This is a genomic window from Brachybacterium sp. J153 (assembly GCF_036311905.1).
Lineage (GTDB): Bacteria > Actinomycetota > Actinomycetes > Actinomycetales > Dermabacteraceae > Brachybacterium.
The window spans coordinates 1-56,731 of record NZ_JAZDCH010000028.1 but is presented as its reverse complement, the minus strand read 5'-3'; the positions used below and the strand labels follow the sequence as shown (position 1 = coordinate 56,731).

At 74.2% G+C, this 56,731-nt stretch carries 48 protein-coding genes (1 of these 48 cut by a window edge); 20 read left to right on the top strand and 28 right to left on the bottom strand.

All coding sequences use genetic code 11. From position 1 onward, the window contains the following. The 3 genes in view from V1258_RS14060 to V1258_RS14050 are tightly spaced (at most 48 nt apart) and all read left to right on the top strand, a layout consistent with a single transcriptional unit that may run on beyond the window. Window positions 1–305: the final stretch of an ABC transporter permease gene (locus V1258_RS14060; protein ID WP_329750276.1), read on the top strand. It extends 436 nt beyond the left edge of the window; the window shows 305 of its 741 coding nt (coding positions 437–741); its start codon lies beyond the left edge, outside the window; it ends in the stop codon at window positions 303–305. A 48-nt stretch (window positions 306–353) separates the two neighbouring features. After that, on the top strand, window positions 354–1,565 hold the full coding sequence (locus V1258_RS14055) for a sensor histidine kinase (RefSeq protein WP_329750275.1): 1,212 nt from the start codon (window positions 354–356) through the stop codon (window positions 1,563–1,565). Then, the gene (locus V1258_RS14050) at window positions 1,562–2,185 is read left to right on the top strand and encodes a response regulator transcription factor (RefSeq protein WP_329750274.1); all 624 of its coding nucleotides are present in this window, start codon (window positions 1,562–1,564) and stop codon (window positions 2,183–2,185) included. Before V1258_RS14055 ends, V1258_RS14050 begins: the two co-directional genes overlap by 4 nt. A gap of 11 nt (window positions 2,186–2,196) precedes the next feature. Here the strand turns inward: V1258_RS14050 and V1258_RS14045 are convergent, their stop codons facing one another. The 3 genes from V1258_RS14045 to V1258_RS14035 form a co-directional block, all read right to left on the bottom strand. Then, a complete protein-coding gene (locus tag V1258_RS14045) occupies window positions 2,197–3,501 on the bottom strand; it encodes an ATP-binding protein (protein WP_329750273.1) in 1,305 nt (434 codons plus the stop codon). A gap of 115 nt (window positions 3,502–3,616) precedes the next feature. Continuing rightward, window positions 3,617–4,090: a tRNA adenosine(34) deaminase TadA gene (tadA, locus tag V1258_RS14040; protein ID WP_329750272.1), complete on the bottom strand. Its 474-nt coding sequence runs from the start codon at window positions 4,088–4,090 to the stop codon at window positions 3,617–3,619. Then, a complete protein-coding gene (locus V1258_RS14035; protein WP_329750271.1) occupies window positions 4,087–4,650 on the bottom strand; it encodes a dihydrofolate reductase family protein in 564 nt (187 codons plus the stop codon). The genes tadA and V1258_RS14035 overlap by 4 nt, the downstream gene beginning before the upstream one ends. A gap of 37 nt (window positions 4,651–4,687) precedes the next feature. Here V1258_RS14035 and upp point away from each other — a divergent pair, with 37 nt between their 5' ends. The 3 genes from upp to V1258_RS14020 all read left to right on the top strand — a co-directional run bounded on the left by upp (window position 4,688) and on the right by V1258_RS14020 (window position 6,808). Next, on the top strand, window positions 4,688–5,326 hold the full coding sequence (gene upp, locus V1258_RS14030; protein WP_329745618.1) for a uracil phosphoribosyltransferase: 639 nt from the start codon (window positions 4,688–4,690) through the stop codon (window positions 5,324–5,326). Window positions 5,327–5,470: 144 nt separating this feature from the next. Continuing rightward, on the top strand, window positions 5,471–5,758 hold the full coding sequence (locus V1258_RS14025; RefSeq protein ID WP_329745619.1) for a DUF1540 domain-containing protein: 288 nt from the start codon (window positions 5,471–5,473) through the stop codon (window positions 5,756–5,758). A 327-nt stretch (window positions 5,759–6,085) separates the two neighbouring features. Further along, complete coding sequence (locus V1258_RS14020) at window positions 6,086–6,808, top strand: winged helix-turn-helix domain-containing protein (protein WP_329745620.1); 723 nt, start codon at window positions 6,086–6,088, stop codon at window positions 6,806–6,808. 459 nt (window positions 6,809–7,267) lie between these two features. Here V1258_RS14020 and V1258_RS14015 read toward each other — a convergent pair whose 3' ends face one another. Next, window positions 7,268–8,029: a hypothetical protein gene (locus tag V1258_RS14015; protein ID WP_329745621.1), complete on the bottom strand. Its 762-nt coding sequence runs from the start codon at window positions 8,027–8,029 to the stop codon at window positions 7,268–7,270. A 100-nt stretch (window positions 8,030–8,129) separates the two neighbouring features. On the opposite strand from V1258_RS14015, the gene V1258_RS14010 reads away from it, so the two are divergent. Genes V1258_RS14010 through V1258_RS13995 form a run of 4 tightly spaced genes read left to right on the top strand, consistent with a single transcriptional unit; the run spans window position 8,130 to window position 14,811 of the window. Next, a complete protein-coding gene (locus tag V1258_RS14010) occupies window positions 8,130–9,611 on the top strand; it encodes a MinD/ParA family ATP-binding protein (RefSeq protein ID WP_329750270.1) in 1,482 nt (493 codons plus the stop codon). An 11-nt stretch (window positions 9,612–9,622) separates the two neighbouring features. Next, window positions 9,623–12,670 (top strand): DEAD/DEAH box helicase, encoded by a 3,048-nt coding sequence (locus V1258_RS14005; protein WP_329750269.1) that lies wholly within the window; start codon window positions 9,623–9,625, stop codon window positions 12,668–12,670. Beyond that, entirely contained in the window at window positions 12,667–13,314 is a 648-nt protein-coding gene (locus V1258_RS14000; protein WP_329750268.1) for an SWIM zinc finger family protein, read from the top strand. Before V1258_RS14005 ends, V1258_RS14000 begins: the two co-directional genes overlap by 4 nt. 9 nt (window positions 13,315–13,323) lie before the next feature. After that, complete coding sequence (locus tag V1258_RS13995) at window positions 13,324–14,811, top strand: serine hydrolase domain-containing protein (protein ID WP_329750267.1); 1,488 nt, start codon at window positions 13,324–13,326, stop codon at window positions 14,809–14,811. On the opposite strand, the gene V1258_RS13990 is transcribed toward V1258_RS13995, so the two are convergent. Next, window positions 14,796–16,175, bottom strand: coding sequence for a serine/threonine-protein kinase (locus tag V1258_RS13990; RefSeq protein WP_329750266.1), 1,380 nt, complete (start codon window positions 16,173–16,175; stop codon window positions 14,796–14,798). The genes V1258_RS13995 and V1258_RS13990 overlap by 16 nt on opposite strands. Before the next feature lie 94 nt (window positions 16,176–16,269). On the opposite strand from V1258_RS13990, the gene V1258_RS13985 reads away from it, so the two are divergent. The 3 genes from V1258_RS13985 to V1258_RS13975 all read left to right on the top strand — a co-directional run bounded on the left by V1258_RS13985 (window position 16,270) and on the right by V1258_RS13975 (window position 18,699). Beyond that, entirely contained in the window at window positions 16,270–16,530 is a 261-nt protein-coding gene (locus V1258_RS13985) for a hypothetical protein (protein WP_329750265.1), read from the top strand. Further along, window positions 16,527–17,351 (top strand): hypothetical protein, encoded by an 825-nt coding sequence (locus V1258_RS13980; protein ID WP_329750264.1) that lies wholly within the window; start codon window positions 16,527–16,529, stop codon window positions 17,349–17,351. The genes V1258_RS13985 and V1258_RS13980 overlap by 4 nt, the downstream gene beginning before the upstream one ends. Window positions 17,352–17,460: 109 nt before the next feature. Then, window positions 17,461–18,699, top strand: a complete 1,239-nt coding sequence (locus V1258_RS13975; protein ID WP_329750263.1) for an alkaline phosphatase family protein — start codon at window positions 17,461–17,463, stop codon at window positions 18,697–18,699. A gap of 22 nt (window positions 18,700–18,721) precedes the next feature. On the opposite strand, the gene V1258_RS13970 is transcribed toward V1258_RS13975, so the two are convergent. The 5 genes from V1258_RS13970 to V1258_RS13950 form a co-directional block, all read right to left on the bottom strand. Further along, on the bottom strand, window positions 18,722–19,267 hold the full coding sequence (locus V1258_RS13970; protein WP_329750262.1) for a hypothetical protein: 546 nt from the start codon (window positions 19,265–19,267) through the stop codon (window positions 18,722–18,724). Continuing rightward, entirely contained in the window at window positions 19,264–20,079 is an 816-nt protein-coding gene (locus tag V1258_RS13965) for an alpha/beta hydrolase (RefSeq protein WP_329750261.1), read from the bottom strand. The genes V1258_RS13970 and V1258_RS13965 overlap by 4 nt, the downstream gene beginning before the upstream one ends. An 8-nt stretch (window positions 20,080–20,087) precedes the next feature. Then, window positions 20,088–21,377: an MFS transporter gene (locus V1258_RS13960; RefSeq protein ID WP_329750260.1), complete on the bottom strand. Its 1,290-nt coding sequence runs from the start codon at window positions 21,375–21,377 to the stop codon at window positions 20,088–20,090. A gap of 72 nt (window positions 21,378–21,449) precedes the next feature. After that, on the bottom strand, window positions 21,450–22,826 hold the full coding sequence (gene dnaB, locus V1258_RS13955; protein ID WP_329745640.1) for a replicative DNA helicase: 1,377 nt from the start codon (window positions 22,824–22,826) through the stop codon (window positions 21,450–21,452). 57 nt (window positions 22,827–22,883) lie between these two features. After that, on the bottom strand, window positions 22,884–23,393 hold the full coding sequence (locus tag V1258_RS13950) for a mycothiol transferase (RefSeq protein WP_329750259.1): 510 nt from the start codon (window positions 23,391–23,393) through the stop codon (window positions 22,884–22,886). A 136-nt stretch (window positions 23,394–23,529) separates the two neighbouring features. On the opposite strand from V1258_RS13950, the gene V1258_RS13945 reads away from it, so the two are divergent. The 3 genes from V1258_RS13945 to V1258_RS13935 are packed head-to-tail and all read left to right on the top strand — an operon-like array spanning window position 23,530 to window position 26,241. Beyond that, complete coding sequence (locus V1258_RS13945) at window positions 23,530–24,168, top strand: DUF4956 domain-containing protein (protein WP_329750258.1); 639 nt, start codon at window positions 23,530–23,532, stop codon at window positions 24,166–24,168. Further along, window positions 24,165–24,935 carry a polyphosphate polymerase domain-containing protein gene (locus V1258_RS13940; protein WP_329750257.1) on the top strand — a complete coding sequence of 257 codons (771 nt, stop codon included), beginning with the start codon at window positions 24,165–24,167 and terminating at the stop codon, window positions 24,933–24,935. Before V1258_RS13945 ends, V1258_RS13940 begins: the two co-directional genes overlap by 4 nt. Before the next feature lie 28 nt (window positions 24,936–24,963). Next, entirely contained in the window at window positions 24,964–26,241 is a 1,278-nt protein-coding gene (locus tag V1258_RS13935; protein WP_329750256.1) for a carbohydrate-binding domain-containing protein, read from the top strand. Between the two features lie 13 nt (window positions 26,242–26,254). Here V1258_RS13935 and V1258_RS13930 read toward each other — a convergent pair whose 3' ends face one another. Genes V1258_RS13930 through V1258_RS13915 form a run of 4 tightly spaced genes read right to left on the bottom strand, consistent with a single transcriptional unit; the run spans window position 26,255 to window position 29,825 of the window. Next, entirely contained in the window at window positions 26,255–26,602 is a 348-nt protein-coding gene (locus V1258_RS13930; protein ID WP_329750255.1) for a GNAT family N-acetyltransferase, read from the bottom strand. Between the two features lie 40 nt (window positions 26,603–26,642). Next, window positions 26,643–27,443, bottom strand: a complete 801-nt coding sequence (locus V1258_RS13925; RefSeq protein WP_329750254.1) for a DUF4097 family beta strand repeat-containing protein — start codon at window positions 27,441–27,443, stop codon at window positions 26,643–26,645. A gap of 40 nt (window positions 27,444–27,483) precedes the next feature. Continuing rightward, window positions 27,484–27,996, bottom strand: a complete 513-nt coding sequence (locus V1258_RS13920) for a hypothetical protein (RefSeq protein WP_329750253.1) — start codon at window positions 27,994–27,996, stop codon at window positions 27,484–27,486. A 44-nt stretch (window positions 27,997–28,040) separates the two neighbouring features. Further along, window positions 28,041–29,825, bottom strand: a complete 1,785-nt coding sequence (locus tag V1258_RS13915; RefSeq protein ID WP_329750252.1) for a hypothetical protein — start codon at window positions 29,823–29,825, stop codon at window positions 28,041–28,043. A gap of 125 nt (window positions 29,826–29,950) precedes the next feature. Here V1258_RS13915 and V1258_RS13910 point away from each other — a divergent pair, with 125 nt between their 5' ends. Both V1258_RS13910 and V1258_RS13905 read left to right on the top strand, forming a co-directional pair. After that, window positions 29,951–30,892 carry a hypothetical protein gene (locus V1258_RS13910; RefSeq protein WP_329750251.1) on the top strand — a complete coding sequence of 314 codons (942 nt, stop codon included), beginning with the start codon at window positions 29,951–29,953 and terminating at the stop codon, window positions 30,890–30,892. 1 nt (window position 30,893) lies between these two features. Beyond that, entirely contained in the window at window positions 30,894–31,679 is a 786-nt protein-coding gene (locus V1258_RS13905; RefSeq protein ID WP_329750250.1) for a ferritin-like domain-containing protein, read from the top strand. Between the two features lie 30 nt (window positions 31,680–31,709). Here the strand turns inward: V1258_RS13905 and V1258_RS13900 are convergent, their stop codons facing one another. From V1258_RS13900 to V1258_RS13875, 6 genes are all read right to left on the bottom strand, one after another. Beyond that, window positions 31,710–33,446: an ABC transporter transmembrane domain-containing protein gene (locus tag V1258_RS13900; protein WP_329750249.1), complete on the bottom strand. Its 1,737-nt coding sequence runs from the start codon at window positions 33,444–33,446 to the stop codon at window positions 31,710–31,712. Next, a complete protein-coding gene (locus tag V1258_RS13895) occupies window positions 33,436–34,590 on the bottom strand; it encodes a DUF1611 domain-containing protein (RefSeq protein WP_329750248.1) in 1,155 nt (384 codons plus the stop codon). Before V1258_RS13895 ends, V1258_RS13900 begins: the two co-directional genes overlap by 11 nt. A gap of 361 nt (window positions 34,591–34,951) precedes the next feature. After that, window positions 34,952–35,671, bottom strand: a complete 720-nt coding sequence (locus V1258_RS13890; protein ID WP_329750247.1) for a hypothetical protein — start codon at window positions 35,669–35,671, stop codon at window positions 34,952–34,954. A gap of 66 nt (window positions 35,672–35,737) precedes the next feature. Beyond that, on the bottom strand, window positions 35,738–36,427 hold the full coding sequence (locus tag V1258_RS13885) for a response regulator transcription factor (RefSeq protein ID WP_329750246.1): 690 nt from the start codon (window positions 36,425–36,427) through the stop codon (window positions 35,738–35,740). Then, complete coding sequence (locus tag V1258_RS13880) at window positions 36,424–37,965, bottom strand: sensor histidine kinase (RefSeq protein ID WP_329750245.1); 1,542 nt, start codon at window positions 37,963–37,965, stop codon at window positions 36,424–36,426. The genes V1258_RS13885 and V1258_RS13880 overlap by 4 nt, the downstream gene beginning before the upstream one ends. 34 nt (window positions 37,966–37,999) lie before the next feature. After that, complete coding sequence (locus tag V1258_RS13875; protein WP_329750244.1) at window positions 38,000–41,413, bottom strand: efflux RND transporter permease subunit; 3,414 nt, start codon at window positions 41,411–41,413, stop codon at window positions 38,000–38,002. A gap of 217 nt (window positions 41,414–41,630) precedes the next feature. On the opposite strand from V1258_RS13875, the gene V1258_RS13870 reads away from it, so the two are divergent. Further along, on the top strand, window positions 41,631–43,019 hold the full coding sequence (locus V1258_RS13870) for an MATE family efflux transporter (RefSeq protein WP_442878629.1): 1,389 nt from the start codon (window positions 41,631–41,633) through the stop codon (window positions 43,017–43,019). 30 nt (window positions 43,020–43,049) lie between these two features. Here the strand turns inward: V1258_RS13870 and V1258_RS13865 are convergent, their stop codons facing one another. The 6 genes from V1258_RS13865 to V1258_RS13840 all read right to left on the bottom strand — a co-directional run bounded on the left by V1258_RS13865 (window position 43,050) and on the right by V1258_RS13840 (window position 51,174). Continuing rightward, complete coding sequence (locus tag V1258_RS13865) at window positions 43,050–44,132, bottom strand: hypothetical protein (protein ID WP_329750242.1); 1,083 nt, start codon at window positions 44,130–44,132, stop codon at window positions 43,050–43,052. Window positions 44,133–44,149: 17 nt separating this feature from the next. Continuing rightward, on the bottom strand, window positions 44,150–45,001 hold the full coding sequence (locus V1258_RS13860) for a PHP domain-containing protein (protein WP_329750241.1): 852 nt from the start codon (window positions 44,999–45,001) through the stop codon (window positions 44,150–44,152). 21 nt (window positions 45,002–45,022) lie between these two features. Then, window positions 45,023–46,480, bottom strand: a complete 1,458-nt coding sequence (locus tag V1258_RS13855; protein WP_329750240.1) for a GTP pyrophosphokinase — start codon at window positions 46,478–46,480, stop codon at window positions 45,023–45,025. Window positions 46,481–46,601: 121 nt separating this feature from the next. Beyond that, on the bottom strand, window positions 46,602–48,944 hold the full coding sequence (gene metE, locus V1258_RS13850) for a 5-methyltetrahydropteroyltriglutamate--homocysteine S-methyltransferase (protein ID WP_329750239.1): 2,343 nt from the start codon (window positions 48,942–48,944) through the stop codon (window positions 46,602–46,604). Further along, window positions 48,941–49,882 carry a methylenetetrahydrofolate reductase gene (locus V1258_RS13845; protein WP_329750238.1) on the bottom strand — a complete coding sequence of 314 codons (942 nt, stop codon included), beginning with the start codon at window positions 49,880–49,882 and terminating at the stop codon, window positions 48,941–48,943. The genes metE and V1258_RS13845 overlap by 4 nt, the downstream gene beginning before the upstream one ends. Window positions 49,883–50,085: 203 nt before the next feature. Next, window positions 50,086–51,174, bottom strand: coding sequence for a transglycosylase family protein (locus tag V1258_RS13840; protein WP_329750237.1), 1,089 nt, complete (start codon window positions 51,172–51,174; stop codon window positions 50,086–50,088). A gap of 365 nt (window positions 51,175–51,539) precedes the next feature. Here V1258_RS13840 and V1258_RS13835 point away from each other — a divergent pair, with 365 nt between their 5' ends. Then, window positions 51,540–53,057, top strand: a complete 1,518-nt coding sequence (locus tag V1258_RS13835) for an MDR family MFS transporter (RefSeq protein WP_329750236.1) — start codon at window positions 51,540–51,542, stop codon at window positions 53,055–53,057. Between the two features lie 40 nt (window positions 53,058–53,097). On the opposite strand, the gene V1258_RS13830 is transcribed toward V1258_RS13835, so the two are convergent. Together V1258_RS13830 and V1258_RS13825 are read right to left on the bottom strand one after the other, a co-directional pair. Further along, the gene (locus V1258_RS13830; RefSeq protein WP_329750235.1) at window positions 53,098–54,528 is read right to left on the bottom strand and encodes an MFS transporter; all 1,431 of its coding nucleotides are present in this window, start codon (window positions 54,526–54,528) and stop codon (window positions 53,098–53,100) included. Window positions 54,529–54,761: 233 nt separating this feature from the next. Further along, entirely contained in the window at window positions 54,762–56,354 is a 1,593-nt protein-coding gene (locus tag V1258_RS13825) for a M48 family metallopeptidase (protein WP_329750234.1), read from the bottom strand. Window positions 56,355–56,731: the final 377 nt, after the last annotated feature.

Below are 56,731 nucleotides of genomic sequence, written 5' to 3'. Positions count from 1 at the left end.
TGCCGCTCGCCCTGCTCACCGCGAACCGCACCCGCACCGTCGAGGCGGCGGGCGTGACCTCCCTGCCCGTGATCGCCCTGCTCGTGATCGGCGCCGGCGCGATCCCCACGGACGGCCTGCCCGAGGTGGCGCAGCGGGCGATCTCCCTCGTCCCCTCCGCCGCGATGGACGACCTGCTCCAGCTCGGCTGGCTCGCGGAGGATCCGTGGTCCGCGGCACTGAAGCCCTTCGGCGTGCTCGTCGCCTGGCTCGTGCTCGGCCTGTGGGCGGTGCGGCGGGAGATGCGCTGGGAGCCGCGCGGCTGATCCGGCCCGGAACGCCTGCAGACCGCCTGACCTGAGAGGATGACCGTCATGACGGGGACGATCGAGGGGAAGGCGCCGGGCGTCGGGCGGCCGTGGGAGGTGTTCCGCGACTACACCATCTGGTCCGTCGCGCTCCTGGTCGGCTCCATCCCGGCGCTCGCCGCGCTCTTCCTCCGCGCGGCCGGCGAGGGCGTCCCCGGGACCGTCACGACCCTCGCCCTGGTGGGGGTCTCGACCGTGCTCTGCAGCGTGGCCGGGTGGCAGGTGACGGCCGCCTGGGCCCGGCGCCCCGCCGCTCCCGGCCCGGCCGGCTCCCTCCCCGCCGTGGGCTGGATGCGCGGCCCGCTGCACACCCTGGTCCTGCCCGTTCTCCCCGCGGTCGCCTCGCTCGTGGTCCTCGCCCTCGGCGCGACGACGGTGAACGTGGCGGTGGGGTGCGTGATCGGCGGGGTCTCGACGCTCGCCCTGCGCGTCCCGTGGACCTGGGCGGGCGGCGCGATCACCGCGGCGGCCCTGCTCATGGTGCCGCTGGGCCTCTCGCTGTTCGCCGCGGTGATCCTCGCGCTCGTGCTCACGAGTCTCGTGGGCGCGTGCCGCAGCTCCCTGTGGCTCGCCGCCCTGGTGCGCGAGCTGGACCTCGCCCGGGTCGCGCAGTCGCGGCTCGCGGTCGCCGAGGAGCGGCTGCGCTTCGCCCGCGACCTGCACGACGTCACCGGCCGGGACCTCTCGGCGATCGCCGTGACCGGGGAGCTCGTCGCCCAGCTGGTCGAGCGGGGCGATCCGCGGGCGGCCGAGCACAGCCGGGAGGTGGCCCGGATCGCCCGCGGCTCCCTCGCCGAGACGCGGGCGCTCGTGCGCGGGTACCGCGAGGTGGACCTCGCCGCCGAGCTGCGGGGCACGGTGTCGCTGCTCCGCTCGGCCGGGGCGTCGGTGACGGTGCTCGGCGGGGCGGAGGACGTCCCCGCCGCGCTCGCGGAGCCCGCCGCCTGGGTGCTGCGCGAGGGCGGCACGAACGTGCTGCGCCATGCGGACGCGCGATCGGTGCGGATCCGCCTGGGCGCCGAGGGCGTCGAGGTCGACAACGACGGGCTGCGTCCGCAGCCGGAGCGGCACGGACTGGAGGAGCACGTGGAGGGCAGTGGGATCACGGGCCTGCGCGAGCGCTTCGGCGAGAGGGCGAGCATCACCGCGGGCCGCGAGGGCGAGCGCTTCGCCCTCCGCGCCGCGTTCACGGGGACCACCGAGGAGGAGACGCGATGACCGAGCGGACCGCGAGGACCACGGTGGTCCTGGTCGACGACGAGCACCTGATCCGCTCGGCGCTCGCCACGATGCTCTCGCTCGAGGAGGATCTCGACGTGGTCGGCGAGGCGTCGAGCTGCGCCGAGGGCGAGGAGCTCGCACGACGCCTGCAGCCGCAGGTGGCGCTGCTGGACCTGCAGATGCCCGACGGCGACGGCCTCGAGCTCGCGCGGCGGGTCGCGACGGTCTCCCCTGCCACGCGGGTGCTGGTCGTGACCTCGCACGCGCGGCCCGGCTATCTCAAGCGCGCCCTCGTCGAGGGGGTGCTGGGCTTCCTGCCCAAGACCGCCGCCGCCGCGGAGCTCGCCGCCGCGGTGCGGACCGTCGCCGCGGGCCGCCGGGCGATCGACCCCGAGCTCGCCGCGGAGACGATCTCCTCGGGCGACTCGCCGCTCACCCCGCGCGAGGCGGACGTCCTCGAGTACGCGGCCGACGGCGCCCCGGTCGAGCAGATCGCCCGCCGCGCGCACCTCGCCGAGGGGACGGTGCGCAACTACCTCTCGAGCGCGCAGGCGAAGCTGCAGGCGGCGAACCGGCACGAGGCCGCTGCGATCGCCCGCCGGCACGGCTGGATCTGAGGCCGGCGGCGCTACAGCCGGCCGAGCGCCTCGATGTCCTCGAAGAAGTCGGAGACGACCTCCGCGCTCACGGTCGGGCGGAGGCCGGAGAGCGCCTCGAGGTAGTCCGCGGTCGACGGGCCGGACCCCTGCTCGCCGTCGGACGGCGCCTCGACGGCCCGCTCGAAGGCACGCTGGGCGGCACGGCGGGCGCCGTGCTCGATGTCCGCGGGGGTGAGGCCCTCGCTCGCCGCGACGAGCGCCTCGAGGTCCACCTCGGCGGCGGCCGCGGGCGGCACGTAGCGGCCCCAGATCGCGTGGCGGGCGGCGGCGTCGGGCAGGCCGATGGGCAGCACGTAGTCGAAGCGGCCGTGGCGCAGCAGGGCGCTGTCCAGGGAGCGGATGAAGTTCGTGGCGCAGATCAGCAGGCGGTCGTCCTGGTCGCGCACGGCGGGGATGATCTTCAGCAGCTCGTTGGTCACGCCCTGCGTGGGCGAGGGCGGGTCGCCCTTGCGGTGGGAGGCGATCTCCTCGACCTCGTCGATGAAGACGACGGCCTTCTCGAGCTCGGAGATCCGCGAGAAGGTCTCGCGCAGGGCGGAGGCGAGACCGGCCGGGTCGCCGCCGAGCCGCGAGGGGAACACCTCGACGAAGGGCCACTGCAGGCGGGAGGCGACGGCCTTCGCGAAGGTGGTCTTGCCGGTCCCCGGCGGGCCGAAGAGCACCACGGCCCGCGGCGGCACCACGCCGAAGCGCTCGGCGACCTCGGGCTGCGAGAGCGGCATGACGAGCCGGCGCTCGAGCAGCTCCTTCTCCGCGGTCATGCCGCCCACGGCGTCCCAGGCGCCGCGGGGCAGGATCCGGCCGCCGAGCTCGCGCAGCAGGGCGAGGTCCCGCGCCTGGACGGGGATGCGGCGCTCGGCGTAGCGCAGCTCGTGCTCGAGCGTGAAGCCGGCGCCCGCGAGCACGTCCCGCGCGAGCGGGTCGTCCGCGGGGACGAGGCTGCACAGGGTCGCGATGCCGCTCAGGGCGAGGCGCCGCTCGAGGGCGTCCAGGAGCGTGCGGCCCAGGTCGCCGTCCCGGTGGTCCGGGTGGACGCCGAGGTAGACGATCCAGCCCTGTTCGTGGGCGGCGCGGCCGACGGCGGCTCCGAGCAGCGGGCCGTCCTCGTCGGCGAGGGCGACGACGGCGACGTCGGCTTGCGCCGAGGCGAGGACCTCGGAGAGGCCGTAGACGGGCTCCCGCTCGCTGACGTCCGCGGCGCGGGTCGCGTCCCAGAGGGCGACCAGGCGGCCCAGGTCGTCGGAGCGGATCTCGCGGATGATCGGTGCGGCCACGGCGGGTCCCCTGTCCTCGGCGGCGGGGCCTCGAGCCCGCCGGTGAGCTGGATCACAGGCCAGGATCGTACGACACGGGCGGCGGGCGCCCCGGAGGCGTCCCGCGGGCGGGACCTCAGCGCCGGCGGCGCGCGCGGAAGAACTCCCGCAGCAGGTCCCCGCACTCCTGCCCGCGCACGCCCGTGGTGAGCTCGACCCGGTGGTTCAGACGCGGCTCGCGCACGAGGTCGTAGAGGGAGCCGGCGGCGCCGGCCTTGGGGTCCATCGCGCCGACGACCACCCGCTGCACGCGCGAGAGCACGATCGCCCCGGCGCACATGGTGCACGGCTCGAGCGTGACGACGAGGGTGGCGCCGGAGAGGTTCCAGCGCCCGGTGGCGCGCGCCGCGGCCCGCAGGGCGAGGATCTCGGCGTGCGCGGTCGGGTCCTCGTCGGCCTCCCGGCGGTTCCCGGCCGACGCGAGCACGGTGCCGTCCTCCGCGAGGACGACGGCGCCGATGGGGACATCGGCCGGCACCCGGTCGGCGGCGGCACGGGCCTCGGCGAGGGCCAGGCCCATCAGTTCCTCGTCGGTGCGGGGCGAGGTCACGGCGCTGTCGCCTCGACCCGACCCCGTTCCCCCCGCACCGCGAAGCGCGCCTCGAGGAAGGCGCCGTTGGTGCCGTGCTCCAGCAGCTTGAGATCGAAGGCCCCGCCGAGGAGGGGCCGGCCCGCCCCGAGGGTGACCGGGGCGATCGAGACGAAGACCTCGTCGAGCATGCCGGCGCGGGCGAACTCCGCGGCGAGGTCCCCGCCGCCGACGATCCACACGTCCTTCCCGCCCGCCGCGTCCTCGAGCGCGGCGCGGAAGTCCGCGGGGGCGCCGGAGACAGCGGTGACGCCCTCCCGCCGCTCAGCGGGCGGACGATGGGTGAACAGGAACGTGGGCTGGGTGTAGATCCAGGCGCCGTCGACGACGCCCTCGTGCTCGAGCACCCAGTCATACGTGCTGCGGCCGGTGACGATCGCGCCGACCCCGGCCAGGAAGTCGTCGTAGGGCAGGATGCTCTGCTCGCCGGTCGGCTGCGAGAGGAGCCAGTCGAGGCTGTCGTGCTCATCGGCGAGGAAGCCGTCGAGCGTGGTGGCGGTGTAGTAGCGGTAGACCGTCATGACCGCCAGTATCCGCGCCCTCCGGTAGATTCGCCCCATGCGCGTTCTCGAGATCGATCATCCGCTCGTCGCCCACAAGCTCACGGTGCTCCGCAACCGCGACACCCACTCCTCGGTGTTCCGTCAGCTCGCCGATGAGCTGGTGACCCTGCTGGCCTACGAGGCGACCCGCAACGTTGCCGTCGCCCCGGTGCGGATCGAGACGCCCGTGACCGGGATGACCGGCACGCGGCTCACGAACCCCAAGCCCATGGTCGTCCCGATCCTCCGCGCGGGCCTCGGCATGCTCGACGGGCTCACGCGCCTGCTGCCCACCGCCGAAGTGGGCTTTCTGGGCATGGTCCGCAACGAGGAGACCCTCGAGGTCACCACCTATGCGAACCGTCTCCCGGAGGACCTCTCGGGCCGCCAGTGCTTCGTGCTCGACCCGATGCTCGCCACCGGCCACACCCTCATCGCCTCGTGCGAGTACCTCCACGAGCGCGGCGCGAAGGACATCACCTGCGTGACCCTGCTGTGCGCCCCGGAGGGGCTGAAGGCGCTCGAGGAGCAGCTGGACCCGGCGATCGACCTCACCGTCGTGACCGCCGCGATCGACGAGAAGCTCAACGAGAAGGGCTACATCGTGCCCGGCCTCGGCGACGCGGGCGACCGCCTCTTCGGCGTGGTCGACTGACGACGAATTCCGCGACGCCGGCATTTTTGAATTCGCCGTCGGAACGATATTCGCGAAGGCCGTCCTTGCTGGAATGCATTTCGCATTCCTCGTAGTCTTTCCTCATCCGGCCCCGCTCCGGGGCCGCGCGTCGAGGAGGACCCCATGACCGCCGTCGAGATGCCCCGCGTGACCGAGTGCTCGGTCGCCGGCTGCTCCTACAACCACGATCACGCCTGCGGCGCCTTCGCCGTGACGGTGGGTCACGACTCGAGCTGCGCCACCTTCATCCCCCTGGACGTCAAGGGCGGGCTGAGCAAGGTCGTCACCCAGGTGGGCGCCTGCCAGCTCGCCGCCTGCGCGCACAACCGGGACCTCGAGTGCACCGCCGACTCCGTGCGGATGGGCGCCGGGGCCGATGCCGCGGACTGCCTCTCCTTCGAGGCCCGCTGAGGGCTCCGCGTATCGCCATGTGAACACCCTCTTGCCGCACCGGCGACGGTGCGGCATGCTCTGGCCCATGACCTCGATCGCCGCGCTCCGCGAGACCACCCCCCGGGTGGTCCGCTCGGCCATGCGCGCGATGATGTCCATGATGATGATGCCGATGATGCATCGTCAGCCGAGCCTCTGAGCGCTCCAGACACCTCCGGGGTCGGCTGACAGGAGCCGGCCGGAAGGCGCGGGCTCCAGGTGCCACCGGGAGCACTCCCCCTCGGGGATCCCGGGCCCACCGCCCGCCGCGCGTGCCGCAGGCCGCGCCGCATCTCGGAGACTCACATGACCATCACCCTGGATCGCCCCACCGCCCCGACCGCCCGTCCCCTCGCCGTCCGCCCGGCGGACGCGGTCACCATCACCGTCAGCGTCACCCTCCCCGCCGGGACCGGTGACATCGAGACCGCCCTGCTGGCCGATGAGCTGCGCGGCCACGCCCAGCGCCTGGTCGCCGCCCGTGACGGCCGCACCACCGTGTCGGTCAACAGCCCGCGCGCGTTCGCCGCGACCGGCCCCGTCGGCCGCACCTCGCGGGCGCTCCCGCCGCGCTCCGCGGGCGCCGCGGCCGTGAGCCCGCTGCGTCCGCGCCGCGCCGGAGTGGTCTCGCCCAACTCCCCGGCGCGCCGGGACGCGGAGGCCGCGCGCCGCCGGGCACTGCAGGCCACCGCCGTGAGCCCCGCGAGCCCCTCGCTCGCCGCCGAGGACTCGCTGGTGATCGACCTGTTCGGTCGCCGCGTGCGGATCGACGGCCGCGATGTGGACCTCACCTACAAGGAGTTCGAGCTGCTGGCCCAGTTGGCCCGCGGCGCGCGACGCATCGTCACCCGCGAGGAGCTCATGGAGACGGTGTGGGCCGACGCCCCCGCGGAGACCGGCGAGCGCACGGTCGACGTGCACGTGCGGAGGCTGCGCACGAAGCTCGGCCGGTACCGCCGCCTGATCTCGACGGTCCGCGGCTCCGGCTACCGCCTCGACCCGGGCAGCGACGTCGCGATCCTTTCCTGACGGACGATCGAGACGATCGAGCCGCCCTGCACAGGCCGCACAAAAAAGGACGAGCGGCCCGGAGCTCTCAACCGACAATGTCGGGGGCTCACGGACCGCTCGTCAGGCCTGTCGTCCGTCAGGGGTGGGTGCGGGCGAACAGGCTGGACGGGCTGCCATAGGTGGGGGAACCTGGCACGGTGCCCGTCCGGCCGCTCCCCATGAGGGGGGTCTTGAGGAACGGCACATCTCTCAAGTTTTCAACTGCCGAAACTGTACCAGCATCGGAGGGGGACGGACCCCCAACCGTCATGCGCCTCACTCGCGGGGGTTCTGACGCCCGCCGCTCGATCGGCACACTCTGAGTCTAGGCCTTTCGGCCAGCCCTGTAAACGCCGCGACACTCCGTGTTCTCGCAGGTGAAATGCAGGAAATTCTTCGCCACGTCTGCGTGGGGAGATCCTCATGACATGGTCATGATCAGACCAAAGGAGGAGGCCATGAGACGGACAGCACGGTCGCGTCGTCATGGGTCTTCCGGGGTCGTTCCGCGGGCGGCACGGCCCGCTCCCGCGCACGCAGATCGGTGAGCACGGCACCGGGGTCACTCTCGAGCGCCCCGGCCAGGGAGACGGCGTCCTGCGCACCGAGGAGGTCGATCAGCCGCGTCACCCCGTCGCTCACCAGGTGCGCCGTGCGCAGTCGCGCGATCGGCCGTTCCCCGACCAGCGCCTCCGCGGCCGCCTCCGGCTCGTGGCGGGCGACCCAGAAACCGCCGGGCACGTTGCGCCGCGCCTCGACCGCCTCGGCCGTCCGCTCCTCGCCGACCACCCGGTCGACCCGCCCGTCCGTGATCCGTCGCACGTCACCGTCCCGATCGACGAGGAGCAGGGACGAGTCGCACAGCACCAGGTGCTCGAGCAGCGCGCCCCGTCGGCGCACCATCACCACGGTCGCCGAGGGGGATCCCGCCGCGAGGTCGCAGTCCGCCGCATGCTGGTCCTGGACCTCCGCGATGCCCGCGGCGAGCACCCCGCGCAGGTCGATCCCGGGGTCCTGGCCGAGCCGCAGCAGGCGCGCGGCGAGGGAGTGCGAGTACCAGGCGACGGTGTGGGAGCAACCGGCCCGGAAGCGCTCCGGCAGGCCCGCCCCGTCGAGCAGCACGCCGACCTCGCCGAGGACGCCGGCCGCGTCCTCGTCGGCATCCGGCCGGGCAGGCGAGGAGAGCAGGGCGGCGCGCACGCGCCCACGCTACTCCCTGCCCCCAGTAGAGTTGGCCCCGGACCATGCCGTCCGGCTCCCCAGGGCGGCCGGTCGGCGTCGAGCACGTGAAGGGACATCGATGATCGCGCAGGCGCGGATCACCTCCGACACCACCGCCACGGTGCACCTCGCCGAGGACACCGTCGAGGTCACCGGAGCCGACCTCGCCGAAGTCCGCGACCGGGTCAAGCAGGCGTTCATCCGGGCGGCCCGCGACGACGGCGAGGCGCTCGACGTGGTGATCGTCGAGCCGGACGTGCGCCACCATCTGCGCGTCGAGCCCACCGGACGGATCGCCCCGCGCACCGCCGACGAGCGGCCCGTGCACGGCCCGGCGCTCGACACCCCGCTGCTCGCCCCGCTGCCGCAGGACGACACCGCCGACCTTTCGGGCCTCGACGGGGCCGTGCGCACCCACCGCGCCGGTCGCCGTCGGGCGAGCGCTGCCTCCGCCCCCGAGCCGCCGACCAACGACCTGCCCGTCGTCGCCGCCTCGCCGGCCCCGGCCCCCGCGCCCTCCCCCGCCCCGGTTCCCTCGCCCGCGCCCGCGCCTGCGCCGTCGCCGGCGCCCGCTCCCCTTCCCGAGCGGCGCCCGCTGCCGCCGCGCAGCGTGGAGGACGGCGCGAACCGCCCGACCCTGCAGGACCTGCAGACCTCGACCGCGAAGCGGACGCGGGTCAAGGCCACCAAGGGCTTCCCGGGCTTCGTGACCAAGCTGACCGGCGGGGCGATCTCGCCGCGCCCCGGCCGCGCCGAGCGCCGGGAGAACGAGCGGATGGACCGGATCCGTCGGCCGCTCGACGGGCCGCGGAACATCGCCGTGGTGAACCTCAAGGGCGGCGCCCACAAGACCACCGCCTCGCTGATGATCGCCGCCTCCCTCGGCGTGACCCGCGGCGGCAACGTGCTGGCCTGGGACAACAACGAGACCCGCGGCACCCTGGGTTGGCGCGGTCTGCCCACCGATCATCACCGCACGGTGGTGGACCTGCTGCGGGGCATCGACCGCCTGCAGGCGCCGACGGCCACCAACGCCGACCTCGACCCGTACGTGCGCCCCCAGGGCGAGATGCGCTTCGACATCCTCGCCTCGGACGAGGACCCGGGCTCGATGGCCTCGATCGACGAGCGCGCCTTCGCCGAGCTCGACGAGACCCTCTCGCGCTTCTACCGCATCAAGGTCATCGACACCGGAAACAACGTGCGCGCCTCGAACTGGCTCGCGGCCGTGCGCAGCGCCGACCAGCTGGTCATCATCTCGACCGTGCGCGAGGACACCTTCAACGCCGCCGCCTGGATGATCGACGAGCTGCGGGCCACGGGCCTCGCGAGCCAGGTCGACAACGCGGTGACGATCCTGTCCCACTCGGCCAAGGGAAAGTTCGACCCGTCCCTGCGCAGCCGCCTGCTCGCGCACTTCGGGGCGCACACCCGCGCCGTCACCGAGGTGCCCTACGAGAAGCAGTTCGTGGACGGCACCCACCTCGAATGGGGCCGGATCCACCCGCGCACCAAGGACGCGTGGCTCGACGCGACCGCGCTCATCATCGACGGGCTCTGAGCCCCGCGAGCATGCCGCTGCGCCGCCTGCACCTGGTGCTGGACCCGGATCTCGGGCCCGCCCTGTGGGTGCGCGAGCAGACCGGTCCGGGCCGTTCGCGCGCGCTCGAGGACCTCTCCGCCCTGCGCGAGGGGCCGCTCGCGGGCGTCCTCGAGCACGCCCCCGATCGGCTCCGGCACCGGGTGCGGACCGGCGAGCGCCGTGTGCCCGCCCTGCCGCTCGAACCCGCCGCCCTGTTGGCCCTCGTCGGCGCCGTCGCCCACGCGCTGCGGGAGCGGCTCGGCGAGGGGTTCGCGGACCGGCTCCCCGACCTCGTCGCAGACCACACCGCCGCTCGGCTCGGCGAGGAGCTCGTGGCCATGCCCGAGCTGCTCGGCGCCGTGCTGCTGGACGACCGCGCCCGGGAAGCGGTCGCGGCCCGCGCGCTGCGGGTCCGCACCGAGGAGCGCTTCGGCCGGCCCGTGCTGCGCTGGCGGGCGCTCGACCCGAACGCCTCCGGGCTCGAGCACGCCCTGGTCGACGCCCGGGCCCGCACCGCCTTCCTCGAGCACCTGCGGGCCGCCCCCGCCCCGACGGAGGATCGGCACGGCGTGCTGTGGGCCCTCGCCGAGGACGCCGAGCTGCAGGGCGCCGACGTCCCCGCCCAGCGCCGCATCACCGCCGCCTTCGACGCCTTCGTCGACTCCGCCCGGCCCGGGGTGCGCCTCGGCTCCTCGGAGTCGGAGCTGGTGGTGCGCCTGTTCCAGCCGCCGCTCGGGGCGGCCTGGCCGCTGCAGACCTGCCTGAGGGAGCCCGACGGGACGGTGCATCCCGTCGCCGATCTCCGCGCCGTCGGCGACCTGAGCGCCGCGGGCGCCGCGGAGGCCTCCGCCGAGGTGCTGCGCCTCGCTCCGACGGTGCGGGACGCCGCCGTCGACGAGACCGGCGTGGACTGGCTGCTGACCACCGCGCAGGCCGGGGCCTTCCTCGCCGCGGACACCCCCGCCCTCGAGCAGGCCGGGGTCACGGTGCTGCTGCCGCGGGACTGGACCCGCCAGCGCACGGTGGTGCGGGCCACCGCCGAGGAGGGCGACCAGCAGCAGAAGGCGTCGGGCTCCGGGGTCGGGCTCTCCTCGATGGCGACCTTCCGCTGGCGGGTCGCGGTGGGCGACATGGAGCTCACCGAGGAGGAGATGCAGCAGATCCGCGAGGCGCAGTCCGAGCTGGTCGCCCTGCGCGGCCAGTGGGTGCGCCTGGATCCGACCACTCTGCGCGCCGCCGAGCGCTTCCTCGACGCCTTCGCGCGCCGGGGCACGGCGCCGCCGCCGCAGTTCGTGCGCGCGGCGCCGACGGGTGCTTCCGCGGCCGAGACGCCCTTCGAGGTGGTGGGCGAAGCGCGCTGGACCGACCTCTTCGCGCAGCTGCTCTCCCCCGAGGCGGCCGAGCTCGACGCCGGCATCGATCGACTCCTCCGCTCCCCCGGCGCCGGGCTGCTGGACCTGCTGCCCGGCGGCCCCGGCGCCCCGAGCCTCCCGCCGCCCACCACCCTCGACGCGACCCTGCGCCCCTACCAGCAGGACGGCCTCGACTGGCTGTGGGCCCTGGACCGGCTCGGCCTCGGCGGGATCCTCGCCGACGACATGGGGCTCGGCAAGACGATGCAGGTCCTGTCGCTGCTGTGCCGCGAGCGGGAGGAACAAGAAAAGTACGAGGAGAGCGCCGGAACCGGACCGGTCGGCCCCACCCTGCTGGTGTGCCCCATGTCGGTGGTCGGGGCGTGGCAGCGGGAGGCCGCGCGCTTCGCCCCGCACCTCGCGGTCCACGTCCACCACGGCGGGGACCGGGTGCGGGACGAGTCCTTCATCGCCGGCGCCGCGGACCTCGACGTCGTGATCACCACCTACTCGCTGCTGGCCCGAGACCTGCCGGTGCTCTCCGCGGTGCCCTGGCACCGGATCGTCCTCGACGAGGCGCAGCACGTGAAGACCCCCGGCACCCAGGTCACCCGGGCGGCTCGTTCCTTGCGGGCGACGCACCGGCTCGCCCTGACCGGCACCCCGGTCGAGAACCGCCTCGGCGACCTGCACGCGCTCATGGAGGTCGTGAACCCGGGGCTGCTGGGCCCCGCCGCCGCCTTCCGCGAGCTGATTGCGACCCCGATCGAGGAGGAGGGCGACGAGAGCGCGCTCGCCCGGCTCAAGCTCGTCACCGGCCCCTTCGTGCTGCGCCGCGTCAAGACCGACCGCGCGATCATCCAGGACCTGCCCGAGAAGGTCGAGCTGACCCAGGTGGTCAATCTGACCCCGGAGCAGGCCGGCCTCTACCAGGCCCTGGTCGACGAGCTGATGACGGAGATCCGCAGCGCGGCGGCGCAGGGGTCTGCCGGGTCTTCTGGGTCCTCCGGGCCGTCGGACGCCGTGCGCCGGGCGAAGGTGGTCTCGACCATCACCCGCCTCAAGCAGGTGTGCAACCACCCCGCCCACTACCTCGACGACGGCTCGGCGCTGCTGCGCGAGGGCGAGCACCGCTCGGGAAAGCTCGAGCTGGTCGACGACGTGCTCGGCGCGGCCCTCGCCGAGGGCGAGAAGGTGCTCGTGTTCACCCAGTTCACGAGCTTCGGACGGCTCCTCGTGCCCTACTGGGAGGAGCGCTTCGCCGAGCACTCCCTGAGCGTCCCCTTCCTGCACGGCGGGGTGAGCAAGCGGGACCGCGATGCGATGGTCGCCGAGTTCCAGGCGCAGCGGGACCGGCCCGGGGTGATGCTGCTGAGCCTGCGCGCGGGCGGCACGGGGCTCACCCTCACCGCCGCGAACCACGTGATCCACCTCGACCGCTGGTGGAACCCCGCGGTCGAGAACCAGGCCACCGACCGCGCCTTCCGCATCGGCCAGCGCCGCGACGTGACCGTGCACAAGCTGGTCAGCGCCGGCACCGTCGAGGAGCGCATCGACGCCGTCCTCGCCGACAAGCAGGCCCTCGCCGACCGGTCGGTGTCCACGAGCGGCGAGGACTGGCTCGCGGACCTCGACCCCCGCTCCCTCGAGCGCCTGCTGTCCCTGTCCGAGGAGGAGCGCCCATGAGCATCCGTCTGATCTCCCGCCGCGGCGCGATCGGCACCGCCTGGCAGGCCGTCGCCCTGCGGGAGGCGGCCGAGGCGCTGCTGGGCCTCGGCCGGGCCGGCGCCGGGAAGGCCGACGCCCGCGCCGGGAAGGTGCAGTGGTTGGACGTCTCCCCCGGCGCGGTCCGCGGGGACGTGCTGGACGCCGACGGCGCGCTCTACCAGGCGCGGCTCGACGTGCCGGTGCTGCCGGGCCCGGACCGCGAGGCGCTGCTGGCCGTGGCGCGCGCCCACCCGGAGCTGCCCGCCCGGCTCGCCGCGGGCGAGTACCCGCAGCAGATCGAGAAGGAGCTCGCGGAGCACGAGGTGTCCCTGCTCCCCCGCGGCGCCTCCGAGCTGAGCCACGACTGCTCCTGCCTCGACTGGCCCGGACCGTGCCGCCATGTCGCCGCCCTGCTCTACGTGCTCGTGGAGGCGGTCGACGCCCGGCCCGCGGAGCTGCTGACCCTGCGCGGCCTCGCGCTCGAGGAGCTCGTGGCCCCCGCCCCGTCGGCCGAGCCCGCCCCGGAGCGCCCGCTGGACCCCGCGCGCGCGGACCCGGGCCTGCTCGCCGCGGTGATCGGGGAGGGTCCGGCCGCGGTGATCAACGCCTTCTACCGGGCATAGGCTCGGAGCATGCTCGAGAAAGCCGTCACCGCCCTGTCCGCCCTCGTCGAGGAGGCCGTCGCCGAGTCCCGCACCGCGGGGGTGAGCTGGGCGCTGATCGGCGGCCATGCCCACGAGGAGGCGGTGCTGGCCCACGGCGCCGCCGGGCATCGCGAGCTGCACGGGGGCGCGCCCGCCCCCGGCTCGGCCCCCATGGACCGCGGCACGATCTCCCGCATCGCCTCGATGACGAAGTCCTTCACCGCCGCGACCGTCCTCGCCCTGCGCGACGAGGGTGCCCTGCGGCTCGACGACCCCGTCGCCCTGCACGCGCCCGAGGCCGCCGGCGCCTTCGATCAGGTCCCCGGGGATCCGGAGATCACGCTGCGGCTGCTGCTCACCATGAGCGCGGGACTGGTCACCGACAACCCCTGGGGCGACCGCCAGGAGTCCCTCACCCGCGAGCAGTTCGCGGCCGTGCTCGCCGGCGGGCTCGGCGCCGCCCACCGCCCCGGCACCGCCTTCGAGTACTCCAACACCGGCTACGCCCTGCTGGGCCGGGTGATCGACGAGGTCACCGGCTCGGACTACACCGCGGAGATCCGCCGCCGCTTCCTGGACCCGCTGGGGCTCGCCGACACGGGGTGGTCCGCCGCGGAGATCGACGCCTCGCGCCTCGCGACGGGGCACCGCGTCGCCGACCGCGCCGACGCGAGCCGCTTCGAGCCCGTGCCGCTGGACTCCCCCGGCGTGTACGGGGCGATGGCCGGGCTCTTCTCGACCGTCGACGACGTGGCCGCCTGGGTGCGCTTCCTCGCCGCCACGAAGGAGGGCGGTCCGCTGTCCCTCGCCTCCCGCCGCGAGATGCAGCAGATCCACCGCCACCAGTCGCTGCCCGCGCGGGACGGCGGCTTCGACCGGATCCGCGGCTACGGCTTCGGGCTGGTCATCGAGCAGTTCCCGGACCTGGGCACGGTGATCTCCCATTCGGGTGGCTACCCCGGCTACGGCTCGTTCATGGTGTGGCACCGCGACTCCGGGGTGGGCGTGACCATGCTCGCGAACTCGAAGTACGCCCCCGCCACCGCGCTGTCGATGCAGGCCCTGCGCCTGCTGCACGCCGAGGTCCCGCAGCTGCTCGCGCCACGGGTCCCCGTTCCCGCGCCGCGCACGGAGCAGGCGGCCGCGGCGATGCTCGACTGGCTCGCAGGCGGCCCCGAGGAGCATGCCGAGCGCTGGTTCGCGGACACCATGGATCTCGACGCCCCGCGGGACGAGCGGCGCCGCCGAGCCGCCGCCGCTCTCGAGCGGACCGGTCTGAGCGGCGCGGACCTGCGCGCGCTGCAGATCGGGGAGGCCGAGGTGCTCACACCCGCGCAGCTGCGCTGGAGCGTGCCGGGCGCGGTCGAGGGGACGGCGCTGCGGATCGATCTGCTGATGGACCCGCGCCGCGAGGCGCTCGTGCAGCAGCTCGAGACCACCGCCGTCGCGGAGCCCGGGGCTCAGCCGAAGGCGTAGCCGCCGTCGGCCCCGGTCTCACTGGCCTCACAAGAGAGGTACTCGCCCTCGGCGGTCAGGCCGATCACCCCGAGGTCCTCCGCCGTGCACGGCTGCCCCGCCTCGACCTGGGCGAAGGCGGAGTCGATGTCGCTGGTCGCGCCGCCCCCGGGTCCCGCGGCGGAGCCGGGCGGGAAGATCACCAGCAGAGAGAACGCCACGATGATGCCGAGCACCACAGCCGCGACGACGCCGAGGCCGACGGCCATGTACGTCGAGCGGCGGCCGGGCGCGCCCGGACCGGTCACCGTGCCCGGCCCCGACTGGGTATAGGTCTGGGAGTACGTGGGGGCGAAGTGCTGCGGCCCGGGCTGCGCCGGCTGAACCGGCTGAGAGGGCTGCGCCCACTGCGGCCCGGTCTGCGGGGAGGCGGAGCCCGAGGAGAAGCCCTGCTGCACCTGGCCGGCGCGGATCGCCTCGAGGGAGGCGGGATGGACGGTCGGGGCGGGACGCTCGGGGCGGCGGGCCCCCGGGGCGTCCGCCGGCAGGGGGTCGAGGGTGTCGGTGAGCTCCAGCGGGGCGCCGTCCGCATGGGTGAGCGGATAGGTCGGGGGCACGCGCGGCAGGTCCCGGCGCACGGCGTTCGCGTCCTGGTAGCGGTCCTCCGGCTGCGGGGCGAGCAGGCGCCGGATCACGGCCGACAGCTTCGGGGTCACCCCGCGCAGGTACTGGTTCAGCTCGTCGGGGCGGAAGGCGCCGTCATGCAGCTTGATCGGCCCGTTGAGGGCGACCAGCGCGACCACGCCCGCCGCGTACAGATCGTGCGACGGCGCGGGCTCCGCCATGGAGAACAGCTCGGGGGCCATGTAGCCGGGCGTGCCGTTGACCATCCCGACGTGGGTGAAGCGCACATCGCTCTCGTGCACGGCGATCCCGAAGTCCGCCAGGCGGGAGACCGGGCGGGCGCGGCCGCGGGCCTCGAACATGATGTTCGCGGGCTTCACGTCACGGTGGATCCAGCCCTCGGCGTGCACATGGGCGAGGCCGTCGAGGAGCTGGTCGAGGATGACCACGGTCGCGGGCTCGCCGAGCGTCCCGCGCCGCTTGACCACGGACTCGAGGGTGCCGCCGGAGACCAGCGGCATGGCGATCACGACGTGCTCGTCCTCCGCGCCCCAGCCGTAGGGGGTCAGGAGGTGGGGATGGTCGAAGCTGACGCCCTTCTCGCGCACGAAGCGCATGAGGTCCGCCGAGTCCCGCTGCCGCAGCACCTTCGCGGCGCAGATCTCCTGGGTCTTCTGATCCCAGGCTCGCCAGACGGACCCGGATCCCCCCTTGGCGATCAGGTCCACCAGCGCGAAGCGCCCGACAATTACGTCAGCCATAGCGTGATCAGCATAACCGGAGCCGACGCCCTCGTTATGCTGGTGTGGATCGTGCAGGGGCACCGCACGGGCCGACGGAGCGAGAGGGGACCCGATGGCACCGCTCGAGGGCGACGCGTTCTGGGACCCCGTCCCCGGCTCCTGGATGGTGATGGGCATCCTGCTGGCGGTGCTGGTCGTCCTCACGCTCGGCTTCCTGGTGTGGACGGCGATCCAGCGGGACTCCCCCGACCACTCGACGAAGGACCTCGTGGACCGGGCGGTGCGCCGGGACACCGAGCGGGCCACCTCGATCCGTCGGCGCCTCGACGCGGACTCCGGCCGAGCCGACACCACCGAGCCCGAACTGCGATGACCGCGGCCCACGGCCCGCGGCGGCGGGACCTGGGCGCCCTCCTCGCGCTCGGCGGCCTCGGCCCCGGCCTGCTCGCGGGCTGCTCCCCCGGGCGCGTCGCCACCTCCCCCGACGTGCCCCGCGACCCTCTCGCCGAGCTCGAGGCGGAGCTGTGGGACTCGCGCTCGGCCGCCGACCTCCTGGCGCAGGACGTCGAGGGCGGCGACGACCTCGACCTGACGGCCGCGCGCGAGGAGCTGGTGCGCTTCGTCGAGGCGGCCTACCTCTCCCCCGAGACCCTGCGCCCTCTCCCGGACTCCGAGGCCTACGAGCACATCCGCGCCGCGACCCCCGCGTACTGGGAGGACAACCTGCAGGACGCCTGGGAGGCCTCCGAGCGGCTGTACTACGCCCACAGCCCCGCCGAGGGGTTCCGCACCGTCGGCAGCCCCGCGATCAGCTCCTCCTGGTTCCGCCGCGAGGCCGAGGGCACCCCGTTGCTCCTCCTCGGGGCGACGATAGCCTGGACGGCGATCGAGACCGCGAGCCGTCGGGTCGGGGTCTGCGCCTTCCGGGTGGGGATCCGCGCGGAGCTGGACGCCGACGGCGCCATCCCCACCGCGTCCCTGCGGGTCACGCTGCACGGGATGGACCTGTGCGCCATGCAGGAGGGCGACGGGCTGACGATCCCCGCGCTGGGCGACGACGAGGCGCACGTCTCCGCCCGCGAGGAGACGGCCCGGCTGGTGCTCGCCTCCCCCCGCCTCGGCGCGGAGGACCTCCTCGACGAGGAATCCGCGGTGCTCGAGGGCGACGAGTCCACGAACGTCCTCTGCGGCTGAGCACGCGCTGTTCACCTCGACGTGGCCGCGCGCTCACCCTCGGCACGCCCTGCGGACAGCCGTCCTGCCTAGCGTGCGGTGACCACGCACGACGACGAGGGGAGGCACCATGCGACCGGGTCGCACCCTGCTGCTCGCCATCGACGGCGCGACCGGCGCGGAGCTCTCCCCTCTCCTGGACGTCGCCACCCCCTTGGAGCTGCGCCCCGGCGGCCCGTCGGAGCCCGCACCCGCGCTGACCAGCCTGATCACGGGGGCCTCGGTGGCCCGCACCGGGATCGCCACCGAGCACCCCTTCCGGCCCGACCGCCCCGCCGAGCGCTCCACCTGGTACGCCCGCTCCCTCACCGCCCCCACCCTCTTCGACGCGGTCGCCGCCGCGGGGGGATCCGCCGCCGCGCTGCAATGGCCCGCGACCGCAGGCGCCGAGATCGCCCTCTGCCTCCCGCTCGTCGAGGACCTGCGCCACTTCCGCAACCGCTGGGAGATGACCGAGCGCACCAGCAGCGAGCGGATGGTGCTCGAGCACCTCGCGCCGCGTCGCGCCGCCGGGGTGCACCTCTCCCAGGTCCCGCACGACGCCCTGGTCGTCGAGATCACCGAGGAGGCCTGCGCCCGGGAAAAGGTCGACCTGCTCGCGGTGCGCCTGACCGGTCTCGGGACGCAGCGGCGCGAGGACGGCCCCGACTCCCGCGCAGCCGTCCGGGCCCTCGGCGACACCCTCGAGAGCGCGCAGCGGGTGCTCGCGGCCTTCGCCCCCGCCGCCGAGGACCGCGTGCTGCTGCTCCCCGGTCGCCCCTTAGTGCCACCGTGCCTGCTGGTCCACCCCAACGCGGTCCTCGCCGCGAAGGGACTGGTGCGCACCGAGGGGACGCACCTGGAGAGCTTCCGGGCGCTGGTCTGGCCCGACGGTCCGCGCGGCGTGGTCCACGTTCCGCGGGAGGAGGGCTCCGCCGTGCGGATCGCCGCTCTCGAGGAGCTGTCGGGCCTGGTCGAGCTGGCCGCGCGGGACGGCCGCTCCCGGCTGACGCTGCGCACCGTCGAGGACGGTGTCGGCGCGACCGTGCGCACCGATGTGATCGCGGTGCTCGAGGGATCGCCGGGCACCGTGTTCGGCCTCTCGGCGACCCATCGGCCGCTGGTCGACGGGGAGGACCCGTACTACGCGGGCCCACGGGCCGTGAGCGACCCGTCGGCCGCCACGACCGCCCTCGCCGGCGGGCCCGGGCTCGCGGACGCCCCGGCCACCGGGTCCTGGGCCGATCTCGGGGTCAACCTCGCCCGGGCGATGGGCCTGGTGCTCGACGGGGCAAGCGCCGCCGGGATGGTCGCCGCGAGTTCCCGGTAGAAGCAGAGCGCGCAGGGAGCGCTCAGCCGCCGCCCAGCCGCTCCCGGACCGTGTCGACCAGGCGGGCCAGCACTCCCTGCCGCGGGGCGGCGCGCCGGTCGCGGAGGTCCTCGAGGCCGGGGGCGTCCTGCGCGATGTGGTAGGCCCCGCCGTGCAGGGCGGGATGGCGCGGATCCGCCTCGATCTCCGCAGGCGTCACCTCGCACGCGAGCACCACCAGCACGCGGACCTCACCGTCGGCGTCCACCACCAGCTCGAGGCTGTCGGGCTCCGCCCCGAGATCCGCGGTGACGTCGGCCCGGAGCACGTCGAGCATCGCGTCGAGCCCGGCCGGTCCCGCGGTGCCCTCGCGCAGCATGTCGCGGACGTGGAGCGCCACCAGGTTCCCGCCGACGTCGAGGACAAGGTCGATCAGCTCGTGACGGCCGACCTCCGACCCCTGCTCCTGCAGGCGCAGCTGCTGGATGATGAGGCGCAGCGCCCCGTCGACCGGGGCGTGGGACAGCAACCGACGGGCCTCGGCGCGGGCCGCGGAACGCCCGTCCCACAGCACGGGACGCGCGCTCATGCCACAGCGGGCGCGGTCAGCGCGCGGCGCACCGCCTCGATCTGGGACCGGCGGGCCTCCTGGGAGGCCGGCCCGCGCCCGGAGATCGCGGGGAGGTGTCCCTCGCCGGGCAGCACCATCTCCTCGAGCGGGACCCCCGCGCCGCGCAGCCGGGCCGCGAGCTCGCGCGACTCCCCGCCCAGCTCGCGATCCTGCCCACCGGTGACCAGGTGCACGGGCGGGAGTCCCGCGAGCTCGCCCTGCAGGGGGCTGAGCCGCGGGGAGTCGACGGGGACGGCACCCGCGTAGAGACGGACCGCCGTGCCGAGGTCGGTCTCGTCGTCCAGATGCGCGGCGAGGTCGACCCAGGGCGACTCGAGCAGCAGCAGGGCGGGCTCGTCGCCGCCCTGAGCGGCGAGGGACTGGGCGATCGCGAGCGCGAGGCCGCCACCGGAGCTGTCGCCCGAGAGGACCCAGCGACCGGGACGGAGGCGCGCGGCCGCGCCGAGCCCGTCGAGCGCGTGCAGCACGTCGTCGATCGCGGCGGGGTAGGGGAAACGGGGGGCGAGTCGGTAGTGGACCATCGCGACCGCGGCGCCCGCACGGCGCCCCACCTCCTCGAGCCACTCCCAGTGCTCGCGGGACTCCCCGAGCACGAAGGCTCCGCCGTGCAGGTGCACGAGGACCCCGCGCTCCGCGAGGTGCTCGTCGATCCAGGTGACCGGCACCGACTCGTACCGGTGCCGGGTCACGCGATCCGGGGAGGCCACGGCCCGCGGCGGACGGGTCGGGCGCTGGGAGGCCAGGACGCTCAGCGCGCGCAGGAAGCTCATGGCCCGCATCATCCCACGGCCCGGGCGGGGGCGGGCGGGACGATCTCGTCGTCGACCATCCGCGGGAGGGCCGCCCGGAAGCCGGCGAGGCCCAGGCAGAGGCCGGTCGCGGTGAGGAGCCCGAGCACGACGGGGACCGAGCCGGTCGCATCCAGCAGGGCGCCCGCGACGAGCGGGCCGATCGCGGCGAGAATGTAGCCGAGCGGCTGCACCATGCCGGAGAGCCGCGCGGTGACCAGCGGCGAGCGGGAGCGGGCGGGGATCAGGGCGATCGCGGTGGGGAAGGCGAACCCGCCGATCCCGAGCACGCACGCCCAGACGAGCGGGTCGACGCCCGGCAGCAGCCACAGGCCGAGGTAGCCGGCGGCGGTGAGCGCGCCGAACGCGCCGACGATCCACGGCACGCCCTTCGCGCGGGCGATCACGCCGGGCATGAGCAGACCGCCGAGGATGCCCCATGCAGAGATCACGGCGACGGTGAGACCGGCGCGGCCCGGGCTCACCCCGTTCGACGTGAGGATCTGCGGGAGCATCCCGAACTGGGTGTACGCGTTCGTGGCCTGCAGGCCGAACATGATCGCGAGCGCGATCGCGGTGCGGGAGCGCAGCAGGGAACCGCGCAGCGCGCCCTCCGGCGGCGCGGGCGGGAAGTCGTGGCCGGTGCGGCGCAGCACGAGCGCCCACACCACGACCGGGATCGCGGCGAGCATCCCCCAGGTCTGCAGGGAGACCCGCCAGCCGTCGGCCCCCTCTCCTGCGAGCGGGACGGCCAGGCCGGCCCCGGCCGTGCCGCCGACGGCGAGCACCACCGAGTAGAGCGTCATCAGCGGGACGACCCGCCGCCCGCCGTGGAGCTTGATCCACGCCGGGACCAGCACGTTCCCGAGCGCGGGACCGAGCAGGGCGAGGACGGAGAGGCCGAGGAAGAGGGCGAAGGAGTCGACCGTCGGCCGCAGCAGCAGGCCGATGCCCACGAGCACGAACGAGGCGAGGACGGTGCCGGTGAGGCCCAGCCGGCGGGAGATCGGGACCGCGGCGATGCCGAGCACGCCGAAGGCGAGGCAGGGCAGCGCGGCGAGCAGGCCGGCGGCCGCCGCGCCCTGCCCGTACGCGCCGACGACCTGCTCCATGAGCGGGCCGACGCTCGTCGCGCCGGGGCGCAGGTTCACGGCCAGCACCAGCACCGCGAGGATCGCCAGTCCTCCGCCGACGGCGGCCGCCCGGGCGGGAGCGGTCGGGGAGGCGGCGGGCTCGGGCGCCGCGACGGGGGCGTCGGGCCGGGAGGGAGGAGGGCTCACCCGTCCCTTCTACGCCTCCGCGCCGCGGACGGCCAGCCCGTCCCGCCCGCTGACGCCGATCTCGCCCCGGCCTCAGCCGCTGAAGCCGCCGGTGCCGGCCATGTCGCGGAAGCGCGAGTACTGGCCCTCGAAGGAGACGGGGACGGTCGCGGTCGCGCCGTTGCGGTGCTTGGCGACGATGAGGTCCGCCTCGCCGGCGCGCGCGGACTCCTTCTCGTAGTAGTCCTCGCGATGGATCAGCACGATGAGGTCCGCGTCCTGCTCGATCGAGCCCGATTCGCGTAGATCGGACATCATCGGGGTCTTGTCCTGGCGCTGCTCGCTGCCACGGTTCAGCTGCGAGATCGCAATAACGGGGACCTCGATCTCCTTCGCGAGGAGCTTGAGGGCGCGCGAGAACTCGGAGACCTCCTGCTGGCGGGACTCGACCTTCTTGCCCGAGCTCATCAGCTGCAGGTAGTCGATGACCACGAGCTTGAGGTCGTGCTTCTGCTTGAGCCGGCGGCACTTCGCGCGGATCTCCATGAGCGACATGTTCGCCGAGTCATCCATGAACAGCGGGGCGTCGGCGATGCGGCCCATCGCGCGGGCCATCGCCTGCCAGTCGCGGTCGTCCATCGAGCCGTCGCGCATGCGGTGCATCGGCACCTGCGACTCCGCGGAGAGGAGGCGCATCGTGATCTCGGTCTTGTCCATCTCCAGGGAGAAGATCACCGAGGCCATGCCGTTGTGGATGGAGGCGGAGCGCAGCACGTCCATGCCGAGGGTCGTCTTGCCCATCGCGGGACGGCCGGCGAAGATGATCATCTGCCCCGAGTGAAGGCCCTGGGTGAGCTCGTCGAACTGGGCGAAACCGGTGGGGACACCCGTGACCTGGCCGCCGCGGTTCTGGGTCGCCTCGATCTGGTTGAGGGTCTCGTCGATCACCTCGCCGAGGGCCACGAAGTCCTCCGAGGAGCCGCGCTCGGTGACCGCGTACACCTGGGCCTGGGCCTCGTTGATGACTTCGTCGACCTCGCCGCCGTCGGCCGCATAGCCGAGCTGGACGATGCGGGTGCCCGCCTCGACGAGGCGCCGCAGCGTCGCCCGCTCGACGACGATCTCGGCGTAGAAACCGGCGTTCGCCGCGGTGGGAACCATGTCGATGAGGTCGGCGAGATAGGCGCCGCCGCCCACGCGCTGCAGCTCGCCGCGCTTGGAGAGCTCGTCGGAGACGGTCACCAGGTCCGCCGGCTCGCCGCGGCCGTAGAGGTCGATGATCGCCTCGTAGATCATCTCGTGCGCGGGTCGGTAGAAGTCGTTGCCGCGCACGGTCTCGACCACGTCGGCGATCGCATCCTTGGAGAGCATCATGCCGCCGAGCACGCCCCGCTCCGCGGCGAGGTCCTGCGGCGGGGTGCGCTCCAGACCGCGGTCGGATCCGGCTTCGAAGGCTTCGGTGGAGGTCACCGGACCAGTGTAGGAAGCCCCGCCGACGGTCGGGGACACGGTGACCCCGCTGTGGACTCAGCGCAGCTCCGGCATCCCCAGCAGGTAGGCGGCCTGGGCGAGGTGCTGGATGGCGTCGTCGAGGATGCTCACCAGGCGCGCCCCGCGGGTGACGGGCGGCTCCCACCGGTCGTCGACGATCTCGTCCAGCGCCTCGGGCGCGAGGCCGGCGAGCGCTGAGTCGACGGCGTCGAAGCACGCGGTGAGGTAGTCGAGCAGCGGCCCGGCGCCGTCCACGCGGATGCGGCGCGCCTCGGCATCGCTGTGGCCGTAGCCGATGCCGGCCCCGAGGGTCCCGAGCCCGGTCCGCTCCGCGAACCCGCCGCTCTCCCACACCTCGTCCGCGCCGGTGAGGGCGGCGAGCTGCGCGTCGATCTCCCGCCCGGTGTGCCAGATCAGCCACGCGGCGGAGTTCGGATGGTCCCCCGGGTGGGCGTTCAGCGTCGCCGGGTCCAGCTGGTCGGCGAGGGCGGAGGCGGCGTGGCGGGGTCGGGCTGCGAGGTCGCGGAGCAGATCGAGGGCGTCCATCCCCGCAGGCTAGCCCCTCTCCCGGGCATCACCTGCCGTTCACCTCACATACATCGACGACAGGACGGACATAGGCGATGCATAGGTGCGGGCCGGAGGGTTGCTCACATCATCACCCACCCCCGAGGAGCACCCCATGTCCGTCTATCTCCTGTACGCCCTCGACCTCGCCGCCGTCCTCGCCCTGACCTTCGGCGTGTACTGGCCGCGCCACCGCCGCCGCGACCTCGTCGTCGCCTTCCTCGGCATCAACGTGGGCGTGCTCGCCGTCGCCGCGCTGCTCGCCGGCTCCGCGGTCTCCGCGGGCCTGGGCCTGGGCCTCTTCGGGGTCCTCTCGATCATCCGCCTGCGCTCGGACGAGCTGGCCCAGCACGAGATCGCCTACTACTTCGCGGTGCTCGCCCTGGGCCTGGTCGCCGGGCTCTCCACCGCCCCGAGCGCCCTCGCGATCGGCTTCATGGTTCTGATCGTGGCGACCATGGCGATCGTCGACCACCCCGCGCTGCTGGGAGCCCACCGCCGTCAGGTGGTGGTCGTGGACCGGGCGATCGCCGACGAGCCGACGCTCCGCGCCCATCTCGAGGAGATGCTCGCCGCCGACGTCACCGCGCTCAGCGTGCAGCGCCTGGACACCGTGTCCGACACGACCGTGGTCGACGTCCGCTACCGGGTCCGCCGGGGGCGCCGGACCGCACCGCTCGAGGCGGCCCCGATCGTGCGCACCGCGGCCGAGATCTCCGTGCAGGGCAGCCCGGCGGAGGCGATGAGCCGATGAGCGCCCTCGACGCCCTGCCCGCTGTGTTCCTCGAGGAGATCACCGAGCGCGCCGCCCTCCTGACCCGCACCGACCGCAAGTACCTCGTGCCCCGTGAGGAGGTCGAGGAGCTGCTCGCCGCCTCCCCCGCCGCCCTGCGGGCCCTCGAGATCGACGGCCGCCGCCGCCAGGCCTACCTGTCCCTCTACTACGACACCGTCGACCTCGCCTCCTACCGGGCCGCGGCCACCGGCCGGCGGCGCCGCTGGAAGGTGCGCCGCCGGGTCTACGTGGACTCCGGAGCGTCCTTCCTCGAGGTGAAGACCCGCACCGGCCGCGGCGAGTCCGCCAAGGTGCGGATCGCCCTCGACCCCGGCCGGGACGATGCGGACCCGCTCACCGATCCGCTGGACGGCCCTGCCCTCGACGAGGTGCGCCACCTGCTCGCCGCAGCGGACTGCCCGGTCCCCGTCGGCCCGCTGCGCCCCGTGCTCACCACCACCTACGACCGCGCGACCGTGCTGCTGGAGGCGGAGGACGCGCGCCTCACCCTCGACGAGCACCTCGTGTGGACCGGCCCCGAGGGGCAGACGCGCCACCTCACCGACCAGGTGGTCGTGGAGACCAAGGCGGGCACCCGCCCCTCGAGCCTCGACCGCGCCCTGTGGCGCCGCGGCCACCGCCCTCAGCGCCTGTCCAAGTTCGCGACCGGCCTCGCCCTGCTCGACCCCGCACTGCCCGCGAACCGCTGGCACCGCACCACCGGCCGGCTCCACCCGGCCGCCTGAGATCCGTCCCACCCGAAAGGACCCCGCCATGACCTCCACCGCCACTCCCCGACGCCGTTCCCTGCGCCGCCTGAGCGCGGCCCTCGCTGCGGGTGCGGCGACCCTCGCCCTCGCCGCCTGCGGCGCCGCGACCGCCGTCACCGGCACCACCGACAGCACGACCTCGACCACCGGGACGACCACCGCGACCGCAGCTGCCGACCTCACGAGCCTCGACACCCATGTCGACGAGGACGACCTCACCTGGGACGCCTCCGAGGAGCAGACGATCACGCTGTCCGACGAGACCGTGACGATCACCGAGGGCGGCGTCTACCGCGTCTCGGGCACGCTCACCGACGGCCAGCTGATCATCGCGGCCGGCGACGACGAGACCGTCACGATCATCCTCGACGGCGCCTCCATCACCTCGAGCACCGGTCCCGGTATCGCCGTGACCAGCGCCGACGAGGTCACCCTCTACCTCGAGGAGGGGAGCTCGAACAGCGTCGCCGACGGCTCCGGATACGAGGTCACCGATGACTCGACCCCCGTCGCGGCGATCGCCTCCGCCTCGGACCTCACGATCGCCGGCCCGGGCGCGCTGACCGTCACCGGCAGCACCAACGACGGCATCTCGTCCTCGGACGGCCTCGCGATCCTCTCCGGGGACCTGACCGTGACCGCGGTCGACGACGCGGTGCGCGGCAAGGACTACGTGACCATCTCCGGCGGCAGCCTCGACCTGACCAGCGGCGGCGACGCCGTGAAGTCCGACAATGCCGAGGACGCCGACCGCGGCTGGGTGCTGATCACCGCGGGCACCCTCACGATCGACGCCGGCGACGATGGCATCGATGCGGAGCAGGCCGTGGAGATCCTCGACGGAGCGGTCACCATCGCGCAGTCCGTCGAGGGCGTCGAGGCGCAGGACATCCTGATCAGCGGCGGGACGCTCGACATCACCGCCTCCGACGACGGCCTGAACGCGACCGCCGCGGACAGCGCGGACTCGACGGATGGGAACGGCGCCGGCGTCGATCAGAGCCGCGAGGCGGACGACGGCTCGTCGCTGTCGATCACCGGCGGCACCGTCACCGTCGACGCCGATTTCGACGGCCTCGACTCGAACGGCTCGATCTCGCTGACCGGCGGCGAGGTGACGATCACCAGCGCGGACAACGGCGGCGACTCGGCCGTGGACGCGAACGGGGACGTGACCCTCGACGGCACGACCCTCACCGCCAACGGTACGGAGGTCACCTCCGCCGAGGAGCTGTCCGCGGGCGGCATGGGCGGCGGGATGGGCGGCGGGCCCCGCGGCTGACCAGCCAGGTCAGTCAGTCGGGGATGACCACCCCGGCGGCCTGCTCCGGGTGACGCTGCAGCCAGCTCTCCACGAAGGGGCAGATCACGACGACGGACAGGCGGCCCGCGCGCGCCTCGGCGAGCGCGGTCCGCACCAGCACGGAGGCGACGCCCTCCCCGCGGTGCGCGGGGTCGGTGACGGTGTGTACCAGCTCGATCCGCCGGCGGCGCCGCTCGTAGATCATGATGCCGACGGTCTGATCCTCACGGATCGCCTCATAGCGGCTGGCCATGGCGTTGTCCCGCACCCCGATCCGGGCGCGGGGGTCATGGGTGTGGGTCTCGGGGTCCTCGAGGCTCTCGGCGGGGTCCGTGGTCATGGCGGGGCTCCTTCCGGCCGCTGCCTCCACGGTACGGGGGTCACCCCTCGGCGCGCATCACGCGCACGTCCCCCTTGCCGGTGCGGGCCTCGACCTCGAGGGTGCGCTCGGCGTCGCCCGCGCCCTCCACGGGGGTCAGGCGCACGTCCCGCTCCCCGAAGCCGGTGGCGAGGTCGAGCCGCGCCGCGGTGCCGGGGGCGACGGAGATCTCCACGTCGCCGAGGCCGCTGCGGGCGTTGAGGCGGCCCTGGACGGCGCGGCGCACGCGGACGTCGCCCGCGCCGGTGCTGAGGGAGGCCTCGCCCGCGAGCTCGCCCACCTGCAGATCGCCGGTGCCACTGCTCAGCCGGGTTCGTTCCTCGGCGCCCCGCTCGACGCGGATGTCCCCCGCACCGGTGCGGGCCTCGAGGCGGCCGAGCACCCCGTGCACCGCGATCTCGCCCGCGCCGTCGTCGAGCACGGCGCGGGATCCGGCGGGGACCACGACGGTGACGTCGAGCTGGCCGGTGAGCCCCTCGGCGGAGCGGACCATCGAGCGCACGGACTCGGCGATCCGGTCGGAGAGAGGGGCACCGTCCTCGCCGGCCGGGCGGAACAGGCCGCTGAGACCGCCGCCGAGGCTGCGGGCCTCGTCGGCCGGGGCGTCGACGCGCAGCCGGCCGTCCTCGCAGCGGATCCGCATCCGCTCGGCGAGGGCGCGGGCGGCCTCGCCGTGCGGGGTCAGCTCGACCCGCGCGACGGTGCCGTGCTCGGCGCGCAGGACGAGGGTGCCGCGGAGGTTCTGGACGGTGACGTCGATCGGGCCGTCGACGGGGAACTCATGGACGAGGGGGCTGGTCATGGCGGGGGTCCGATCTGCTGGGGCGACGAGGGCGCGGTGCTCAGAGGAACCAGCCGCTGGTGCGGCCGTGGCTGCGGGGGACGGACGGGCCGGTCGTGCCGGAGGTGCCGCCTCCGTCGAGATGGGCGGTGAGGGCCCGCACGAGGAAGGTGTTCAGGCTCAGCCCCTCCGCCGCGGCGGCCTGCTCGAGCCGGTCCTTGAGGTGCTGGGGCGGGCGGAAGGCGACCCGGGCGGTGGCGCCGTCGGTCTCCGGGGGCGCGGGGGGCACGGGCGGGGCCGGCGGGACGGGGGGCACGGGGGCCGACGGCGGCTCCGGGGCATGGACTTGCACGTCGAGCTCGCCGCCGCGGAGGGCGAGGTCCACGCGGCCGGGGGCGATCTCCGCGGAGATCTCCCCGGCGAGCTGGGAGAGGGCGTCCTGCAGGGCTAGCCGCAGCGCGGGCTCGACGGAGACGGCGAGCAGCTCGGCGGCGCGGCGAGTGGGCTCGTCGCCGACGGCGGCGGCCGCGGTGAGCTGGTCCTGGACGGTGCGGGTGAGCGCGCGGAGTTCCATGACCCCATCGTGACGCCATCGTGGCACCACGTCAAGGGTCGGGCTCAGTGGGCAGGGTCCTCCGGGCCGAGGGCCGCGAGGAGCTGCTCGAGGCGGGCCACGTCCTCGTCGCGCCCGAGATGCGCCCAGCCGTCGCGGGCGCGCCGCGCCGCCCGTCGGGCGCGCCCCGCCTCGCCGCGCTCGGCGAGCAGGTGGGCGTGACGGTCCTCGAGGTACGCGCCCCAGTACCGGGCCCGGGCGTCGTGCCCCGCCGGCATCGCGTCCAGGGCCCGCAGCGCCTCCTGCCGGCGCTCCTCGTAGGCGGTGGCGTCGGCGGCGTCCCCCTCCGGTCCGGTCTCCGCGAGGGCGTGACCGGTGGCGAGGAAGAGTCCCACCCGGGCATCGACCACGTGGTCCCAGAGGAGCTCGGGGCGCAGCAGATGGCCGCCCCCGCCCTCCCGGGCGCGGCGCAGCACGCCCGCGGCCGCGATCTCGACCTGGGTCAGATCGCCGAGGTCGAGGGCGCGGCGCAGGGCGAGGGCGTTGGCGGACAGCTCCGTCTCCAGCAGCGGGACGCGCTCCGCGGCGGGGGTGCCCAGGTCGTCGGCCAACCAGCGCGCCTCGGACGCGAGGCGCCGCAGTTCCCGCAGGGATGCCGCATGCTCGCCGGTGCGCTCGTGGATGCTCGCCGCGAGCCGCGCCACCTCGAGCGCGGCGCGGTGGTCGCGGCGCTCGCGGGCGATGCGGCGGGCCTGATCGAGCGGCACCCGCGCCGCGTCGTAGCGCTCTGCCTGCACACGCTGGGCCGCGACCGCGAGCAGCGGTCCGGTGCGCAGGGCGTCGGAGGGGAGGGTCCGTTGCAGCGAGGCAAGGCGTCCCGCCGTGAAGGAGGCCTGCGCCGTCGCGCCCGCCGCCATCAGGGCGACCAGCAGGTCGGTGATCAGCCCGATGCGCAGCGGCGGGTCGTCGACCTCCTCCATCAGCCGCAGCGCGCTGAGGGAGTGCCCGGCGGCGAGCAGCGGGCGCTCGGTGCCGAGGGTGCGGGCGAGCACGGCGTGCGCGGAGGGCACGATCCGCAGCGGATCCGGGGCCGCACCCCCGGGCTCTTCCCCCGTCGGCCCCGCCTCGAGCAGCTCGAGCAGGTCCAGCGCCTCGGTCGTCGCGGCCCGGTGGTCGCCCGCGCCGGCGAGGGTCTGCGCGAGGCGGAGGCGGAGCTCGGGCTCGGGATCGCCGAGCAGCTGATCGCGCGCCGCGGGCAGGGCGCGCAGGGCGGCGCGGAGGCGGGCGAGGGCACGACGGGGGTCGCCGCCCTCCGGCAGGCCCTGCGGAGCGAGAGAGGTCAGCTCGAGGCCGCGGACCACCGCGAGCACCGGCGCGGGAATCTCGGCCCGCTCGCCGCGGTGACGCCCCGCCGCCGGGGCAGAGCCAGTGGCAGGAGCGGAGCGGGCATCAGTGCGGGCCGGTCCCCGCTCGAGCAGCACCTCGACCGTCGCCGCGGCCTGGGCGGGGCGGCCGCTGCGGCGCAGCAGGGAGACGATCTCCGCGGCGTCCTGCCGCGCGCGCTCCGCGGAGCCGGCGAGGTGCGCCGCACGCAGCGATACCCGCAGGAGCAGGAGCCGGGTCTCGGGCGGGGCCGAGCGCCGGCGGAAGCGCTCGATCAGCGCCTCCGCCTCCTCGCGCCGCTCGGCGTGCAGCAGGTCGTGGGCGCGCGAGGCCGCGCCGAGCACCCCGTCGGGGCTCGGCAGCGGCAGCGACGGCGGCCGCAGCGCGAGGCGCAGCGCGTCCAGCGTCGGCGGCTCGTCCCGCTCCCCGCCCCCTGCCGGGAGCGAGGCGGCGTCCGAGAGATTCACGAAGGGCAACCTACCAAGCACCCGCTGGACATCCGGTGGCCGGATTCCTGTCAGCTCCCGGTGACTCGGGCTCCGTACACTGGGCGCGGCACCGGCATCGTCCCCCGGGCCGTGAAAGGCGCGCAGTGACCCTCGGATCGACCCTGTGGTCGGGCCGGCCCCCTCAGGAGGCGGCTCCCTTCGGCGACTCCTCCCCCGAGATCCGCGCTGGCCACCTCCACCTCGATGCATCGATCGTCCCGGTGGTGCGCACCGGTTTCGACGTCGATGCCTTCACCCGCCGCGGCACCGAGCGACTCCCGGTGGACGCCGCGGCGATCGCCGCGGCCCCGGCCCTGCCGGCGGAGGTGCGCACCGCGCTCGGGGTGCTGCAGCGCCTCGAGGCCTCCGCCCTCGCCGAGTCGCGGGCGATGCTCGCGACCGCGACCGCCCGTGAGGCCCGCATCACCGCCTTCCTCGCCACCTGGATGGTCGACCGCTTCTGGCAGGCGAGGGCGCTGCGCGATCTGCTCGAGGCCGACGTACGCGCCCCCGCGAGCGGTCGCCCCGGCGCGGACCCGGAGGAGCACCACTCCCGTCGGCCGCTGCACGTGCTGCGCAGGATCCACGTGGACCGGGTGCAGCCGCTGCTCGGCCCGCTGTGGACGGCGCTGGCCGCCGAGGAGGTGCCCGCCGGCCACATGGCCCGGCTCGCGATCCAGGAGGCCTCGCTGCAGGTGGCCCTGCGCGCCGTCGCCCGCCGGCTCGGCGGCGAGGCGCTGCGCGTCGTCACCACCGTCGCCGACCGGCACGAGGAGTCCGTCGCCTTCTTCACCGCCGAGGCCCGCACCCGCGTGCTCCGCTCCCGGCGCGAGGCCGCCGTGGCCCGTCTCGTGCTCTCCCTCGACTCGCCGCTCGACGGCGGCGGCATCGTCGACCGGGATCTCGCGGCCGCGGTCGCCGTGATCGGCGCCGATGTCCGAGATCGCGCCGCCCTGCGCACCGCCCGACGGGAGATCACCCGTCTCCTGCCGGGCCCCGACCTGCCGGATCCTCGGCTCCGCGACCTGCCCCGACCCGGAGAGTGACATGGCCTTCGACCTGGACCAGTTCGCCGAGACCTCCGTCCCCGTGAAGTACGAGGACCTCGACTTCGACACCTTCGACTCCCAGCCGCTGGACGCGCAGACCCTCCGCTCCCTGCGCTACATGTGCGATGTCGAGTTCCATACCTCGTGCTTCCTGCGCGACCTGCTGGTGACCCCCTCGCACCGCGAGGAGTCCGCCGGCGGCTTCATGACCATGTGGAACCGCGAGGAGTTCTGGCACGGCGAGGCGCTCGCCGCGGTCCTCGCCCGGCACGGCATCGTCGTGGACTACGACGAGCTGAAGGCCAAGCGGGTCAAGCTCGGCTGGCAGGGCGCGATCGAGCCGCTCAAGCAGTCGGCGCTGAGCAACCTCGTGGGCACCGACTTCGTGGCCGTGCACATGGTGTGGGGCGCCGCCAACGAGCTCTCCGCGGTCGCCGCCTACCGTCGGCTCTCCGCCCTCACCGATCACCCGGCGCTCTCCCCGCTGCTGCAGCGCATCGCCCAGCAGGAGACGCGTCACGTCGCCTTCTACACCACGCAGGGGCGGGAGAAGCTCGAGGCCTCGACGGGGGCGCAGCGCCTGGTGCGCCTGGTGCTCTCGAAGGTGTGGCGCCCCGTGGGCAGCGGCATGATGGACGAGTCCGAGGTCAAGCACGTCATGAGCCACCTCTTCGCCGGTCAGTCCGGGGAACTGGACAAGCTCGACAAGCGGGTGCAGAAGCTTCCCGGGCTCGAGGGGCTGACCATCTTCCGGAATGCCTTCGCGCGACTCGGCATCGCCTGAGGGGGCCGCGCCCTTCCGCGGCGCGGCCCGTCACTCGTCCCCGTCCTCGTCGACCGCAGTGCGGCCGCCGACGCCGACGGGCTGCCGCGCGGAGGCGTCCAGGCGGGGCAGCCGGTGCTCGCGGGCACCCAGCCGCGCGGCGAGGGCTTGCGAGGACACCATCACCACCGCGCCCGGGTAGTCGGCCAGGACCCGCTCGAGCATGGCCCGCCCGGCGTCGTCGAGATCGCCCTCGAGGCCGTCGATCACGAGCAGCGGCGGCGCCCCGTAGACGGCGCGGGCGAGCGCGAGCCGGGCGCGGTCCGCGCGGCCCAGCGGCTCGCCGCCGCTGCGCAGCTTGGTCCGCATCCCCTCGGGCAGTGTGCCTGGGTCCAGCCCGACGAGCGCGAGGACCTCGCGGTCGTGGGCGGCGTCGAGGTCGGGCCGACGGTAGTGCAGGGCCCGGCGCACCGTGCCCCGCTCGAAGACGGTGCCGGAGCTCGCGCCGCCCACCAGCACCCGGGCCCGCTTGGCGGAGACCTGGCGCAGGTTCTCGCCGCCGACCCACACGGCGTCGGGCTCGTCGGAGTCCGGTCCTGGGGACAGCTCGAACAGGCGCCGCACGAGCTCGTGCGGGGAGTCCGGGTCCTCGGAGACCAGGCGGATCCGGTCGCGGGAGCGGGCGCGCAGCGGCTCTCCCGGCGCGGTCAGGCCGGGCAGCTCGAGGTGGACCAGCACCTCGCCGTCCGCGCCCGGGCGGGGGGCCGGGAGCTCCGCGGAGGCCCGACGGCGGCGCTCGGCCCGCTCGCGTCGCGCCTGCGCTCCGGCGAGCGCGGGGCCCAGCACCATGCGCGCCGCCCGGTAGGTCTGGCGGTACTCGACGATGCGGCCCAGCTCGAGCACCGGGGTGGAGGCGAGACCGGCCACGGCCATCGCCGCCATCGTCACCCCCGGCGCAAGGCCGAGATAGGTGCCGGTCGCGGCGACCAGCAGGGTGGTCAGGGTGGAGGCGACGATGCCGCCCGCACGGATGGTGCCGACGGTCTCGGCGCGGTCCACCGCGATCTCCACCAGGTCCCCGGAGGCCTCCCGCAGGTTGCGCAGCTCGCGCTTGGTCCCGCCCGCGGCGAGGATCCCGTCGGAGGCGGTGACGGTGTCGGCGATGCGGGTCGCGAGCTTCCCGCGGGTGCGGCGCATCTGCCGGGTCTTGATCAGGGCGGTGCGCGCCCACGGCAGCATCAGCACGCCGAGGACCGCCAGCGGCAGGCCCATGGCGAGGGCCAGCGCCGGGTGCAGCACCGCGAGGGTGGCGAGGCCGCCACAGATCAGCGGGACAGCCACGACCAGCGGCGCGATGCCCTGGGACACCCAGTTGCGGACGCCCGAGAGGTCGTTGGTGGTGCGGGCGACGGTCACGCCGAGCGACGTGGAATGGCCCGGCGTGAGCGCGTCGCCGACCAGGGTCAGCCGCAGCTGGTGGACGTAGTCCTGACCCAGCTTCTCGGCCACCACCCGCTCGTGCACCTTGAGCGCGCCGACGGCGAGGGCGACGGCCACGAGCAGCAGCAGGGCGCGCAGCAGCAGCGGGGAGCCGCCGACGGGGGCCGCCTGCATCCGCACCAGCGCCCAGGCGCTCGTCGCCCCCAGGGCCGCCTGCCCGAGGCCCAGCAGGACCAGCACCGCGAGCCAGCGCCGTCGCGCCCCGCGCAGCAGCGGGGGCAGCGGCGGGGCGTGGCGCAGCAGGCCGTTGGGGAGCCGCTCGGGCGTCCGTTCGCGGTCACGACGCACGGGCACCGGCTCCCTCCAGCACGTCGGCGAGCAGGGCCCGGGCCACGTCGGCGCGGCCCAGGTCGAAGGTCGCCGTCACGGGCACGTCGAGGGCGCGGCGGGCCTCGGCCGTCGCGAGCGGCGAGCTGGTCACGACGCCCGAGACGGCGACGGGGGTGCGGCCCAGCGAGGAGAGGACGGAGGCCCCGCCGACGGCGCCCAGGGCGTCCCCCGCAGCGAACACGATGCCGTCGACGACCCGGTCCATCTCGGGATCGGCGAGGAGGCGGGAGGTCTCGCCCTGGTACAGGCCGTCGGCGATCTCGAGGAGCACCACGTCGGGGCGCTCGGCCCCGCCCGCGAGCTCGTCGGCGAGGGAGAACACCAGGTCGCGCACCTCGTCGAAGGGGACGTCGAAGGTCGAGGGGTAACCGAAGTCGGTGAAGTCCAGGACACGGTGCGCCCCGGCGTCGAGGAAGAGGTTGTAGTCGTTGCCCGCGCCGGTGCCGGTGGCCTTCGCGGCGGCGACCCGCAGGCCCGCGGCGGCGAGGCCGTGGGCCAGCTCGGCCAGCACCGTCGACTTGCCGGAGTTCATCGAGGTGCCGAGCACGGCGAGCACGGGCACGTGGTGCGCGGGGCGGTCGACGCGGTCGGTCACCTGGCGGACGGGACGGTGGGCGGAGACCCGGGCGAGGGTGATCGGCCCGTCGGCGTCGGCGAGCACGCCGACCGGCTCGATCTCGGTGGCCGCGCCGATCTTCGCGTGCTGCTCGACGACGCGGGAGGCGAGGCCGCCCGCGGCCGCGAGATGCGCGGGGCCGAGATCGCCGGGGACGAGCGCCAGGAACTGGTCGGCGGCGTAGCGGCTGCCGTAGGCGACGACGATCTCGTCGCCCTCGAAGAGCACCGCGCGCCGGGAGGCCGGCGTCTCGATCCGCTTGTGGTGGCCGAGGGAGGTGACCCGGGCGAGGACCACCTCGCCGGCCTGCGGCACGTGGTCACCGGTGAGCAGGTGCAGCCCCTCCGCGGAGCGCACGTGCGAGGCGACGGCGCGGGTCGAGAAGGCGTGCTTGGCCCGCTCCAGACGAGCCCGCAGCTCCGGGGCGGAGACGACGGTCTCGACCGGGGAAGGGGTCTGGGCGGTGGTGTGCTCGAGGAGGGTCATGGCGTGCTCCTGGGGAGGTCTGGGGAACGGACATGAGCAGTGAAGCGGGCGGCGATGAACCGCCGATGAAGCGCGGATGAGAGGCCTCTCAGGCGCGCTTCCCGCCCACTTCCCCGCCCGCCGCCGCCCGACTCCGCGCGGTTCCCGCCCCGGCCACGCGTTACGGCGCCTGAGGGAGCATGTTTCGCCGAACATGCTCCCCCAGGCCACTCTTGATGAACAAGGAGGGAGCGTTTCCAACAAAACATGCTCCCTCAGGCGCCGTAACTGGTGGGTCACCGGAGGTGGAGTGGGGATGGGGGCGGGGCGGGCGGATGGGGGCGGGCGGGGCTACGGGGCGGGGCGGGCGGTGGCGGGGCGATCAGTCGTCGTCATCGTCATCGTCATCGTCATCGTCGTCGTCATCATCGTCATCGCCGTCGTCATCGTCATCGTCGTCGTCGCACTCCCAGCCGTCGTCGTCCCACTCGCAGGCGCTGCTGGGGGCGGCGGGGCGCGAGGGGGCGCGGGGCGTTGAGGACGAGGAGGACGAGGACCCGGAGGAGCTGGAGGAGCTGGAGCCGCCCGAGCTGCGGGAACCGCCCGAACTACCGGAGCCCCCCGAGCTGGACGAGCTCGACGAACTGGAGCCGCCAGACCCGCCGGAGCCCGAGCCGCCCGTGGACCCGGAGCTCGTCGGCGCGGGGGCGGGAGCAGGGGCCGGCGACGGCGAGGGCTCGTACTGCATGCCCTGGGAGCCGAGCGGGACGGTGCGGGAGGAGGACCCGGCGGCCGCGGTGGGCAGGGCGACCGACGTCCCGTCCCCGTCGGCCGTGCCCGCCACAGCACCATCGGCGTCACCCGCCGCAGCGCCGGAGCCGTCGGCCGTCGCCGCAGAGCCCGCGCTCGAACCCTCGGGTGCGCCGCCTGCTCCCCCGCCGTCGGAGGCGGACGGGAACTCGAGCGAGTCCTCGCCCACCACGATCCCGGGTCGCTCCGCCGGCGCCGGCTCGACCGCGGGCAGCACGGCGAGCCCCACGGCGGCGAGGGCGACGGCGACCAGGATCGCGAGAGTGCGCAGCGACTTCATGGTCGCGAGCATGGACGAACGGGATGAAGCGCCCGTGAGCGGCTCATGAGAGGCCTCTCATGTGCGCCGCGTCGCAGGTCAGGCGCCGGGATCGACCATCTTGTAGCCCGCTCCGCGGACGGTCGCGATCCGGGCCGCGCCGAGCTTGCCGCGGAGGTAGCCGACGTACACGTCGACCACGTTGGAGGCGCCGTCGTAGTCGTAGCCCCACACCTTCGAGAGCAGCAGGTCGCGGGTGAGCACCTGCCCCGGGTTCTCCAGGAACACGCGAGCCATCGTGAACTCGCGCGAGGAGAGCTCGACGGAGCGCGGCTCGCCGTCCGCGGCGTGGCTCGCGACGCGGGTGCGCAGGTCGAGGGTGAGATCCCCGAGGCCGAGCACGTCGGCGCTCGCCGTCGCCGCCCCCGCGGCTGCCTCCCGGGCCCGCAGCTTGACCCGGGCGAGCAGCTCCTCGAAGCGGAAGGGCTTGGCGATGTAGTCGTTGGCGCCGCCCTCGAGGCCCTGCACCGTGTCGTCCACGCCGGTGCGGGCGGTGACCATGAGGATCGGAATCTGCACTTCCATGCCGCGCAGGGCCTTCAGCACCTGGAAGCCGTCCATGCGCGGCAGCCCCACGTCGAGGATCAGCAGGTCGAAGTCGCCGCTCGAGGCGAGATCGAGGGCACTGATGCCGTCCTCCACCACCGTCGAGGCGTAGCCGTTGGCCTTCAGCCCCCGCTCGATGAACCGGGCGATGCGCGCCTCGTCCTCGGCGATCAGGATCCTCATCGACTGCTCCCTCCGGGCCTCTCGGTCGGGCCCTCGCTCACGGCGCTCTCGTCCCCAGTATCGCCGTCCGCCGGGGTGCGCCAGGGCAGGACCAGGGTGAACGTGGAGCCCTCACCGAGCGTCGACTCGACGCGCACCTCCCCGTCGTGCCCCTCGGCGATGGCGCGCACGATCGGCAGCCCGAGGCCGGAGCCCGAGCCGGGAGCGCCCTCGACCCGGGTGAAGCGCTCGAAGATGCGCTCCTGGTCCGCAGCGGCGATGCCGATCCCCTGGTCGCGCACGGCGACGTGGAGCTCGGGGCCGGCGGGGCCCGCCACCCGGTCCGCGATCACGGCGATGCGGGTCCCGGGCTCGCTGTAGCGCACCGCGTTGGCGGCGAGCTGCACCAGCGCCTGGGTGAGGCGTTGCTGGTCTAGCAGCACCGTCCCCTCGGCGGTGCGCTCGAGCACCCACTCGCGCTCCCCGATATGGGGCAGGCGGGAGAAGGCCGAGCGGACGGCGTCCCCGAGATCCGTCCTCCGCGGCCGCACGAAGTCGGGGCGGGAGGAGGCGGCCAGCTCGGACAGGTCCCCGACCACGCGGCCCATGCGATCCAGCTCGTCGATCGCGATCTCGTGGGCCTCGCGGACGTCCGCCGGATCACCCGGATCGGTGGTCTCGAGGGTGCCGCGCACGATGGTCAGCGGGGTGCGCAGCTCGTGGCCGACGTCGCTCATGAAGCGGCGCTGCTCGACGAAACCGGCCTGGATGCGGGCGAGCATCCGGTTGAAGTTGCGGGCGAGCGCGGCGATGTCGTCCCGACCCTCGGGCACGGGGACGCGCCGCTCGAGGTCGTCGACCGTGATCTGCTCGGTCGCCTCGCGGAGCGACTCGAGAGGACGCAGCATCCGCCCGGTCACCAGGTAGGCGAGGACCGCCGCGACCAGGAGCGCGAGCAGCGACATGACCGTGAAGGTCGCCACCGAGCGCCACAGCTCCGCCTGCGGGGGGTTGGCGTCGGCGGCGACCACGAAGATCCCCGCGGCGTCGTCCCCGGCGACCCTCACCGAGGCGATCAGCATCCGCAGGTCGCGGCCCTCGTGCTGAACGGTCGTGGTGACGGTGCGTCCCGGCACGTGGAGCCGCTCGATCTCCGCGAGCATCTCCGCGGAGCCGGGGACCCCCTCCCCCACCAGCTCGAAGTCCTGCTGGAAGGGCTTGTAGGCGGGCTCGCCGTCGATCAGGGCGAGCACCGTCTCGTTGTCCGAGGGGACCGCCGAGGTAGTCGCCGCCCGGAGGACCTCGTCGACGCTCTCGTGCTGGTACTCACCCTCCTCGTCGGTGTCCTTCGCGATCAGCTCGAGCTCGCTCAGCTCCTGCTCGAGCTCGCTCTGCAGCCGCTCCTCGAGCACCCGGAACTGGGCCGCGTAGGTGAGCACCCCGGTCACCGCGAGCCCCATCGTCATGAACAGCACGACGGTGGAGAGCACCCGGGTGCGCACCGACCAACCGCGCGCCGACAGGGGGCGCGGGAGGCGGCGCGGGGTCGTCTCGGGCATACGGGGATCGTAGGGGACGGCCGACGGGGGCGGGTCAGCGCCTCCGTCGGGCGCGGAGGATCCCGAGGAGCCCGCCGCGCTCCCGGAGCGACGCCCGGCGGCCGCGGTGCGAGCCGGCCGACGGTCGGGCCGGGCCGTCAGCGGGCGCGGCGGGGATCGACCCGGTGACGGTGCGGCGCTCCGGGGCGGTTCCGGCGGCTCGCTCGGCGGCGTCCCGCTCGGCCTGCTGCTGCGCGAGGCGCTGGGCCTCGGCGGCCTCGCGCTCGCGGCGCAGACCCTCCTGACGCTCCACCTCGCGCAGCCGTCGGCGTTCCCCCGGGCCCTCCGCGATCCGGTACAGCACCGGGACGATGACCAGGGTGAGCAGGGTCGAGGAGATCAGGCCGCCGATCACCACGACCGCGAGCGGCTGCGCGATGAAGCCGCCGTTGCCGGTGATGCCGAGCGCCATCGGCACGAGCGCGAAGATCGTCGCCGCCGCGGTCATGAGGATCGGTCGCAGTCGCTTGGCGGCGCCCGTGTGCAGCGCCTCGTCGAGGCCCATGCCGGCGCGGCGGTACTGGTTGACGAGGTCGATGAGCACGATCGCGTTGGTGACCACGATGCCCACCAGCATCAGCAGACCGATCATCGAGGGCAGGCCCAGCGGGACCCGGGTGATGACCAGCAGGCCCAGGGCACCGGTCGCCGCGAAGGGGATGGAGACCAGCAGGATCAGCGGCTGGATCAGCGACTTGAAGATCCACACCAGCAGCACGTACACCAGCAGGATCGCGGCGAGCATGGCGATGCCGAGCTGGCCGAAGGTCTCGTCGATGTCCGCGGCGGTGCCGCCCACGGTCGCCTCGACGCCCTCCGGGAGGTCCGCCGCCTCGATCGCGTCCTGCGCGGCGACGGTCGCCTCGCTGACGTCCTCGCCGGAGGGGGCGAGGGAGACGGTGACGGTCTCGAGGGTGTCGCGGGTGTCGATCGCGGGCCGCGAGGCGACCTCCTCGACGCTCGCCACGTCGGTCAGCGGGATCGACCCCATCAGCTCGATGTCGCGCAGCTGCTGGAGGGTGTCGACGCTCTCGCCGCGCTCGACGTAGATGTCGAGCTCGGTGTCCTCGAGGGTGATGCTGCCGATCGCGCCGGGGAACATCTGCTGGGCGACCAGTCCGACGACGGCCTCCTCGGTCAGCCCGCGCTGCGCGGCGGCCTCGCGGTCCACGGTCACGACGGCGGTGGGCTGGTCCGCCTGGAGGTCGCTCGTGACCTCGGCGACGCCCGCGGGCAGCGGGTCGAGCTCGGCGAGCAGGGCGTCGTTGGCGGCCTGGCGGTCCGCGGCGGTGGGGCCGGTGATGAGGATGTCGACCGAGCTCGAGCCGGTGGGCGAGGCGATGTCGGCCGCCTCGACGGTGCCCGGCTCGGGCAGCGCCTCCAGGGCGGTCACCATCGCGTCCAGGAGCGCCTCCTGGTCGGCCTCGGCGTCCGTGGTGATGGAGAAGCTGATCTCGTTGCTGCCCGAGCCGCCGAGGCTGAAGCCGCCCCCGCCGATCGTGGTCTGCACGGTCTCGACGCCGTCGATCCCGAGCAGGGCGTCCTCGGAGGCGGTGGCCTTCTCGGAGGACTGCTCGAGGCTGGTTCCGGCGGGGAGGGTCTGGGTGAGGGAGGCGATGTTCTGCCCCGTGTCACCCAGGAAGTTGATGTTGACCAGCTGGAACAGGGGCACCGTGGCGATCAGCACGACGATCGCGGCGCCGACGGTGAGCAGGCGACGGGTCAGCGTGTCGACCGTGCCGCGCAGCACCGCCGCATAGCCGCGGTGCAGCCAGCCGCCCTCCTCCTTCTCCTCGGAGGCCGCACGGATCCGGGCCACGGCCTCCTCGTCCTCTGGATCGAGGTCCTCGTGGCCCTTCGGGGCCTTGAGGAACCAGTACGCGAGCACCGGCACGATCGTCAGGGCGACCAGCAGCGAGGAGAGCATCGCGATGCCGACGGTGAGGGCGAAGGGCCGGAACAGCTCCCCGGCCATGCCGCCCACGATCGCGATCGGCAGGAAGACCACCACCGTCGCGAGGGTCGAGGCGGTGATCGCGCCCGCGACCTCTCCCACGGCGTCGAGGATCGCTCGCAGCTTGGCCTTGCCGTAGGTCATGTGGCGCTGGATGTTCTCGATGACCACGATCGAGTCGTCGACCACGCGGCCGATGGAGATGGTGAGCGCCGCGAGGGTCAGCATGTTCAGCGTGTAGCCGGTGACCAGCATGCCGATGAACGCGATGAGCAGCGAGGTGGGGATCGAGATCGCGGTGACGATCGTGGGCCGCACGCGCCGCAGGAACAGCAGGATCACGCCGACCGCGAAGAGCAGGCCCAGCAGGCCCTCCTCGGCGAGGGCGAGGATCGACTCCTGGATGAACGGCGCCTGGTCGAAGACGACGTCGGCCTGCGCGTCCCCGCCCACGCCGGGCAGGGTGTCGGCGAGCACGTCCTCGACGCCCGAGGAGATGTCCACGACGTTGCCGTCGGCGGTCGCGGTCACCATGACCACGAGCGACTCGCGGCCGTTCGTGCGGGAGATCGAGGTGGGGTCCTGGACGGTCTGCTCGACGGTGGCGACCTCCCCGAGGGCGACGGGCTGGGCGGGGGCGGGCTGCTCGGTGCCCTCCTCGCCGTCGGCGCCCAGCTCGCCGTCGGCCGGAGCCTCCTCGGCCGGGGTCTCCTGGGAGGGCATGAGCATGATGCCCTCGAGGCTCTCGATGCTGTCGACGCGCTGGCCGAGGACCACGTCGAGGGTGCGGTCGCCATCGACCACCTCTCCGCCCGGCAGGGACAGCCCGGAGGCGTCGAGGGCGGTGGCGATGTCGTCCTCGACGAGGCCGTGCTCGGCGAGCGCCGCCTCGTCGGGCGTGATGCGCACGATCTGCTCGGGGGCGCCGATCACGGCGACGGAGGAGACGCCGTCGACGCGTTCGAGCTCCTGCGTGACGGAGGCGTCGAGACGGCCCGCGAGCTCGGAGGGGTCGAGGTCCGAGGAGATCGACAGCACCACGGCGGGCAGATCGCTCGTGCCGCCGGCGACGACCTGCGGCTCGGCGTCCTCCGGCAGCTGGCCGTCGAGACGGGACAGTGCGGCGTCGACCTGGTTGGCGGCGCGGGCGGTGTCGGTGCCGTAGGTCAGCTCGACCGTGACCATCGACATGCCGGCCTGCGAGGTCGAGGAGGTGCTCTCGACGTTCTCGAGCCCGCCCAGGGACTGCTCGATGGGGCGGGTCAGCCGATCGCGGACCTGCTCCGAGGAGGAGCCGGGGGCGGTGGTGATCACCTGGATCTGCGGCAGGGAGACGGAGGGGATGAGCTCCTGGCGCATCGTGGTCATGGCGAAGACGCCGAGGATGGACACGGCGAGACAGACCAGGGCGATGAACGACCTGTTGCTGAGGCTCAGACGGGCGAGGCGGTTCATCGTGCTCCTCGGGGGCGCGGCGGCTGACGGCACGGTGCGACCCCGCGCCCGGAGGCGACGTCGGACCCTCCGGTGGCACTCTGGCACACCTCCCTGGAGGCGAGTATCCGACAGAGGTCGGTGCTGCCGCGTCCGTCCGTCGGCGGTCGACGCCGGGGCGGAGCGACGGGGCGGAGCGACGGGGCGGAGCGGAAACCAACGGCGAGAAGCGGAGAGAATGAGACCCGTGCCCGCGTCGCCCCGACCCCCAGATCCCGCCTCGCCCGAGGAGCCGTCCTCGCCCCGTGCCGCGCGCCGCGCCGTCGACCGGGACATCCTGCGCCTCGCGGTGCCGAGCCTCGGGGCGCTCATCGCGGAGCCGCTGTTCGTGCTGGTCGATTCGGCGTTCATCGCCCGGGTCTCGACGACCTCCCTCGCCGGGCTGGGGGTCGCCTCGACGGTGCTGACCACGGTGGTGGGGCTGTCGGTGTTCCTCGCCTACTCGACCACGGCCGCGGTCTCGCGGGCGCTCGGCGCGGGCCGGCGGCGCGAGGCGATCTCCCGCGGCGTCGACGCCTCGTGGCTCGCGCTGATGATCGGCGCGGCGTGCCTGCTGCTCCTCGTGCCGGCCGGGCCGTGGCTGCTGGGGCTGTTCGGGGCGAGTCCGGCGGTGACCGCCGAGGCGATCGTCTACCTGCGGATCTCGGCGCTCGGACTGCCGGCGATGCTCGCGGTGCAGGCGACGACGGGGTTGGTGCGCGGGATGCAGGACGCCCGCCTGCCGCTCGTGGTCGCCGTCGGCGGCGCGCTGCTGAACGTGCCGCTCAACGCCGCGCTGATCTTCGGTCTGGGCCTCGGCATCGCGGGCAGCGCCCTGGGCACGGTGATCTGCCAGTGGCTGATGGCGCTGGTGCTGCTCGGGGCAGTCCGACGCTATGCCCGCGGTGCGCAGGTCTCGCTCCGACCGGATCTGCGGGCGGTCGCCGTGACCGGCCGGGAAGCGGTCCCGATGCTGGTGCGCACCCTCAGCCTGCGCGTGGTCTCCATCGTGACGGTGCTCGTCGCGGCCCGGCTGGGGGACGTGCAGCTCGCCGCCCACCAGCTCGCGACCACCGTGTTCCTGCTGCTCAGCCTCGCCCTCGACGCCCTCGCGATCGCGGGCCAGGCGCTCACCGGCCGCTACCTGGGTGCCGCCGACACCACGACGGTGCATGCGGTGACACGGCGGCTGACCCGGTGGGGCGTGGGCGGCGGCGCGGTCGTGGGGGTGCTGCTGCTCGCGGCGAGCTACGGGGTGCCGGAGGTGTTCAGCCCCGATCCGCTGGTGCAGGAGAACCTGCGCGCGGCCCTGTGGGTGCTGGTCCTCGCGCAGCCCGTCGCGGGCTACGTGTTCGTGCTCGACGGGGTGCTGATGGGCGCGGGCGACGCCCCGTACCTGGCGCGGGCGGGGATCGTCGCGGCGGCGGCGGTGATGCCCGGGGCGATCGCCGTGGGTGTGCTGACGCCGGCGGGGCCGCTGGGCACGGCGGCGCTGTGGATCGCGACGAACCTGCTGTACATGATCGCCCGCGCGGCGACGCTGGGCTGGCGGGTGCGGGGCGAGGCCTGGATGCGGACGGGGGCGTGAGGCGCGGCTCGCGCTGACCGCGCCGACGGCTCAGGGAGCGACGGGCTCCCCCACGAGGGTCGCCTCGGTGCGCAGCGTGCCGTCGTCCTCGAGGGACACGGTGCCCACCACGCCGTAGCGGACCTCGAGGGTGCGCGCCTCCCCGCCGTCGGCCGGAGCGAAGGTGACGGTCGCGGTGGGCCCGCCGCCGTCCGCGAAGCCGGTGGTGTCGACCGCCCCCGTGCCGCCCTGGAGGTACCGCACCTCGATCTCCGGGTCCTCGTGGAACTCCCAGAGCACGGTCCCCGTCCCGAGACCGGGCCCGAGGTCTCGGAGCACGGTGCCGCAGCCGGTGAAGCGGTCCCGCTCCGCGTCGCAGAACTCCTGGGCCGCGAGGGCGTCGGCGCGCACGGCCTCCACGGCCTCCGGGGTGAAGGCGAGCTCCGGCGAGACGCGGGCGACGGTCCGGTCATGGTCGCCGACGACGGCGAGCACCCGGGCCTCCTGCGGTGCGGCGACGAGATGCTCGCTGGTGGGCAGCGCCTCGACGGTGTAGTCCCCGGGGATCGCCAGCAGCTCACGGGGCAACCCGCTGCCGAGGGTGCGTAGTTCCTCGGCGGGGATCTCCGCGCCGTTCACCAGCACCGCCCCCACCTCCTCCGGCAGGTCGAGGACCAGGACCCCGGGCTGCACCGACGGCAGCCGCCAGCGGGGCCCGTCCGGCTCCGGCTGCGCGATCGGCTCGGCGCGGACCGTGCCCTCGAGCACCTGCCCGTCCTGGGTCGCGGTGATCTCGAGGTCGCGGGCCTCGCCGTACCATTCCCCGCCGGCGACCTGCACCTCCTCGAGCAGTCCCGTGGTCGGGGCGGCGCCCTCGTGCTCCAGCAGCAGCGTCGAGGAGTCCGTCTCGGTCCACAGGCCCTGCGCGCGCAGCGCCTCCGCGTCCCCGGCGGCGAGCGCGGCGAGATACTCCTCCCCGGCGCGCTGCGGGGCGGCGGCGTGCCGGCGCACTGCGACCCCGGTGATCAGCGCGACGATCAGCGCCGCCGCGAGGATCCACGCCGCGATCCGCCACCGGGTGCCGAACGGCCCCGGGTTCTCCCAGCGCTGACCCGTCCCCTCGCGATCCCCCATCGTTCTCCCCCCGGACCTCAGCGCCGCCAGAGCTCGCGCGGGTCGTCCCCGGGCCGGAACCCGGCGGCCTCCGCGAGGAGCATCGCCTCGGGGAAGTTCGCCGCGAGAGCGGGGGCCGTATGGGAGTCGCTGCCGAAGCTCACGGCGCGCCCGCCCTCCTCCGCCCACCACTGCGTGATCCAGGGACGCAGCCGCCGGGTGTTGATCTCGAGCGCCCGTCCGCTCGCCGCGATCGCCCGCATCGCCGTGCGGAACTCCTCCTCGAAGCGCCGCGGGTCGAAGGGGCCCTCCGCCTCCTCGGGCCAGTACCTCGCCGCGTAGTCGAGGTGGGTGACGACCTCGAAGGGTTCGTCGCCCTCGACCAGGGCGGGGACCTCTGCGAGATAGCGGCGGATCACCTCGTCGGCCGGGAGCCGACGGAACAGCGTGTTCGGCTCGCAGCGCACGTCCCCGTGCGCCACCGTGTGCAGGGAGCCGATGATCCGGTCGAAGAGTCCCAGGTCCAGGAGCGCCCGGGCGGCGGTGGTGCGCAGATGCGGCTGACCGAACTCGAGGCCGGTGCCGATGCGCAGCTGCGGGAAGCGGGCCCGGCAGCGCTCGATGCTCTCGAGATAGCCGTCGACGTCGAAGGGCGGCACGGCGACCACACCGTCGGCACCGACGAGGTGGTTCTCGTGCTCGGCGAAGTCCTCGGGGTCCGTCAGCCAGGCGTCCTCGAGATCGAGGTGCTCGGTGAAGAAGACCGCGGGCAGACCCAGGTGCACGGCCCGCTCGCAGGTCGCCTCCATGGTGCCGTGGGCGGCCGAGCCGGGGCCGCCGGTGTCCCAGGAGAACTCGCTGTGCACGTGGCTGTCGGCGGTCAGACGCATGGGCACAGCTTTCCACAGCGCTCAGGAGGCGGAGAGGAAGCGCTCCCCGTCGCGGAGCACCACGAGGTCCGCACCGTGCGCGTCCTCGAGGAGCGAGGCGAGCAGCCGCTCGGAGGCCCGTCGGCTGAGCGCCGTGGCGATCCACAGCTGGCTCCCGTCGGCCAGGCGCACCGGGCGGGAGCGGGCGCCGACGGGGAGGTCGTCGGCCGCACTGATCGCCCCGTCCCGCAGCACTCCGTCGGCCCCCGAGCGCTCGGCGAGGATCCGGGCGACCTCGCGCACCGCCCGCTGCGCGGGGATCCGCAGGGCGCGCACCGACGCGGGGCAGTCCGCGCCGAAGAGCTGGTACCGCACGCTGCGACGGCCGAGGGTGACCTTGCCGCGCAGCCGGTCGTAGCGCCAGCGCAGCTGGTTGCCGCGGCGCGTGGAGCGGCCGATGTCCTCGGTGTCGGCGATGTACTCCTCGCCGTAGAGCGCGAGGAGCTCGTCGTCGAGCCGCCGGACGCGCGTGACCGGGGTCTTCACGTCCATGAGGCGGCGCACCTGGGCGCTGTCGACCGCGGAGAGCTCCCGCTCGAGCAGGCCCCGGCGGGTGATCCCCGCGGCCCGCAGCAGGTCCACGGCGAAGTCGACCCCGGCGGCGCTGCCCGCGGTGTCCTCGGGGAAGCGCTCGGCCAGCAGGGTGCGCAGGGAGGGGGCGTCGAGCAGGTCTTCGGGAAGGTGCTCGGAGCCGTCGACGGGATCCGCGGCCTGCTCCTGCCCGTCCCCCGTCTCCGTCTCGTCCTCCGCGTCCTCGGCGCGCAGCTCAAGGGAGGAGGGCGGGGCGGCGAGGACCTCCTCGATGCGCACGAAGGCGGCGTCGAGCGCGGCACGGGCGTCGGCCGCGAGGCCGAACAGGCGGTCGACCTCCTCGCGGTCCGCCGCGGAGATCGCCTCGTAAGCGGCGCTCTTGTAGCGGCGGGCGTGCTCGAACTCCGCCCAGGCGTGCGCGGCGATGGTGCGGATCTGGATCTCCAGGCCGCCGAAGTCCGCGAAGTAGCGGGTCAGGGCGCCGCCGGGGAGCAACCAGTCGTGCTCCTGGCCGGGCCTCTCGCCGGTGATCACCAGGTGCGCGCTCTCGTAGCCCCGGTGGGAGTCGGGCTTGTGCTGGGCGGGCTCGGGCTCCTCGCTCACCGAGAAGCGCTCGCGGACCAGCTCCGCGGCCCGTTCCAGGTCGGTGCGGGAGTACATGATCAGCCGCACGGCGACGGTGTCGGTGACCTGACGGGGAGGGTCGGTGTAGCCCTTGCGCAGCACCTTCTCCTGGAAGGAGGCGATGGACTTGGGGCGCGCGATGACCGAGTGCTCGGTGATGGAGGCCTCCGCGAGCAGCCGCTCGAGGTAGTCGTGGATCTCCTCCGCGGCGCGGGGCAGCCTGTCCCAGGCCGTGTAGTCGATCTCCGGCCGCGCGCTGTCCGTGCGGCGTTCGCTGCCTGCCATGCCCAGCTCCCCTCCTCGTCCCCCGGCGCGCCCGGGCCGCGCCGCCCCCACTGTAGGGGGCGGCACGGACGGGCGGGGGGCCGCCGCGCGCGTCGGCGGCGGGCCGGGATCAGCGGACGGCTCAGGCGCTCACGACGGGCTCCTCCGCCCGCACCGCGTGGGCGGCGGCGACGAGATGGCGCAGCGAGGCCTCGGTCTCCGCGTAGCCGCGGGTCTTCAGGCCGCAGTCGGGGTTGACCCAGAGCCGCTCGGCCCGGACGACGCCCCGCGCCCGGCGCAGCTGCTCGGCGATCTCCTCGGCGCTCGGGACGCGCGGGGAGTGGATGTCCCACACGCCCGGGCCGATGCCGCGGGGGAAGGCGTCGGGGTCCACCGCCTCGAGGATCTCGCCGCGCGAGCGGGCGGACTCGATCGAGGTGACGTCCGCGTCGAGGGCGTCGATCGCCCCGACCACCACGTTGAACTCGCTGTAGCAGAGGTGGGTGTGGATCTGGGTCTCCTCGCGCACCCCGGAGGTGGCGAGACGGAAGGAGCGCACGGACCAGTCGAGATAGGCCTCGTGATCCGCCGCGCGCAGCGGGAGCAGCTCGCGCAGCGCGGGCTCGTCGACCTGGACGATCCCGATCCCGGCCGCCTCGAGGTCGGCGACCTCGTCGCGCAGCGCGAGGCCCACCTGGGCGGCGGTCTCCCCCAGCGGCTGGTCGTCGCGCACGAAGGACCAGGCCAGGATCGTCACAGGGCCGGTGAGCATGCCCTTGACGGGGCGGGGGGTGAGGGACTGGGCGTAGGTCGCCCAGCCCACCGTGATCGGGGCGGGTCGGTGCACGTCGCCGAAGAGGATCGAGGGGCGCGTGCAGCGGGAGCCGTAGGACTGCACCCAGCCGTGCTCGGTCGTCGCGAAGCCCGCGAGGTTCTCCGCGAAGTACTGCACCATGTCGTTGCGCTCGGGCTCTCCGTGGACCAGGACGTCGAGCCCCAGCTCCTCCTGGAGGGCGATCACGCGGGCGATCTCCTCGCGCATGGCCCGCTCGTAACCGGCCGCATCGAGCTCGCCGCGACGGTGGGCCGCGCGGGCCGCTCGCACCTCCCCCACCTGCGGGAAGGAGCCGATGGTGGTCGTGGGCAGGGCGGGCAGGCCGAGGGCGGCCTGCTGCGCCTCGGCGCGCCGGGCATAGTCGGTGCGGACGGCGTCGGCGGCGGTGACGGCCGCGGCCCGCTCCCGCACCGCCTCGTGCCGCACCCCGGCGAAGGTGCGCGGCACGGAGCGGGGACCGTCCACGTCCCCGGTCCGGACCTCGCCGCCGGCGAGGGCGATCAGCTCGGTGATCTTCTCGTCGGCGAAGGCGAGGGTCGCGGCGAGCTCGGCGGGCAGGGACCCCTCGCGCTCGAGGGTGTGGGGCACGTGCTGGAGCGACACCGAGGTGGAGGCGACCACGGCCGCGGGGTCGCCGCCGGCCTCGGCGACGCGGGCGCGCAGCAGCTCGAGCCGGGCCGCAGCGGTGGGCAGCTCGGTGCGCCACACGGAGCGGCCCTCGACGAGGCCCGCGACGAGCTGCACCCCGGCAACCCCGGCGAGCTGGGCGGCGGTGGGGATCTCGCCCCGGGTGAGGTCGAGGTGGACGGCCTCGGCGCCCGTCGCGAGCAGGGACGGCAGCAGATCGCCGATCCCGCCATACGGGGTGGTCACGAGCAGGCGGGGACGGTCCGAGGCGGCGGCGAGGCGGCCGATCGAGCGCTCGAGCAGCACGGCGAGCGCGGCGGCGTCCACGCGCTGGTCGGCGGCGAGGGCGGGCTCGTCGAGCTGCACCCAGGGGGCGCCGGCGGCCGCGAGGCGGGAGAGCAGCTCGACGTACACGGCGACCGCGTCGTCGAGGCGGTCCAGCGGGTCGAAGCCTTCGGGGGCGCCGTCCTGCGCCTTCGCGAGCAGCAGCAGGGTGAGGGGGCCGACGAGCACGGGCCGGGTACCTGCGCCGTCCTCGAGGGACTCGGTGAACAGATCGATCACGCGGCTCGTGGCAAGGTGCAGGTCGGTGTACGGGCCGATCTCGGGCACGAGGTAGTGGTAGTTGGTGTCGAACCACTTGGTCATCTCGAGCGGCGGCTGCTCGGCCGTGCCGCGGGCGAGGGCGAAGAGGCCGTCGTCGTCGACCCTCCCGTCGGCGTCGAGCACCGCGGCGAAGCGGTCGGGGATCGCGCCGATCGCGAGCGCGGCGTCGAGCACCTGGTCGTACAGGGAGAAGGACTCGGGCGCGGCGGCGGGGGCGGTCAGTCCGAGATCGGCGAGCCGACGACGGGTCGCGCCGCGCAGGGCGCGCGTGCGCCGGTCCAGCTCGGCACGGTCGATGCGACCGGCCCAGTAGGCCTCCTCGGCCTTCTTCAGCTCGCGGTCGGGGCCGATGCGGGGGTAACCGATCGGGAGCGCGGACGGCAGGGCGGCGGGGCTGGGGGTGCTCTGGTGGCTCATCGGGGGTCTCCAGGGGTCGGGGTGGACCAGCGGTCCAGGTCGAGGGTCTCGAGGACGTCGAGGGCGTCGGCATGGGAGTTGAAGGTGAACAGGTGCAGTCCGGGGGCCCCGTCGTCCAGGACCCGGGCGGCGAGCTCGGCGGTGTGGCGCACGCCGATCCGTCGTCGGGCGGCGTCATCGGGGGCGGCGGCGAGCGCCTCGAGCAGGCTGCGGGGCGGCTCGACCCCGCTGAGCGCCGCGAGGCGGGCGAGCCGCTTCGGGTCGGTGGCCGGGACGAAGCCGGGGATGATCGGCAGGGTGAGGCCCGCGGCGCGCGCCCGGCGCACCAGCGAGCAGTAGGCCGACGGGTCGAAGAACACCTGCGTGATCGCGAAGTCGGCGCCCGAGCGCTCCTTGGCGAGCAGCACCTCGAGGTCGTGCTGGGCGGTGGGCGACTCGGGGTGGCGGTGCGGATAGGCGGCGACGCCCACGCTCACGCGCCCCGCCGCGAGGGCCGCGGTGCGCTCGCGCTCCACGGCGCGGATCAGCTCGACCAGCGGGCGGGCGAAGGGGATCTCGTCGGCGTCCGGATCATGGCCCTCGGGCTGGTCGCCGCGCAGGGCGAGGATCCCGCGCACGCCGCGGTCCAGCAGTGCGCCGACGATCGCGGTGAGCTCTTCGCGGGTGGAGCCGATCGCGGTGAGGTGCACGAGCGGGCGCAGCGAGGTCTCGGCGAGCACGTGGTCGGCGAGCTCGAGGACGCGGTCGAGGTTGCCGTGGCCCGTGCGGGAGGTCACCGAGACGTAGTCCGGCGCGGTCGTCTCGAGCTGCGTGATGGTGTCGCGCAGGCGCTCGAAGGACAGGTCGGAGCGGGCGGGGAACAGCTCGTAGCTGAGCGCCGGACGGGTGCGCGTGGCGGCGCGGCCGAGAGCGGCGAGCGGGGCTGTGGAGACGGACATGGCCGAGAACCTAGGAGCGGGCCCGGCGCCCGGGGAAGGTTTATGAGGGTCTATGAGGAAGGAAGTCGAAGGTGGCGGGATGCGTCGGCGGATGACGGCTCAGGTCGTCCCGGGCGACCCGGAACAGCACGACGCGCCGACCCCCGAGGGGGCCGACGCGTCGTCGGAGCGAGGGCGGGCGGCTCTGCGCGGCCGCCGCCGGATCAGCCGTTGAGGAACGTCTGCAGTGCCTTCACGGTCGCATAGCTGGTGCGGAAGTCCCAGACCCCGTTGTCGCCCTGGCCGATCGCGGCGCGGAGCTTGCGGGTGGTCTCGGCGCCGATCTTGCCGTCCGGCTCGGCGCCGATCTTCTTCTGCAGCGCCTTGATGTCCGCGGTGGAGAGCGAGCCGTCCTGACCGACGCCGATCCAGGCCTCGAGGGCGCGGGTGGACTTCGGACCGAACTTCCCGTCGACCACCAGGTCGCCGGTGCTCGAAGAGCTCGAGGAGGAAGCCTTCGACGAGGAGCTCGACGAGGAGGAGCTGCTCTTGGCGGGGGCGGCGGCGCCGGTGTTGAGGTAGCTCTGCAGCGCCCGCACCGTCGAGGAATCGGTGCGGAAGTTCCGGGCGCCGTTGTCGCCCTGGCCGATCGCGGCGCGGAGCTTGCGCGTGGTCTCGGGCCCGATCTTCCCGTCGGCCTCCGCACCGATCCGCGACTGCAGCACCTTGATGTCGGAGCTGGACAGCGAGCCGTCCTGGCTCACCCCGATCCACTTCTGCAGCGCGCGGGTGGTGGCCGGCCCGAACTTCCCGTCGACCGCGAGGCCGCGCGAGGAGTCGGAGCGGGAGGAGGTGCTCTCCGCAGGCCGTGCGGAGGTGCCGGACGGCTGGGCGTTCGCGTCGGCGCCGCCGTTGGACCGGGTGAGGCCGGCCCGCTTGCCGCAGGTGGGCCAGGCGCCGGGCCCCTGCTGCTCGAGGGTGCGCTGGGCGACGGCGATCTGCTCGGACTTCGTGGCCTTGTCCGCCGTCGAGGCGTACTCGGTGCCGCCGAAGGCGCGCCAGGTGGACTTCGAGAACTGGAGTCCGCCGTAGTAACCGTTGCCGGTGTTGATGGACCAGTTACCGCCCGACTCGCACTGGGCGACCTTGTCCCACACGGAGCCGTCGGCCTGGGCGACGCCCGCGCCGGTCAGCCCGAGGCCCGCGGCGATCACCGCACCGCCCGTGGCGGCGGCGACCTTCGGGGCGACGCGGACGCCGCGGAAGTACTGCGCGGGGCCGTCGGCGCGATGGGTGTGGAGGCGGGGGGTCATGGGGACTCCTGGGGAAGAAGAGAAAGGGATGGCCGGCCCGATCGGCCACGACCTGGGGGTCGCGGCCGCGCGCGAGCTCGGCGCACGGGTCGACTATGCATTCCCGAAACCGACCGGGAACACCTGGGAAACCGAACTCGAATCCTGGCTTTGCCGATTTTTTGCCGCCCGTGCGAATCTCTCGCGGCTTTTCGAGAATGACATCGGTGTGATTCTCGGGCACCCCTCACGCCCCGTCGGCGGGTCGCGCCTGCCCCGTCGGCGGCCCCCACGCGCCCCGAGAGCCCTCCGCCCTCGGCGAACGGTGATGCGTCCCTCCCGATAAGCACTGTCGGTCCGACAGGAAGCGGACCTAGTCTTCTCGGGTGCAGAACACCCCGGCCCCCGCGCACGCCCCCGCCTCCCCCGCACTCCCCCGACGCGATCGTCATGTCATCATGCTGCTGCTGTTCAGCGCGTTCGTGGTGATCCTCAACGAGACCGTGCTCTCGGTGGCCCTGCCCCCGATCATGGACGACCTCGGCCTGGTCGAGACCACCGCCCAGTGGCTGACCACCGGGTTCATGCTGACCATGGCGGTGGTCATCCCGATCACCGGCTATCTCATGGGCCGCTTCTCGACCCGTCAGGTCTTCGCGATCGCGATGACCGCCTTCACCGTCGGCACCCTGATCTGCGCGATCTCGCCCGCCTTCCTGCCCCTGCTGCTGGGCCGGATCGTGCAGGCCTCCGGCACGGCGATCATGATGCCGCTGCTGATGACCACCGTGCTGAACCTGGTCCCGCCCTCGCGGCACGGCCTGGTCATGGGCAACATCTCGATCGTCATCTCGGTCGCCCCGGCGCTCGGCCCGACGATCTCCGGCCTGGTCCTCTCGGTCGCCCCGTGGCGCTTCCTCTTCGTGCTGGTGTTGCCGATCGCGCTGCTCGCGATGGGTCTGGGACTGCGCTGGATCCAGAACGTCCAGGAGGGCGAGCCCAAGCCCGCCGATCCGCTCTCCGTCGTGCTCTCCGGCGTCGGCTTCGGCGCCCTCGTCTACGGCCTCACCGGCATTTCCGGGGGCGGCCACGGCGGCGACGCCCCGTCGGGCCCGCCGATGGCCGCTCTCATCGCCCTGATCGTGGGCGTCGCGGCGCTCGTGCTCTTCGTCTGGCGCCAGCTGATCCTGCAGAAGGTCGAGCGGGCGCTGCTGGACCTGCGCACCTTCGCCTCGCGCAACTTCTCCGTGGCCGTCGCGCTGATGGTGGTGATGATGGGCGCCATGTTCGGCACCGTCGTGCTGCTGCCGATCTTCCTGCAGCGCGTGCTCGAGCTGTCCACCCTCACCGTGGGCCTGATGATGCTGCCCGGCGGCCTGGCGATGGGTCTGCTGGCCCCGCTGGTCGGGCGGCTGTTCGACCGGGTCGGGCCGCGGCCGCTGCTCGTGCCGGGCCTGGCCGCCGTCGTGCTCGGCATCGCGATCATGTCCCGCGTGCCCGAGCAGGCGTGGCTGATCGTCGTCGGCCACGTGATCATGTCCCTCGGCCTGGCGTTCGTGTTCACGCCGCTCATGACCACCGCGATGGGCTCGCTCCCGCGCCGCCTCTACCCGTACGGCTCGGCGATCGTCGGCACCGTGCAGCAGGTCGCGGGTGCCGCGGGCGCCGCGCTCATGGTCTCGATCATGTCGCGCATCGCGGCGGGCGTCGCGGCCGACGGCGGCTCCGCCGCGGCGGGCACCTCCGCCGGCACCTCGGTCGCCTTCACCATCTCCGCCGCGCTCGGCGCCATCACCGTCGTGATCGCGCTGTTCATCCGCCGCAACCCGCTGGACGCCGGGGACGCCCCCGTCGGCGGCGAGCCCGCGGAGCCGGCGGTCGACGAGCAGGTGCGCGCCGCCTGAGCACCCCGCTCCCCCGTCGGCCCCCGGCGCGCCCTGCCCCTCAGAGCGCTCCGGGGGCCGACCTCTCCCGGGCCCGGTCGGCGAAGCCGACGCCCATCGCGACCAGGGTCAGCGCCATGATGATCACCATCGCGATGGTGAAGGCCTCGAGCCACGAGTGCCCGCCCTCGGTGAGGGAGAAGATGATGCCGGGGATCATTGCGGTGCCGACCGCGGCGCCGGTGCGCTGACCGAGCTGCAAGATCCCGCCCGCGACCCCGCCGAAGCGCGGATCGACCGAGTTCAGGGTGAGGGTCTGGTTGGGTGAGATGGTCAGCCCCTGACTGAGGCCCATGAGCGTCAGCGGCACCGCGAGCCACCAGAAGGCCACCCATCCGGCGTCGACGAAGCCCGCGAGGATCGTGGTGCACAGCAGGCCCACGAAGGCGATGCCGAAGCCGACGATCACCATCTTGCGTCCGAGCCGCAGCACGTGCCGGCCGCCCAGCTGCGAGGAGAAGGCCGCGGCGATCGAGGACGGCAGACCCATCAGCGACGCCTCGAGGGCGGTGTGCCCGAGGTGCATCTGCAGGAAGAGCGGGACGATGATCCAGATGCTGGTGGCACCGAGGAAGTACACCGAGATGATCACGATCCCGTTGCGGAACGCCTGCTGGGAGAAGATCGCGGTGTCCACCATCGGCGGTCGCCCGGCGCGCTTGTAGCGCTGCTCCCAGGCCCACCACAGGCCGAGGACGATCAGCCCCACCGGCAGGGACAGCCACACCAGCACGCTCGCGCCCCGCTCGAGGAAGGGCAGCATGATGCCGAGGATCGCGAGGGTCAGCAGCCCGGCGCCGACGGGGTCCAGATCGGGGCGGGTGCGGGTGCGCACGCGGTCGTCGGGGATCAGCTTGAAGGCGCCGATGATCGCGGCGATGCCGATCGGGACGTTCATCAGGAACATCCACCGCCAGCCCAGTTCGGGGCCGAGCAGCTGGATGAGCAGCCCGCCGATCACGGGGCCGACGGCGGTCGCGACGGCGACGGTGGTCGCCAGCGCCGCGAAGGCGCGGGCGCGGGCCTGTCCGCGGAAGTGCTGCTGGATCAGGCCCACCGACTGCGGGTTCAGCAGCCCGGAGCCGACGCCCTGCAGGATGCGGGAGATGTTCAGGACCTCGACGTTGGGGGCGAGTCCCGAGAGCAGCGAGCCGAGGGTGAAGATTCCGATGCCGATGATGAGCATGCGGCGCCGGCCGGTGGCGTCGCCGATCCGACCGGCGGGGACCAGCAGCACGCCGAAGGCGAGGGCGTAGCCGGACAGCACCCACTGCAGCCCGCTCGAGTCCGCTCCGAGTCCCTCGCCGATGGCGGTGAGGGCGACGTTGATGACGCTCACGGCGATGAGGGCCATGAACAGCGGGGCGAGGAGGACGGCGAGGAGCGGCTTGCGGCGCACCGTGGGGCCGGGGGCGCTGGGGTCGGGGATCACTCCGACACCTTATGCAGTCAGTGCAGGTTTCGGGATGCCGGGGTGATCGGCGGGACAGCGGATGCCGCGCGCGCGGCGGCCGATGAACGCCGACGGCGGAGGCGGAGGAACGTCGACGGCAGCGGAGCCGGGGCAGGAGGCGGGCGAACGCCGACGGCGGCGGAGCCGGGTGGCTCCGCCGCCGTCGGCGCGGTGCGGGCTTCCGCCCTACTGGGCGTCAGCCGTGCGAGGTGTCAGCCCTGCGGGGGCATCGGCGGCTGTCCGCCACCGGGACCGTAGGGGCCGGTCTGCGGGGCGACCGTGGCCTTCGAGCCGCGGGCGTCGTCCGCGTAGGGACCGGGCGGGATCACGTAGCCCGTGCGGGGCGAGAGCTGCGGGGCGGCGGTCTGCATCTCGCGAGCGGCGGGCCGATCCGAGTAGTCCACCCCGGGGAAGCGGCCGAACTGGCCGGCGGCCCCGGCGGGACGCGCGCGGTCCGCGGCGTCCAGCATCGCCAGCGCATCGCCCGGCGACGGATAGCGGCTGGACCACACGTGCCCGGGAGGCAGCGGCGACGTGTACAGCGCGCCCTTGGGGCGGATCATGAGCGAGCCCGGCTTCGAGCGGTCGCGCAGGGCATGGGCGCGCCAGGTGGTGATCGGGTGCGAGGAGAACCAGTTCACCCAGTGCACGAAGAAGCTCGGGTCGGTCGCGGCACGGTCCGCGACTTCGTTGACGTTGACCTCGGCGTTCAGGTACTTGCCGCCGGCGAGCACGCCGATCACGCCGGGCGCCCCGCCGGGGGCGAAGGCGTACCCGAAGTTGTCCGCGGTGTACTCCTGCGAGCGGGAGAAGGCCGGGCCGAGGAACGGGATCATGCCGATCACCACGGTGAACAGCTGACGGAAGTAGGAGACGTGACCCGCGGCGAGGTGGCCCACCTCGTGGCCGACCACGAAGCGCAGCGCCTCGGGGTCACGAGTCGCACCGCCGATCTCGAACATGTCCGAGTGCAGCACCACGTAGCGGCGGAAGCCGTGGCCGGCCGCGAAGGCATTGATCACGCCGTTGCCGAGCAGCACGTAGGCGTCCGGGACCTTGCGCATCCCGAACTTCTCGGCGGCCTCCACGACCATGCGGTAGCCCTCGGGGAACTGCGTGGGGCTCATGCGCACGGCCACGGCTCGCAACTGGGCGTAATAGATCGCGCGGCCCCAGAAGATGAGGAACGGGGCGAGGGGGAGGATCAGCGCCAGCTGGATGAGGAATGGGGCGATGCTGATCCAGCGCCACAGCTCGTCCACCGAGGCCTGCCCCTCGGCGATGCGCAGGTACACCGTGGAGAACATCAGGATGGTCCACAGCAGGTACGACAGCAGCGTGAGGGAGACGCCCACCCACAGCAGGGGGAGCTCCGCGGGGTGGCGGATGGCCTTCTGACCCATCACGCCATGGGTGGTCGCACCGTTGATCAGCGTCGGGCCCTCGGGGCGGGAGGGGCCCGAGGGCGGCGGGGTCGGCGAACCGCCGAAGGGACCGCCCGGGCTACCCGGGCCGCCGGGACCGTTGCCGGAGCCTCCGCCGAAGGATCCACCGCCAGGCGCCGAGGGCGAGCCGAAGGAGCCGGGCATGCCGGGGCCGGGGCCCGAGGGGGAGCCGAAGGAGTTGCCGCCGGGGCCCGGGGCCGAGGGCTGACCGACGGGGCCGCTCGCGGTGGGGCCCGGGGCCGCCGGCCGGCCGTACTGGCTGCTGTACGGGCCGCCATACGCACCACCGGTGGGCTGGCTGTGGGGGTCGCCGGAGCCCTGGGGCGGGGGTCCGGGCGGGCCTGCAGGGGGCTGGGACATGGCGGTGTGCTCCTTCGATCCGGCAGGCGATGACGACTGCTGGAGCGAGGCTATCGTCGTCCGCCCCGCCACCGCGCGCCCAGGAGCCGAATGTGGACGGAGGTCTGGGGGTCTCGCGACGACGGTCGCCCCGTCATCGCCCGCTGTCCTCCGTTCGGCGGACCGGGGCCGGCCGCGCGATGCAGGACGCCCGCTGCCCGCTGCCCGCTGCCCACTCCCCGCTGCGAGAATCCGGCGCCCGCGCGAAACCCCCGCACTTCTGGGGGAATAGAGCCCTCATAACCCCAAGTCTGCGGAGGTTTCGGGGATGCGGCGGAGGTTGCGGGGGGCTCGGGGCGTAGAGGACATTCCGGGGGCGGCGGGGGCTCCGGGCGGGG

Coding starts and splice junctions, on each gene's coding strand:
- V1258_RS14055 (WP_329750275.1), top strand. CDS start 354: ATGACGGGGACGATCGAGGGGAAGGCGCCGGGCGTCGGGCGGCCGTGG.
- V1258_RS14050 (WP_329750274.1), top strand. CDS start 1,562: ATGACCGAGCGGACCGCGAGGACCACGGTGGTCCTGGTCGACGACGAG.
- V1258_RS14035 (WP_329750271.1), bottom strand. CDS start 4,650: ATGACGGTCTACCGCTACTACACCGCCACCACGCTCGACGGCTTCCTC.
- upp (WP_329745618.1), top strand. CDS start 4,688: ATGCGCGTTCTCGAGATCGATCATCCGCTCGTCGCCCACAAGCTCACG.
- V1258_RS14025 (WP_329745619.1), top strand. CDS start 5,471: ATGACCGCCGTCGAGATGCCCCGCGTGACCGAGTGCTCGGTCGCCGGC.
- V1258_RS14020 (WP_329745620.1), top strand. CDS start 6,086: ATGACCATCACCCTGGATCGCCCCACCGCCCCGACCGCCCGTCCCCTC.
- V1258_RS14010 (WP_329750270.1), top strand. CDS start 8,130: ATGATCGCGCAGGCGCGGATCACCTCCGACACCACCGCCACGGTGCAC.
- V1258_RS14005 (WP_329750269.1), top strand. CDS start 9,623: ATGCCGCTGCGCCGCCTGCACCTGGTGCTGGACCCGGATCTCGGGCCC.
- V1258_RS14000 (WP_329750268.1), top strand. CDS start 12,667: ATGAGCATCCGTCTGATCTCCCGCCGCGGCGCGATCGGCACCGCCTGG.
- V1258_RS13995 (WP_329750267.1), top strand. CDS start 13,324: ATGCTCGAGAAAGCCGTCACCGCCCTGTCCGCCCTCGTCGAGGAGGCC.
- V1258_RS13990 (WP_329750266.1), bottom strand. CDS start 16,175: ATGGCTGACGTAATTGTCGGGCGCTTCGCGCTGGTGGACCTGATCGCC.
- V1258_RS13985 (WP_329750265.1), top strand. CDS start 16,270: ATGGCACCGCTCGAGGGCGACGCGTTCTGGGACCCCGTCCCCGGCTCC.
- V1258_RS13980 (WP_329750264.1), top strand. CDS start 16,527: ATGACCGCGGCCCACGGCCCGCGGCGGCGGGACCTGGGCGCCCTCCTC.
- V1258_RS13975 (WP_329750263.1), top strand. CDS start 17,461: ATGCGACCGGGTCGCACCCTGCTGCTCGCCATCGACGGCGCGACCGGC.
- V1258_RS13970 (WP_329750262.1), bottom strand. CDS start 19,267: ATGAGCGCGCGTCCCGTGCTGTGGGACGGGCGTTCCGCGGCCCGCGCC.
- V1258_RS13965 (WP_329750261.1), bottom strand. CDS start 20,079: ATGAGCTTCCTGCGCGCGCTGAGCGTCCTGGCCTCCCAGCGCCCGACC.
- V1258_RS13950 (WP_329750259.1), bottom strand. CDS start 23,393: ATGGACGCCCTCGATCTGCTCCGCGACCTCGCAGCCCGACCCCGCCAC.
- V1258_RS13945 (WP_329750258.1), top strand. CDS start 23,530: ATGTCCGTCTATCTCCTGTACGCCCTCGACCTCGCCGCCGTCCTCGCC.
- V1258_RS13940 (WP_329750257.1), top strand. CDS start 24,165: ATGAGCGCCCTCGACGCCCTGCCCGCTGTGTTCCTCGAGGAGATCACC.
- V1258_RS13935 (WP_329750256.1), top strand. CDS start 24,964: ATGACCTCCACCGCCACTCCCCGACGCCGTTCCCTGCGCCGCCTGAGC.
- V1258_RS13930 (WP_329750255.1), bottom strand. CDS start 26,602: ATGACCACGGACCCCGCCGAGAGCCTCGAGGACCCCGAGACCCACACC.
- V1258_RS13925 (WP_329750254.1), bottom strand. CDS start 27,443: ATGACCAGCCCCCTCGTCCATGAGTTCCCCGTCGACGGCCCGATCGAC.
- V1258_RS13920 (WP_329750253.1), bottom strand. CDS start 27,996: ATGGAACTCCGCGCGCTCACCCGCACCGTCCAGGACCAGCTCACCGCG.
- V1258_RS13905 (WP_329750250.1), top strand. CDS start 30,894: ATGGCCTTCGACCTGGACCAGTTCGCCGAGACCTCCGTCCCCGTGAAG.
- V1258_RS13895 (WP_329750248.1), bottom strand. CDS start 34,590: ATGACCCTCCTCGAGCACACCACCGCCCAGACCCCTTCCCCGGTCGAG.
- V1258_RS13890 (WP_329750247.1), bottom strand. CDS start 35,671: ATGCTCGCGACCATGAAGTCGCTGCGCACTCTCGCGATCCTGGTCGCC.
- V1258_RS13885 (WP_329750246.1), bottom strand. CDS start 36,427: ATGAGGATCCTGATCGCCGAGGACGAGGCGCGCATCGCCCGGTTCATC.
- V1258_RS13880 (WP_329750245.1), bottom strand. CDS start 37,965: ATGCCCGAGACGACCCCGCGCCGCCTCCCGCGCCCCCTGTCGGCGCGC.
- V1258_RS13875 (WP_329750244.1), bottom strand. CDS start 41,413: ATGAACCGCCTCGCCCGTCTGAGCCTCAGCAACAGGTCGTTCATCGCC.
- V1258_RS13870 (WP_442878629.1), top strand. CDS start 41,631: ATGAGACCCGTGCCCGCGTCGCCCCGACCCCCAGATCCCGCCTCGCCC.
- V1258_RS13865 (WP_329750242.1), bottom strand. CDS start 44,132: ATGGGGGATCGCGAGGGGACGGGTCAGCGCTGGGAGAACCCGGGGCCG.
- V1258_RS13860 (WP_329750241.1), bottom strand. CDS start 45,001: ATGCGTCTGACCGCCGACAGCCACGTGCACAGCGAGTTCTCCTGGGAC.
- V1258_RS13855 (WP_329750240.1), bottom strand. CDS start 46,480: ATGGCAGGCAGCGAACGCCGCACGGACAGCGCGCGGCCGGAGATCGAC.
- metE (WP_329750239.1), bottom strand. CDS start 48,944: ATGAGCCACCAGAGCACCCCCAGCCCCGCCGCCCTGCCGTCCGCGCTC.
- V1258_RS13845 (WP_329750238.1), bottom strand. CDS start 49,882: ATGTCCGTCTCCACAGCCCCGCTCGCCGCTCTCGGCCGCGCCGCCACG.
- V1258_RS13840 (WP_329750237.1), bottom strand. CDS start 51,174: ATGACCCCCCGCCTCCACACCCATCGCGCCGACGGCCCCGCGCAGTAC.
- V1258_RS13825 (WP_329750234.1), bottom strand. CDS start 56,354: ATGTCCCAGCCCCCTGCAGGCCCGCCCGGACCCCCGCCCCAGGGCTCC.